The 57,671-nt window shown below is 39.4% G+C and carries 55 protein-coding genes and 1 pseudogene (2 of these 56 cut by a window edge); 50 read left to right on the plus strand and 6 right to left on the minus strand.

Going from position 1 to position 57,671, the window contains the following annotated elements:
* The 6 genes from ACI48O_RS04255 to ACI48O_RS04280 form a co-directional block, all read left to right on the plus strand.
* A protein-coding gene (locus ACI48O_RS04255; protein WP_435560490.1) for a cupin domain-containing protein crosses the window boundary here: on the plus strand, positions 1-325 show its 3' portion. Its footprint begins 92 nt before the window's first position; 325 of the gene's 417 nt are visible here — the last part of the coding sequence; its start codon lies beyond the left edge, outside the window; the stop codon is at positions 323-325.
* A gap of 289 nt (positions 326-614) precedes the next feature.
* Complete coding sequence (locus tag ACI48O_RS04260) at positions 615-1,835, plus strand: acyl-CoA dehydrogenase family protein (protein ID WP_435560491.1); 1,221 nt, start codon at positions 615-617, stop codon at positions 1,833-1,835.
* A gap of 52 nt (positions 1,836-1,887) precedes the next feature.
* Positions 1,888-3,279, plus strand: a complete 1,392-nt coding sequence (locus ACI48O_RS04265; protein WP_435560492.1) for an ammonium transporter — start codon at positions 1,888-1,890, stop codon at positions 3,277-3,279.
* Between the two features lie 49 nt (positions 3,280-3,328).
* Positions 3,329-3,880, plus strand: coding sequence for an FAD synthetase (locus ACI48O_RS04270; protein WP_435560733.1), 552 nt, complete (start codon positions 3,329-3,331; stop codon positions 3,878-3,880).
* A gap of 51 nt (positions 3,881-3,931) precedes the next feature.
* Positions 3,932-4,927 (plus strand): heme-dependent oxidative N-demethylase family protein, encoded by a 996-nt coding sequence (locus tag ACI48O_RS04275; RefSeq protein ID WP_435560493.1) that lies wholly within the window; start codon positions 3,932-3,934, stop codon positions 4,925-4,927.
* Between the two features lie 4 nt (positions 4,928-4,931).
* Positions 4,932-5,468, plus strand: coding sequence for a dimethylamine monooxygenase subunit DmmA family protein (locus ACI48O_RS04280; RefSeq protein ID WP_435560494.1), 537 nt, complete (start codon positions 4,932-4,934; stop codon positions 5,466-5,468).
* 128 nt (positions 5,469-5,596) lie between these two features.
* On the opposite strand, the gene ACI48O_RS04285 is transcribed toward ACI48O_RS04280, so the two are convergent.
* Positions 5,597-7,426 carry a helix-turn-helix domain-containing protein gene (locus ACI48O_RS04285; protein WP_435560495.1) on the minus strand — a complete coding sequence of 610 codons (1,830 nt, stop codon included), beginning with the start codon at positions 7,424-7,426 and terminating at the stop codon, positions 5,597-5,599.
* A gap of 300 nt (positions 7,427-7,726) precedes the next feature.
* Here ACI48O_RS04285 and ACI48O_RS04290 point away from each other — a divergent pair, with 300 nt between their 5' ends.
* The 10 genes from ACI48O_RS04290 to ACI48O_RS04335 all read left to right on the plus strand — a co-directional run bounded on the left by ACI48O_RS04290 (position 7,727) and on the right by ACI48O_RS04335 (position 18,497).
* Entirely contained in the window at positions 7,727-8,866 is a 1,140-nt protein-coding gene (locus ACI48O_RS04290; RefSeq protein ID WP_435560496.1) for an acyl-CoA dehydrogenase, read from the plus strand.
* A 92-nt stretch (positions 8,867-8,958) separates the two neighbouring features.
* The gene (locus ACI48O_RS04295) at positions 8,959-10,602 is read left to right on the plus strand and encodes an AMP-binding protein (RefSeq protein WP_435560497.1); all 1,644 of its coding nucleotides are present in this window, start codon (positions 8,959-8,961) and stop codon (positions 10,600-10,602) included.
* Positions 10,603-10,623: 21 nt separating this feature from the next.
* Complete coding sequence (locus ACI48O_RS04300; RefSeq protein WP_435560498.1) at positions 10,624-11,988, plus strand: acetyl-CoA carboxylase biotin carboxylase subunit; 1,365 nt, start codon at positions 10,624-10,626, stop codon at positions 11,986-11,988.
* A 14-nt stretch (positions 11,989-12,002) separates the two neighbouring features.
* Positions 12,003-12,215 carry an acetyl-CoA carboxylase biotin carboxyl carrier protein subunit gene (locus ACI48O_RS04305; protein ID WP_435560499.1) on the plus strand — a complete coding sequence of 71 codons (213 nt, stop codon included), beginning with the start codon at positions 12,003-12,005 and terminating at the stop codon, positions 12,213-12,215.
* 498 nt (positions 12,216-12,713) lie between these two features.
* Positions 12,714-13,625, plus strand: a complete 912-nt coding sequence (locus ACI48O_RS04310) for a hydroxymethylglutaryl-CoA lyase (protein ID WP_435560500.1) — start codon at positions 12,714-12,716, stop codon at positions 13,623-13,625.
* A 31-nt stretch (positions 13,626-13,656) separates the two neighbouring features.
* Positions 13,657-14,439, plus strand: coding sequence for an enoyl-CoA hydratase (locus tag ACI48O_RS04315; protein WP_435560501.1), 783 nt, complete (start codon positions 13,657-13,659; stop codon positions 14,437-14,439).
* A 31-nt stretch (positions 14,440-14,470) separates the two neighbouring features.
* Positions 14,471-16,015 carry an acyl-CoA carboxylase subunit beta gene (locus ACI48O_RS04320; RefSeq protein WP_435560502.1) on the plus strand — a complete coding sequence of 515 codons (1,545 nt, stop codon included), beginning with the start codon at positions 14,471-14,473 and terminating at the stop codon, positions 16,013-16,015.
* Between the two features lie 30 nt (positions 16,016-16,045).
* Entirely contained in the window at positions 16,046-16,747 is a 702-nt protein-coding gene (locus tag ACI48O_RS04325; protein WP_435560503.1) for a CoA transferase subunit A, read from the plus strand.
* Positions 16,748-16,795: 48 nt separating this feature from the next.
* On the plus strand, positions 16,796-17,437 hold the full coding sequence (locus ACI48O_RS04330; RefSeq protein WP_435560504.1) for a CoA transferase subunit B: 642 nt from the start codon (positions 16,796-16,798) through the stop codon (positions 17,435-17,437).
* Positions 17,438-18,041: 604 nt separating this feature from the next.
* Positions 18,042-18,497, plus strand: coding sequence for a branched-chain amino acid aminotransferase (locus ACI48O_RS04335; protein WP_435560505.1), 456 nt, complete (start codon positions 18,042-18,044; stop codon positions 18,495-18,497).
* 64 nt (positions 18,498-18,561) lie between these two features.
* On the opposite strand, the gene ACI48O_RS04340 is transcribed toward ACI48O_RS04335, so the two are convergent.
* Together ACI48O_RS04340 and ACI48O_RS04345 are read right to left on the minus strand one after the other, a co-directional pair.
* Complete coding sequence (locus ACI48O_RS04340) at positions 18,562-19,536, minus strand: MBL fold metallo-hydrolase (protein WP_435560506.1); 975 nt, start codon at positions 19,534-19,536, stop codon at positions 18,562-18,564.
* Positions 19,537-19,608: 72 nt separating this feature from the next.
* Entirely contained in the window at positions 19,609-20,226 is a 618-nt protein-coding gene (locus tag ACI48O_RS04345; RefSeq protein WP_435560507.1) for an RraA family protein, read from the minus strand.
* 240 nt (positions 20,227-20,466) lie between these two features.
* Here ACI48O_RS04345 and ACI48O_RS04350 point away from each other — a divergent pair, with 240 nt between their 5' ends.
* Positions 20,467-23,691: a DEAD/DEAH box helicase gene (locus ACI48O_RS04350; protein ID WP_435560508.1), complete on the plus strand. Its 3,225-nt coding sequence runs from the start codon at positions 20,467-20,469 to the stop codon at positions 23,689-23,691.
* 117 nt (positions 23,692-23,808) lie between these two features.
* Entirely contained in the window at positions 23,809-24,606 is a 798-nt protein-coding gene (gene modA, locus ACI48O_RS04355) for a molybdate ABC transporter substrate-binding protein (RefSeq protein ID WP_435560509.1), read from the plus strand.
* A 26-nt stretch (positions 24,607-24,632) separates the two neighbouring features.
* On the opposite strand, the gene ACI48O_RS04360 is transcribed toward modA, so the two are convergent.
* Positions 24,633-24,911: a hypothetical protein gene (locus ACI48O_RS04360; RefSeq protein WP_435560510.1), complete on the minus strand. Its 279-nt coding sequence runs from the start codon at positions 24,909-24,911 to the stop codon at positions 24,633-24,635.
* A 289-nt stretch (positions 24,912-25,200) separates the two neighbouring features.
* Here ACI48O_RS04360 and ACI48O_RS04365 point away from each other — a divergent pair, with 289 nt between their 5' ends.
* From ACI48O_RS04365 to ACI48O_RS04455, 19 genes and pseudogenes are all read left to right on the plus strand, one after another.
* Positions 25,201-25,470: an AMP-binding enzyme gene (locus tag ACI48O_RS04365; RefSeq protein WP_435560734.1), complete on the plus strand. Its 270-nt coding sequence runs from the start codon at positions 25,201-25,203 to the stop codon at positions 25,468-25,470.
* Between the two features lie 417 nt (positions 25,471-25,887).
* A complete protein-coding gene (locus ACI48O_RS04370; RefSeq protein WP_435560511.1) occupies positions 25,888-26,766 on the plus strand; it encodes a PaaX family transcriptional regulator in 879 nt (292 codons plus the stop codon).
* Positions 26,767-27,049: 283 nt separating this feature from the next.
* On the plus strand, positions 27,050-27,232 hold the full coding sequence (locus ACI48O_RS04375; RefSeq protein ID WP_435560512.1) for a YezD family protein: 183 nt from the start codon (positions 27,050-27,052) through the stop codon (positions 27,230-27,232).
* Between the two features lie 16 nt (positions 27,233-27,248).
* Entirely contained in the window at positions 27,249-27,407 is a 159-nt protein-coding gene (locus ACI48O_RS04380) for a Fur-regulated basic protein FbpA (protein WP_435560513.1), read from the plus strand.
* Between the two features lie 330 nt (positions 27,408-27,737).
* Positions 27,738-28,505: an ABC transporter ATP-binding protein gene (locus tag ACI48O_RS04385; protein WP_435560514.1), complete on the plus strand. Its 768-nt coding sequence runs from the start codon at positions 27,738-27,740 to the stop codon at positions 28,503-28,505.
* Positions 28,506-28,522: 17 nt separating this feature from the next.
* A complete protein-coding gene (locus ACI48O_RS04390; protein ID WP_435560515.1) occupies positions 28,523-29,542 on the plus strand; it encodes an aliphatic sulfonate ABC transporter substrate-binding protein in 1,020 nt (339 codons plus the stop codon).
* Positions 29,543-29,700: 158 nt separating this feature from the next.
* Positions 29,701-30,432, plus strand: a pseudogene (locus ACI48O_RS04395) (ABC transporter permease); the annotation flags it as partial.
* Positions 30,433-30,498: 66 nt separating this feature from the next.
* Entirely contained in the window at positions 30,499-31,626 is a 1,128-nt protein-coding gene (gene ssuD / locus ACI48O_RS04400) for an FMNH2-dependent alkanesulfonate monooxygenase (RefSeq protein ID WP_435560516.1), read from the plus strand.
* Positions 31,627-31,861: 235 nt separating this feature from the next.
* Entirely contained in the window at positions 31,862-33,643 is a 1,782-nt protein-coding gene (locus ACI48O_RS04405; RefSeq protein WP_435560517.1) for a TIGR04190 family B12-binding domain/radical SAM domain protein, read from the plus strand.
* 313 nt (positions 33,644-33,956) lie between these two features.
* The gene (locus tag ACI48O_RS04410; RefSeq protein WP_435560518.1) at positions 33,957-35,099 is read left to right on the plus strand and encodes an MFS transporter; all 1,143 of its coding nucleotides are present in this window, start codon (positions 33,957-33,959) and stop codon (positions 35,097-35,099) included.
* Positions 35,077-37,230, plus strand: a complete 2,154-nt coding sequence (fdhF, locus tag ACI48O_RS04415) for a formate dehydrogenase subunit alpha (RefSeq protein ID WP_435560519.1) — start codon at positions 35,077-35,079, stop codon at positions 37,228-37,230. The genes ACI48O_RS04410 and fdhF overlap by 23 nt, the downstream gene beginning before the upstream one ends.
* The gene (locus ACI48O_RS04420) at positions 37,227-37,796 is read left to right on the plus strand and encodes a 4Fe-4S dicluster domain-containing protein (RefSeq protein WP_435560520.1); all 570 of its coding nucleotides are present in this window, start codon (positions 37,227-37,229) and stop codon (positions 37,794-37,796) included. The genes fdhF and ACI48O_RS04420 overlap by 4 nt, the downstream gene beginning before the upstream one ends.
* Positions 37,793-38,296 carry a Rieske 2Fe-2S domain-containing protein gene (locus ACI48O_RS04425; protein WP_435560521.1) on the plus strand — a complete coding sequence of 168 codons (504 nt, stop codon included), beginning with the start codon at positions 37,793-37,795 and terminating at the stop codon, positions 38,294-38,296. The genes ACI48O_RS04420 and ACI48O_RS04425 overlap by 4 nt, the downstream gene beginning before the upstream one ends.
* 68 nt (positions 38,297-38,364) lie before the next feature.
* Positions 38,365-38,559, plus strand: a complete 195-nt coding sequence (locus ACI48O_RS04430; RefSeq protein WP_435560522.1) for a hypothetical protein — start codon at positions 38,365-38,367, stop codon at positions 38,557-38,559.
* 12 nt (positions 38,560-38,571) lie between these two features.
* Positions 38,572-38,937, plus strand: a complete 366-nt coding sequence (locus ACI48O_RS04435; protein WP_435560523.1) for a group I truncated hemoglobin — start codon at positions 38,572-38,574, stop codon at positions 38,935-38,937.
* A 231-nt stretch (positions 38,938-39,168) separates the two neighbouring features.
* Positions 39,169-39,330, plus strand: coding sequence for a hypothetical protein (locus tag ACI48O_RS04440; RefSeq protein WP_435560524.1), 162 nt, complete (start codon positions 39,169-39,171; stop codon positions 39,328-39,330).
* Between the two features lie 177 nt (positions 39,331-39,507).
* Entirely contained in the window at positions 39,508-40,284 is a 777-nt protein-coding gene (locus ACI48O_RS04445; protein WP_435560525.1) for an ABC transporter ATP-binding protein, read from the plus strand.
* A 169-nt stretch (positions 40,285-40,453) separates the two neighbouring features.
* Positions 40,454-40,852: an RDD family protein gene (locus ACI48O_RS04450; protein WP_435560526.1), complete on the plus strand. Its 399-nt coding sequence runs from the start codon at positions 40,454-40,456 to the stop codon at positions 40,850-40,852.
* Between the two features lie 249 nt (positions 40,853-41,101).
* Positions 41,102-41,242 (plus strand): anti-repressor SinI family protein, encoded by a 141-nt coding sequence (locus ACI48O_RS04455; RefSeq protein WP_435560527.1) that lies wholly within the window; start codon positions 41,102-41,104, stop codon positions 41,240-41,242.
* 225 nt (positions 41,243-41,467) lie between these two features.
* Here the strand turns inward: ACI48O_RS04455 and ACI48O_RS04460 are convergent, their stop codons facing one another.
* Entirely contained in the window at positions 41,468-42,970 is a 1,503-nt protein-coding gene (locus ACI48O_RS04460; RefSeq protein ID WP_435560528.1) for an LPXTG cell wall anchor domain-containing protein, read from the minus strand.
* A 636-nt stretch (positions 42,971-43,606) separates the two neighbouring features.
* Positions 43,607-45,373, minus strand: coding sequence for a vWA domain-containing protein (locus tag ACI48O_RS04465; protein WP_435560529.1), 1,767 nt, complete (start codon positions 45,371-45,373; stop codon positions 43,607-43,609).
* Between the two features lie 723 nt (positions 45,374-46,096).
* On the opposite strand from ACI48O_RS04465, the gene ACI48O_RS04470 reads away from it, so the two are divergent.
* The 13 genes from ACI48O_RS04470 to sat form a co-directional block, all read left to right on the plus strand.
* Positions 46,097-46,276, plus strand: a complete 180-nt coding sequence (locus ACI48O_RS04470) for a Flp family type IVb pilin (protein ID WP_435560530.1) — start codon at positions 46,097-46,099, stop codon at positions 46,274-46,276.
* 93 nt (positions 46,277-46,369) lie between these two features.
* A complete protein-coding gene (locus ACI48O_RS04475) occupies positions 46,370-46,903 on the plus strand; it encodes an A24 family peptidase (protein ID WP_435560531.1) in 534 nt (177 codons plus the stop codon).
* Positions 46,900-47,277, plus strand: a complete 378-nt coding sequence (locus tag ACI48O_RS04480) for a TadE/TadG family type IV pilus assembly protein (RefSeq protein ID WP_435560532.1) — start codon at positions 46,900-46,902, stop codon at positions 47,275-47,277. The genes ACI48O_RS04475 and ACI48O_RS04480 overlap by 4 nt, the downstream gene beginning before the upstream one ends.
* On the plus strand, positions 47,277-48,311 hold the full coding sequence (locus ACI48O_RS04485) for a Tad domain-containing protein (RefSeq protein ID WP_435560533.1): 1,035 nt from the start codon (positions 47,277-47,279) through the stop codon (positions 48,309-48,311). The genes ACI48O_RS04480 and ACI48O_RS04485 overlap by 1 nt, the downstream gene beginning before the upstream one ends.
* Positions 48,312-48,340: 29 nt before the next feature.
* The gene (cpaB, locus tag ACI48O_RS04490) at positions 48,341-48,928 is read left to right on the plus strand and encodes a Flp pilus assembly protein CpaB (RefSeq protein ID WP_435560534.1); all 588 of its coding nucleotides are present in this window, start codon (positions 48,341-48,343) and stop codon (positions 48,926-48,928) included.
* A 2-nt stretch (positions 48,929-48,930) separates the two neighbouring features.
* Positions 48,931-50,115 (plus strand): CpaE/TadZ family protein, encoded by a 1,185-nt coding sequence (locus tag ACI48O_RS04495; protein ID WP_435560535.1) that lies wholly within the window; start codon positions 48,931-48,933, stop codon positions 50,113-50,115.
* A 19-nt stretch (positions 50,116-50,134) separates the two neighbouring features.
* Positions 50,135-51,529 carry a CpaF family protein gene (locus tag ACI48O_RS04500; protein WP_435560536.1) on the plus strand — a complete coding sequence of 465 codons (1,395 nt, stop codon included), beginning with the start codon at positions 50,135-50,137 and terminating at the stop codon, positions 51,527-51,529.
* Entirely contained in the window at positions 51,526-52,488 is a 963-nt protein-coding gene (locus tag ACI48O_RS04505) for a type II secretion system F family protein (protein WP_435560537.1), read from the plus strand. The genes ACI48O_RS04500 and ACI48O_RS04505 overlap by 4 nt, the downstream gene beginning before the upstream one ends.
* A gap of 4 nt (positions 52,489-52,492) precedes the next feature.
* Entirely contained in the window at positions 52,493-53,431 is a 939-nt protein-coding gene (locus ACI48O_RS04510) for a type II secretion system F family protein (protein ID WP_435560538.1), read from the plus strand.
* A gap of 110 nt (positions 53,432-53,541) precedes the next feature.
* Positions 53,542-54,480 (plus strand): pilus assembly protein TadG-related protein, encoded by a 939-nt coding sequence (locus ACI48O_RS04515; RefSeq protein ID WP_435560539.1) that lies wholly within the window; start codon positions 53,542-53,544, stop codon positions 54,478-54,480.
* A 583-nt stretch (positions 54,481-55,063) separates the two neighbouring features.
* Positions 55,064-55,780 (plus strand): phosphoadenylyl-sulfate reductase, encoded by a 717-nt coding sequence (locus ACI48O_RS04520; RefSeq protein ID WP_435560540.1) that lies wholly within the window; start codon positions 55,064-55,066, stop codon positions 55,778-55,780.
* A 13-nt stretch (positions 55,781-55,793) separates the two neighbouring features.
* Entirely contained in the window at positions 55,794-56,873 is a 1,080-nt protein-coding gene (locus tag ACI48O_RS04525; protein ID WP_435560541.1) for an inorganic phosphate transporter, read from the plus strand.
* 115 nt (positions 56,874-56,988) lie between these two features.
* A protein-coding gene (sat, locus tag ACI48O_RS04530) for a sulfate adenylyltransferase (protein WP_435560542.1) crosses the window boundary here: on the plus strand, positions 56,989-57,671 show its 5' portion. The gene runs 466 nt beyond the window's last position; 683 of the gene's 1,149 nt are visible here — the first part of the coding sequence; the start codon lies at positions 56,989-56,991; its stop codon lies off the right edge, out of view.

Consider the following 57,671-nt stretch of genomic DNA (forward strand, 5'->3'; position numbering starts at 1 on the left):
GAAAGAATTAAATGGTCTGCTGGGTATTCCGGCATTAAAAAGCCAAATCATTGATGTGCCGATTTGTTCAAAGGAAAATGCACTTTCGATGGGATATTTCTCCATGCAGCCTTCCGAGGATTTTGAGTTTACTTATACTTATTTAGAAGTAAAGGTCGTTCTAAAAGGAAAGATTGTCATTCGTGACGATCAAGGCATTAAATATGTAGCTGAAGCGGGAGATGTATTAATCTTTACGCCAGATACAACGGTTATTTTTGATAAAGAAAGTGATGGAGAGGCTATTTACACAGGCCATCGTCTTCCTGAACCTTCATTTATGTAATAGTAAACCTTTCATAACAAGTTAAGCATATTCGGAACATACTTAGGGAAGAACGGGGCAATCGATCAAAAAGATCGGTTGCCTCATCCGTTACTAATTAAAAGGCATTGTTAAAGAACAATATTGATTGGAGCGGAAGGTGCGAGACTCCTGCGGGAGAAGGTGTCACGGGAGACCCCACAGGCGCTTGCGCCGAGGAGGCTCCCGGACTCCCCCGCGGAAAGGGAGCACCTGTAGCGGAAATCAACAGCCTAATTTAACAAAGTCTAAAAAAAGGGAGTGTAGGATAATGGCAATTGAAAATACTGTGGTAACTGATGGAGTGATGGAAATCCCAAGCTGGTGGAAGTGTCCATCCGGATATGAAGAATTACTTGCAGCGGCACACGCGCTCGGAAAGAAAGAACTGCTGCATCGAGCAGCGATTTCTGACCAAGAGAGTCAATATCCAATCGAAAGTTTAACCGCGATCGCTAATGCAGGATTTGGTGCCGTTACAATTCCTGCCGAAGAAGGTGGCCTTGGAAAAGGGCTTACCGGTTTTGCAGTATTAGCAGAAACGTTTGCAAAGTATTGTGCATCTTCGGCCATGTGTTGGGTCATGCATACCGCAGCTGTCCAAACGCTTTATTCAGCTGGTACGAATGAGCAGCGGCAACGGTTTATTCCTGGAGTATTAAAAGGAGAAATTGGCGCCTTAGCTTTTAGTGAGCCTGCTACAGGAAGTCACTTTTGGAATGTAGTAAGTTCTGCTCCAAGACAAGGAAACGGCTATTTATTAAATGCAGATAAGTCGTTTGTTACCAGCGGAGGTGCTGCTGACTGGTATGTCGTCTGCACAAGTTCCCCTGATGCGGTTAGCGAAGATAAGCTCATGTATTTAATTGTTGAAAAAGACCAGGATGGAATTGAATTTTTCCCATTTTCAGCGATGGGCTTGCGTGGGAATTCCAGTGGACCGATGAAGTTTAAGGATGTATATGTTCCAGTTAATAATCGTTTGGGAACTGAAGGCGGGATGAACTATTATAACGACAATGTCGTCGATCCATTGTTTTTATTAGGTTCTGCAGCATGTTGGATTGGAATTGCACAGGGAGCTGTGGACGCAGCGGTCGGCGGCGCAAAGAAAAAAGTGCACCAAGATACTGGGAAATCTGTCGCCAGCTATCAAGTGATCAGACATGAATTAGCCAAGGCACAAATATTGATCGATAGCGCCAGAAGTATGCTTTATCGTGCTGCAGATGAAATGGATCGTTGCCTTGAAAAGGGTCAATTATTATCAACCAGCCTTTATCCACTTTGGGAATTGAAAACGTACGCTGCCGATATGGTGATTCAAGTAACCAATCAAGCGATGCAGGTTGCAGGGGGAAGAGGCTATTTAACCGGGCAAATTGAGAAATTCTTGCGCGATGGTCGAGCAGGAGCGTTAATGGGACCGACAAATGAAATCTTAAGAGAATGGATTGGCCGCACTTTAGTTGAAGTACCTTGGTTTGACTAACAATAAGGAAGACTATTCCTCTAAAAGCACCATAAAAAGGAGTGATCTAAACATGAGGCGATTATTTAAAGGGAGAACTTCGCTATATCTTTTATTAACATTATGTTGTTTATTTATTTTTCCTTTGGCTGCATTCGCCCAAGGGCCAACCGCTAAGATCGATACAGGGGATACAACATGGATCTTGGCGGCGACGGCGATTGTCATGTTCATGCACGTTCCGGGTCTGGCTCTTTTTTACGGAGGTTTAGTCAGTCAAAAAAACGTCGTCTCAACAATGATGCACAGCTTTGCAAGCCTACTGGTGGTTACCGTTGTATGGGTGCTGTGGGGCTATACGCTATCTTACGGGACAGATATCGGCGGGATTATCGGTGGACTTGATTACCTTGGCTTCAAGGATGTTGGCGAAGAAGCTACCTTTGGAACATTAACCATTCCACATTATATTTTTGCTATTTTCCAAACAACCTTTGCTGCCATCACTGTTGCCATCGTTTCTGGCGGAATTGCTGGTCGAATTGCCTTCCCAGCCTGGATCATGTTTGCGGTCCTTTGGCCAACCTTAGTATACGCTCCTATGGCTCATTGGGTGTGGGGCGGAGGCTGGCTTTCTGGAATTGGCGAGTTAGATTTTGCAGGGGGAACAGTTGTCCATGTCTTATCCGGAGTAAGTGCTTTAGTGGCTGCTTTGATGATTGGGCCAAGACATCGCAAAAGTGAAGGGGCGCCTCATAATATTGTTCTTTTCCTTATTGGTGCCGGAACGCTCTGGTTTGGCTGGCTTGCATTTAACGGAGGAAGCGCGCTTGCTTCAGGCGGGTTAGCGTCACTTGCTTTTGCTAACACACAAGTAGCTGCAAGTGCTGGGGGGATCGGCTGGTTAATCATTGAATGGATCATGAGAAAACGCCCAACACTTGTTGGTGCTGCTACAGGTGCCATTGCAGGTTTGGTGGCAATTACTCCAGCAGCTGGCTATGTAACGGTAGCATCTTCTCTGATTATTGGTTTTTCTGGAGGGTTAGTTTGTTATTACGGCGTAAACTTCCTGAAGTCTCGGTTAAAATATGATGATACATTAGATGCTTTTGGCATTCATGGAATTGGCGGTATTTGGGGCTCGATTGTTACCGGCATTTTTGCCACGAAAGAGGTAAATCCTGCTGGTAATAATGGATTGCTATATGGAAATCCGGAACAGCTGTTGCATCAATTGATGGGGATCGGTGTAACTTTAGCGTTAGCAATCGTTGGAACATTTGTGATTTTGAAATTCATCAGCCTGTTTACCCCATTACGTGTAAGCAAAGAAGACGAATTAATGGGCTTGGATCTTAGCTTCCACGAAGAACCTGCCTACAATCATGTTGTTCATGAACCGCTTCATACACCAAACTCCAAACCAGCTCAAAGTACTGGGTTGATTTCGGATATGCGTTAACAGTGGTAATAAAATGTAGGTTTAACAATAAGGAGGGATTTAGTTGCTCGTGCACACTGATCAATCCTTGCACCTTCCCGCATCAGTGTTAACCATTGGTGCGTTGGATGGGGTGCATCGCGGCCATCAAACATTAATTGCGAAAGCAAGAACACGTGCTCAAGAATTAGGGGTTCCATTGGTTGTGTATACATTTGACCCTCCTCCGAAAGTTTTTTTCTCGAATGCGCTTGCTTTGACCTCACTGGCAGAAAAGGTTGAAAGATTAAAGCTGCTAGAAGTAGATCATATTGTTGTTGCACCCTTTAATACCGGTTATTTGAATCGAAATGCGGAGTCCTTCCTTGATGAATTGGCGAACTTAAATCCAATGGAAATTTGGGCTGGTCCAGATTTTCGATTTGGAAAAAATAAACAAGGGGATTTAGCCACTTTAAGGAATCGGTTTTCTGTCCATGTGTTGGAGCCGATTTGCTGCGGCCAGGGTACAGTTATCTCTTCGAGCAGAATTCGTTTGCTAATCAAAAAAGATCAGATTATCGAAGCTGAACAGCTGCTAGGGTGGCAAACTCTTTATCGAGTGCTTGAAAAAGTTAAATAGCTAAGACCGAATGATTCATAAATAATTAACTATATAGAAAGGAGTCACAATATGATTGAATCAAGTATTACACCGGATAATCGTTTAATAGATGATGTTCCCCTAATATCGAGGTATCCTTTTCCGTTTAAGGGTGACTCATATCGGTATTCCAATAATTCGGCAGCGCTTGAATCAGGAAAAATCTTAGAAATCACTTCAGAATATTTCGCGGAGATTGGCAAAAAACGACAATTGTTAACCGCCGATCATAACCGTTCTTACCAATCCTTTCCACATTCACTTGAAGCCCAATGGGAAGCAATGGAAATGATCATGAATGAATTATGCACCTCGTATCCTCAATTTTTCAGTTTAGAAAAAAAGGGCGACCGATGGGTGTTTGAGAATCATCTTTTAAACGAAAAAACTGCTTTCATTTTGGGTGATGCCGCAACCTTACCTTACGAACCGCTAGATTTTATTGGCAGACATGTTCAAGAGGATTTAGTCTATGTTGCCCAAAGAGATGGCGATTTGTACATGGATGCAGGACAGCTTTGTTTTCCAGCGAACTGGTCGATTGTATTTGATGCGGGAATGACTTTCACGGAATGGCATTCACCCGTACCTGTATTCTCTGATAGTGGTTTGGCGGAAAAGGTAAAGGGCTTCCTGATGAGAATGGAAGCTGGAAAACCGTGGACCAGGTTAAATTGGACTTTAACAGTTGACACCATTTTGGATACTTTTCCTGAAAATTATCAGGATTGGGGTGTAAAAAAAGAGAACATTACGATTGAAAATGCTGGGCAACTAATCCATCTTAGAACAGAGGACCAGCGCTTGTTCCGAATGCCCCGCAGTAACGGGATCCTGTTTAGCATTCACACCCATCTGATCCCCCTTGATGAGCTAAGAAAAAATAAACAATGGCTGCAGAGATTTTATCATGTCATGCTTGATCTTCCTGACTATATGGCAGAGTATAAGGGGTTTTTGTCCTATAAGGAAAAGATGCTGGCGTATTTGGAAAACGAAATTACTAGCTTAGAAGAAAGAGGGTGATGGGATGCTTGAATTAAAGGATAAAGATATTGGTGAAAATATCAATATAAGAGGACATTCGTTTATCTTTTTTATTGGGGGCATGTCCATTTCTGATAGTATCGCTTTCTTCGAAATAATAAAAACATACAAAGATATCTCAACCATATACTTAGCTGAGGAAATGAAGGATGAAAGACTGTTTCGGTATATGAAATTGAACCTTGAAACAGATGTAATCTTTTTTCAACAAAGGTCTTATGATTCGATTTCTTCCATGTTAACCAAGCAACCGATAGGAACGAAATTATTCTTGATTGGAGAATGGGAGATGATTGAGGATCTCAAACAGCTTGCAATCGAAGCCGGTTTCACGGAAGAGGAAATGGTAGTAAAAGGGATTGGAATGAAAGAGGAGAAGGTATTTTGTGCAAAATGCTATCATCTTAATAAAAAAACCGATCAAAATGTAGTGAAGTGTGACAACTGCAACACAAAGTTGGATGTTTCGAAGCATTATTCGAAGCGACATAAGGCTTATCTTGGCTATATTAGCATGTAAAGATAGTTTTACCTATTTACATTTTGGTGATCCTTCCGTTTATTATCCAATTCAATAAAAAAGACTCCAAGCTACTTCAAACTTGGAGTCTTTCATTCTTTTATACAATTATCAATCTTCGCCGTATCCTACCCCAGCATTTTTACCTCTGGCAAGGACGCGTGTTCCTTTACATATTGATAAATATTCAAGGCTAAATGCATATTAAATAGCTGCTTGCTATCTGTTAAATCAACGGAAAGAATGTCTTCAATTCTTTTCAAACGGTAAGTTAACGTATTTGTATGAATATGAAGTGTATCTGCGGTTTTCTTCATGTTTTGATTTTGCTCCAGATAAACAAATAGTGTTACTAATAGTTCCCCTTTTCGAGACTTTTCATATTCAATCAAGGATCCCAGTACTTCGTGGATAAAATCAATCAATTCTTCCTCTGAATTTTGGAGAATAAATCTCTGAATCCCAAGATCGGTATAACTGAGAACATGGTCCTCAAAATGGTAGTTCTGCATAAACTTAATGCATTGCGTGGCTTCTTTAAATGAATGGTGAACATACATCAGACCTGACTTAACTCGTCCGATGCCGATCGAAGCTTCAATTTTAAATTTTGAATGAATTTCCTTTAAAAATGTTTTTGCGAGCAAATTAATTTGCGAAACAATAGAAGCTGTTGATCGTTTCGACTCGTAGGAGAGAAGGACAACAATTTGCTGTTCTATTGTAACGGACATACCTTGTGGATTCTGGTCAAGAAAGATCTGATTGGCAATATGAAGTAAGTTCCTCATCATATTTTCCTCATTAATCTTTAGCTTATTCGATTCACCAAAATTAATCATCAAGGTAATATAGTTTCTATTTGGGTCAAGGTGCAAATTTTTCGCCTTTTGGATAATGGTATCGTCCATTTGACCTGAGAATAGTTTGCTCGCGAATTCGCCGCGTAACCTTTGCTGAGTATCAAAAATAGCTTGTTCCTTCACTAACTCTAGTGATATAACAGTACAAGCATGCTCAAGAGCGGCAATGTTCATATCATCCATTTTTTTCTTAGAAAGAATAATTAACACCCCGAGCGACTTTGGCTTTGAACCCAGTGATAAGGCGACAAGTTGATACGAATCACCGTATAACTCGATTTCAGTAACAGACCGTGAATTTTCCAGTGACAGAATAATTTGGATTGCCTGCAGTTTCAAATAATTAATCATTTCAATCGAAAGAGATGAATCGTATGCTGAAGCAATCAGCTCACCTAGATCATCAAATAGGAGAGTGGGTTCACCGGTTGTTTTATGTATATAATTCATAATCGATTGAAGCCCTTCCCCATTTAAAACAAGATTCGCTAAATTCGTATGGATCTCAATTGAGTTGGATAGCTTCCTTACAGTTTTCTCTTTTTCCTGATATAAACTTGATTTATCTAGCGCGATGGCAGCTTGATGTGTAATCGCTTCCAATAGTTTAATATCCTCTTGCTTAAAGGTTAATGAATGTTGGAAGGAGTCTAATGTTATTACTCCGATGCATTCACCCTTCAACATGATGGGTGAAGAGATAACCGATGTAAAATGAAAGTTGTTTGGTATCGACTGTTTTAACAGACGATGATTATGTGGTGTTAAAGTAGAAAGCATTTTTTTTATTTCGTCTTCATTTGGATACCAAAAGCATCTTTGTGCTTTAAACGTCAAACCGGTCATCGACTCACCAGGTTTTAGTTTAATTTGTCTAAAGATATGCGGATAAAAATTTCCTTGAGCCGATTGAGCAATCAGCCGGTCTTGCTCCTTATCATATAGCCAGAACGAGCCCCCACCAGCGGCCTCAACTACTGAAATAGTTTCAATCATTATAGAATCAATGATCGTTTCGATATCGAATGATGAGTTAATGACGTTAGAAACATGGATTAATGACTTTAACTGACGATGTGTTAATGAATCTTGCAATTTCTATCATCCCTATCTGTAGTAAAATATCCAAATTTATACAATTTTGAATTTTTGTGTAAATCACACAAATTTAGGGTGCTGATATTCAGCGGAATGAACATAGCAATCTATCAACCAATTGTTATAATTATAAGAAAGTTTAGAAAATAATGAAAGGAGCTGAGAAATAAGGTTTTAGTGGTGTTTTGACAAATTCCAGCACCACTAAAGAAGAGAGAAAAGGTTATTTTGTAGCAAAGTGGGAATTCATGTCGAAAAGAGTCAGAATATTAAGAAAAAAGAAGGGGCTGTTGATAGATGAATTTTGATTTAACAAAAGAACAAGAAATGATCCGTAAATTAATTCGTGATTTTGCTGAAGCTGAAGTGGCACCAGGTGCCGATGATCGAGACCGCACTAAAGAATTTCCAAAAGAGATCTTCGCAAAGCTATCTGAGTTAGGTATTATGGGCTTGCCTTTTCCAGAACAATACGGTGGTGGAGAAGCTGACACAACTAGCTTTGCAATCGTTGTTGAAGAGTTAAGCCGTGTATGTGGATCAACCGGTATTACATATTCTGCGCATATCTCCTTAGGTGGGGCACCGCTGAATTTATTTGGTACTCATGAACAAAAGGAAAAGTATTTAACGCCAATTTGTACAGGCGAGTCCTTTGGTGCTTTTGGTTTGACTGAACCGAATGCTGGTTCTGATGCTAGCGGAACGCAAACGACTGCGGTTCTTGAAGGCGATGAGTGGGTTATTAACGGGTCTAAGTGCTTTATAACCAATGCAAGCTATGCCAAACATCTTGCTGTAACCGCTGTCACAGATCGTTCAAAAGGAATCAACGGAATTAGTGCCTTTATCGTTCCTACTGATGCACCTGGTTTCACTGTTATTAGCAATTACGAAAAAATGGGGCTGCATTCTTCTAATACAACCGAGTTAATTATGGAAAACGTTAGAGTTCCAAAAGAAAACCTCCTTGGAACGGAAGGAAATGGCTACAAGCAATTTTTAGCAACTCTTGATGGTGGCAGAATTGGAATTGGTGCAATGGCTGTTGGACTTGCCCAAGGTGCCTATGAAAAATCTCTTCAATATGCACAAGAAAGAAAGCAATTTGGAAAAAGTCTATCAAACTTCCAAGCGATTCAATTTAAGCTAGCCGACATGGCAATGTACATTGATCTGGCTCGTACTGCGGTATACAAAGCAGCATGGTTAAAGGATCAAGGCCGTCCGTTTAAGAAGGAAGCCGCGTATGCAAAATTATTTGCATCTGAAATTTGTATGAAGGTTTGTGATCAAGCGGTTCAAATTCATGGCGGATATGGATATATGAAGGAATATCAAGTAGAAAGATTCTTCCGTGATGCAAAGCTTTTAGAAATTGGTGAAGGCACATCTGAAGTTCAACGTATGGTAATTGCGAAACAGATTGGGTGTTAGAAATCTCTTAAAGCGAAAGGGCTGTTGCTCTTTCGCTCACAATGAAATTTTGCGTTGAATTAAAAATTTTTAATAAGAGGTGGATCTTCATAATGGCTGAGATAATGAATGTTACGGTTGGGAAGTTGCTAGAAAATGTTGCAAAGGAAAGACCTGATCATGAAGCGCTCGTCTATCCTGATCGCAATCTCCGGTATACGTATAAAGAGTTTGATGAGCTTTGTCGGAAAGTAGCCAAGGGTTATATGAAGCTAGGTCTTGATAAGGGCGACCATATGGCTATTTGGTCTACTAATTACCCTGAATGGGTTACGACACAATTTGCAACGGGTAAAATGGGTGCGGTTCTTGTTACCGTTAATACTAGTTATCAAACATCCGAACTAGAATATTTATTAAAACAGTCTGATGCTACTACATTAGTATTAATGGAAGAATATCGAGGCACTTCCTATATAGATATTGTTTATAACATCGTTCCTGAGCTGAAAACATCTGCTCCAGGACAGCTTAACTCTGAAAAACTTCCTTACTTAAAAAATGTAATCGTTTTAGGTGAAACACGTTATCCAGGCATGTACAATTGGTCAGATTTACTAGCAATGGCTGATGAAGTTAGCGACGAATTACTAGATGCAAGAGCAGCTACTTTAGATCCAGAAGATGTGATTAACATGCAGTACACATCAGGTACAACTGGTTTTCCAAAAGGCGTTATGCTCACTCATAACAATCTAGTAAATAATGCCATAAACGTTGCGGCATGTATGAACTTAACCTATGAAGATCGCATGTGTATTCCGGTTCCGTTTTTCCATTGTTTTGGTTGTGTGCTTGGAACACTCACTTGTGTATCAGTTGGAGCAACGATGGTTCCAACCCAGGAGTTTGATGTGTTGGCTGTTCTAAATGCGGTACAGCAAGAAAGATGTACGGCTTTACACGGAGTTCCTACGATGTTTATTGCTGAATTAAATCACCCTGATTTTAATAAATTTGATTTAACATCCTTACGTACTGGAATTATGGCGGGATCGCCTTGTCCTGAGGAAGTAATGAAGGCGGTAACCGAGACAATGGGAGCCAGCGAAATTACGATTACTTACGGTCAGACAGAATCATCGCCGGGTATTACCATGACGAGAACAAACGACCCAATTGAACTTCGGGTAGGATCAGTCGGACGTGCAATGCCAAATGTTGAAGTAAAAATCGTTGATCCAACTACAAATGAAGAAGTTCTAAACGGTGTTCAAGGGGAATTATGCACCAGAGGGTACCACGTCATGAAAGGCTATTATAAAAATCCCGGAGCAACCGCTGATGCAATTGATGAAGAGGGCTGGCTACATACAGGTGATTTAGCAGTCATGGATGAAAATGGCTATTGTAAAATTACCGGTCGCCTTAAAGATATGATTATCCGCGGTGGCGAGAATATTTATCCGCGTGAAATCGAAGAGTTCTTATACACACATCCAAAGGTGTTAGACGTTCAAGTAGTAGGCGTTCCGGACCCGAAATTCGGTGAAGAAGTAATGGCCTGGGTTCGATTAAAAGAGAACGAAACAGCAACCGCGGAAGAAATTCGAGAGTATTGTAAAGGGAAAATTTCACGCTTTAAGATTCCAAGATATATAGAATTTTGTGAGTCATTCCCAATGACGGCATCTGGAAAAATTCAAAAGTTTAAGCTTCGTGAAAATGCTGAAAAGGCTTTGAACCTAATTAAATAAACGAGAAAAGGGTGAAAAAGAATGTTCAAAAAAGTTCTGATCGCTAATCGGGGTGAAATTGCAGCACGGGTTATCCGAACTTGTAAGGTTTTAGGAATTTCCACGGTTGGAGTCTATTCCGAAGCGGATGCAGAGGCGCCACACGTTAAGTTGGCTGATGAGGCTTATTTAATTGGTGGCTCACGAGTTGCTGAAAGCTATTTAAATATCGATAAAATTTTGGAAGTTGCCAGACTAACTGGAGCAGAGGCGATCCATCCTGGATACGGGTTATTATCTGAGAATGCAGAGTTTGCTCGCCGTTGCGAGCAAGAAGGGCTTGTGTTTATCGGCCCTTCACCAAAGGTCATTTCGCAAATGGGAAGTAAAATCGAATCTCGAAAAGCGATGGAAGAGGCTGGTGTTCCTGTTGTTCCTGGGATCACATATCCTCTTGCAGATGCTGAAGAAGCGGTTCAAGTGGCAAAGACAATTGGTTATCCGGTGATGCTAAAAGCTTCAGCAGGCGGTGGCGGCATTGGCATGCAGGTCGTTCGCAGTGATGATGAAATTCGTAAAGCGTTTGAAGGTAACCAAAAACGCGCAACCGATTTCTTCGGTGATGGAGCCATGTATGTTGAGAAGTTTGTGGAAAATCCAAGACATATTGAAATTCAAATTTTAGCAGACAGCTTAGGAAATACCGTTTATTTATGGGAACGTGAATGTTCGATTCAACGCCGTCATCAGAAGGTGGTTGAAGAGGCTCCTTCATCCTTCATAACAGAAGAAACGCGCAGTAAAATGGGAGCCGCTGCTGTTACCGCAGCAAAATCAATTGGCTATAAAAACGCAGGAACGATCGAGTTTTTAGTAGATGAAAACCAAAATTTCTACTTTTTAGAAATGAATACTCGTCTTCAAGTAGAACATCCAGTTACCGAAGAAATTACCGGTTTGGATTTAGTCGAACAACAACTCCGAATTGCATTCGGTGAATCATTAGAGTTTACACAGGATGAAGTGAAGCGCGAAGGTCATGCCATTGAGGTTAGAATTTATGCCGAGGATCCAAAAACATTTTTTCCATCACCAGGTAAAATAACGAAATTAGTTTTACCAGAAGGACCTCGGGTTCGCCATGAATTAGCGATCCATGACCAATCTACCGTAACCCCATTTTATGATCCGATGATTGCAAAGCTCGTTGTAAAAGGGAATGATCGCACAGAGGCAATTGAAAATTTACAAAATGCTCTTGCACAATATCAAGTTGAAGGAATTAAAACCAATATTCCGATGCTGCAAGAGGTTGCAAGTCACCCGGCTTTCCAATCCGGTGATACACAAACCAATTTTGTTGACAAGTACTTAAAAGCAAATCAAAAAACCGCAAAACGCGTTTAATAGGGGGAAATAATATGAACGAAATTATTGCAAGCATGGCAGGAAATGTGTGGAAGGTTCTTGTGAAACCAGGTGACCAAGTTGAAGAAGGTCAAGATGTAGTTATTTTAGAATCGATGAAAATGGAAATTCCGATTGCAGCTGAGGTTGATGGAGTGGTTAAAGACGTAAAAATAAACGAAGGTGATTTTGTCAATGAAGGCGACGTCATCGTCGAAGTTGAATAACAAAGCGAAAACAATTAAGGGCTTTAAGCAGTAGTGGCATGTTTTCATTCTGGAAATTGAACTTGGGCATATATCGGGAAACATGGGCATATGTTTCCCGACTTGTCTCATATATTTTAAGCTTGTCCGATAAATTTTCAAATTTGGTCCATATATTTTAAAAGTTGGCTCATATATTTTCAAACTTGGTCCATAAATTTTTGGAACTGTCCCATATCCACATTTAACCGGGCATAAAGGCCTTCCCATGAGCAAAAATTTTTAAAAAAAGGCGTAAATTTCTTAAAAAGCTTTAATTTTTTAAAAAATAACAAGACTTTTCTTTAAAGATAGTAAAAAAGAGGAGCAAATTCGGCTATTTTTTTAAAAACTTCTTCAGATTAATAGAATTTGCAATAATTTAGCGGCATAAAAGCTGAGTTTCGAGCGCAAGCAGCCCAGCTCCAAGTGGACAACGCTTTAGCAGGGCGCTTCCGCTTTTCATAAGGAGGAAGACCGATGAACTGGCCAAAAGGTGTAACAATCAAAGAAGTTGGGCCAAGGGACGGCTTACAGAATGAAAAGGTATTCATTTCGACAGAAGATAAAATCGCATGGATCAACCAATTATCTGAGACTGGTCTAAAACATCTCGAAATTACTTCATTTGTTAATCCAAAATGGATTCCAGCCCTATCGGATGCAGTTGCTGTAACAACAGGAATCACACGGGTTCCGGGTGTTACCTATACGGCTCTTGTTCCAAATCAACAAGGTTTAGAGCGGGCCCTTGCAGCAAACATCGATGAAGTTGCAGTGTTTATGTCTGCAAGTGAAACTCATAATCTTAAAAATATTAATAAATCGATTGATAAAACCTTCCCGATCTTAAAGGAGCTAGTTCAGGATTCAATTGCTGCCGGGAAATTAACCAGAGGCTATGTTTCAACGGTGTTTGGCTGCCCGTATGAAGGCAGTGTTGATATCGAACAGGTTATTCGCGTATCTGAATCATTATTTGAAATGGGAATTGATGAACTTTCGCTTGGGGATACCATCGGTGTGGCAAATCCAAAGCAGGTCGAGCAAGTTCTAGAGGTACTATTGCAACGTTTTCCGACCGAAAAAATAGCGATGCACTTCCATGATACGCGCGGAACAGCACTAGCCAACATCCTCGTATCGTTACAGATGGGCATCACCACGTTTGATTCATCGATTGGAGGATTGGGCGGCTGTCCGTATGCACCGGGAGCGTCCGGTAATGTAGCAACTGATGATTTAATTTATATGCTTGACGGCATGGGGATTCAGACAGGGATTAATCAAGAAAAGCTATTAAACTCATCCCGTTTTATTCAAGAAAAAATTGGCAGACCATTGCCGAGCAAAAGTCTTCAAGCCGCATGCTCGGTCGTAAATCAAGACTGATAGAAGGGTTTGAAGTTAGGAGGGGAAATACATGGGAAATCCTGTGGTGGTAACAAAATCAGAACAGGGTATTGCTGTGATTACGTTAAATCGTGCCGAAGCAGCTAACGCTTTATCCGTACAAATGTTGAAAATCCTTCAGGAAACGATTAATGATATTAAATTTGATAAATCCGTTCGCTGTGTCATTATTACTGGTGCAGGTGAGAAAGCTTTTTGTGCAGGTGCCGATTTGAAAGAACGCGCAGGAATGGAACCAGTCGAAGTCCGCAAAACTGTTACTCTAATTCGCAGTAACATTAATGCGATTGAAGCATTGCCGCAGCCAGTTATAGCAGCAATTAATGGCGTTGCTTTTGGCGGTGGAACAGAGTTAGCGCTCGCATGTGACATTCGTGTTGCTTCCGAAACAGCCAAGATGGGTCTAACCGAAACAGCGCTCGGAATCATTCCAGGAGCAGGTGGGACACAGCGCCTACCGAGATTAATTGGCAAAGGCCGCGCCAAAGAGCTTATTTTTACAGCACGACGTATCGATGCATGGGAAGCGCGTGAAATAGGGTTAGTAGAATATGTAACTCCTGCTCATTCCCTACTTGATAAAGCAATGGAAATTGCGAATCAGATTGTTAAAAACGGCCCAATTGCCGTCACACAAGCTAAATTCGCGATCGATAAAGGCTATGACGTTGACCTGAATACAGGTCTATCAATTGAGCAAAACGCTTATGAAATCACGATTCCAACGAAGGATCGCTTAGAAGGTTTGCAGGCGTTTAAGGAAAAAAGACCGCCGGTATATGTTGGAGAATAATAGAATACTTTTAATAGAGGGAGGAAATAAAATGTCCGTCGATGTGAAACCCCTTCAACAAACACTTGAAGAAAGAGTAGAACAAATTAAACAGGGTGGGGCCCCTAAATATCATGAGAAAAACCAAGAACAAGGTAAATTATTTGTTCGTGACCGCTTAAAGTTATTATTTGATCCTGGTTTTGAGCTTGAGGATGCGCTATTTGCAAACTGCATAGCCAGTGATTTACCAGCCGATGGCGTTGTGACAGGAATGGGAAAAATCAATGGTCAGCTAGTATGTGTGATGGCCAATGATTCTACCATTAAAGCAGGCTCTTGGGGATCCCGCACCGTTGAAAAAATCATCCGTATTCAGGAAACAGCTGAAAAGCTTCGCGTTCCTTTACTATATCTAGTCGATTCAGCCGGGGCACGGATTACGGACCAGGTGGAAATGTTCCCAGGTCGCCGCGGTGCTGGCCGTATTTTTTACAATCAAGTTAAGTTTTCCGGCAGAGTTCCGCAAATCTGTATCTTGTTTGGACCTTCAGCAGCTGGCGGTGCCTATATTCCTGCATTTTGTGACATCGTGATCATGGTGGACAAAAATGCTTCTATGTATCTTGGCTCACCACGTATGGCCGAAATGGTTATTGGTGAAAAGGTTACTTTGGAAGAAATGGGCGGAGCGCGCATGCACTGCTCCGTATCCGGTTGTGGCGATGTTCTTGCGAAAAATGAAGAAGAAGCGATTGCGTTAGCTCGAAATTATCTTTCTTACTTCCCAGCCAACTTCTCAGAAAAGCCGCCAGTTAGAGAAGCGGTAGCACCAAAACAATTAAAGAAAACGTTAGAAGAGATTATCCCAACCAATCAAAATTCTGCTTTTAATATGATGGATTTAATCAATGGCATCATTGATGAGGGCTCATTCTTTGAAATCAAAAAACTATTTGCAGGTGAACTGATTACGGGTCTTGCCCGCATGGATGGCAAGCCTGTCGGAATCGTTGCCAACCAACCACGCGTAAAAGGTGGCGTACTGTTCCATGATACGGCTGACAAAGCAGCGAAATTTATCAACCTTTGTGATGCCTTCCATATTCCGTTATTGTTCCTAGTTGATGTTCCTGGATTCATGATTGGTACGGCTGTAGAGCGTGCAGGAATCATTCGCCACGGTGCGAAAATGATTTCGGCGATGTCAGAAGCAAGTGTACCGAAAATCTCTGTCATCGTTCGTAAGGCATACGGTGCAGGTCTTTATGCAATGGCCGGCCCGGCGTTCGAACCAGATGCGTGTCTCGCATTGCCTTCTGCTTCAATTGCGGTAATGGGCCCGGAAGCTGCAGTTAACGCAGTATACGCAAATAAAATTGCCGCATTACCAGAAGAAGAGCGAGCAGCCTTCATCGCTGAAAAACGTGAAGAGTACAAAGAGGATATCGATATTTACCGCCTTGCTTCTGAAATGGTGATCGATGGAATCATTCCGGCAAACTCATTGCGCGACGAGTTAATCAATCGCTTTGAAGCATACTCATCCAAATACTTAATCTTCTCTGAACGCAAACACCCGGTGTATCCGGTTTAATATTTTAGTTTTAAAAAGGAGGCTTGTCCTGTGAAAAAAGGTAAAATAGTAGATTCATTTGCTGAAGCAGTTCGAGATATTCAAGACGGTGCAACGCTAATCGTAGGCGGATTTGGCCTATGCGGAATTCCTGAAAAATTGATTCTGGCATTGCAAGACCAAGGAACTAAGGACTTAACCGTTGTCAGCAACAACTGTGGCGTCGATGATTGGGGCCTAGGCTTGCTCCTCGCTAACAAGCAAATTAAGAAAATGGTTTCCTCCTATGTGGGCGAAAACAAAATCTTTGAACAACAGTTTTTAAGTGGCGAGCTTGAGGTAGAACTTGTTCCACAAGGTACGCTTGCTGAACGAATTCGTGCTGGCGGCGCTGGAATCCCTGGTTTCTATACAGCAACAGGTGTCGGCACCCCAATCGCTGAAGGCAAAGAACATAAAGAATTCAACGGAAGAACGTATTTATTAGAAGAGGGCATCGTCGGCGATTTTGCTTTAGTGAAAGCATGGAAAGCAGATCCGCTAGGAAATCTTGTGTTCCGTAAAACAGCTCGTAACTTCAACCCAATGGCAGCTACTGCAGGTAAAATCACAATTGCTGAAGTTGAGGAAATTGTTGGAGTCGGGGAACTAGATCCGGATGAAATTCATACTCCAGGAATTTATGTACAGCGTGTTCTTTTGGGGACAAACTACGAAAAGCGTATTGAGAGACGCACGGTTGTGCAGGCTTAATTGATTAGAGAAAGCGAAAAAATATTGGTAAAGACGAGGAGAGAGTTTATGAAGGACACCAGACAAATCATCGTCAAGCGTGCGGTTCAGGAAATTCAAGACGGAATGAATGTGAATCTAGGAATTGGAATCCCAACACTCATTGCCAACGAGATTCCTAGAGATTATAATGTACTGCTTCAATCAGAAAATGGCTTACTAGGGATTGGACCATATCCCTTTGCCGGACAAGAAGACCCAGATTTAATTAACGCAGGAAAAGAAACCGTTACGGCTGTTCCGAGTGCTTCTTATTTTGACAGTGCCGAATCATTTGCGATGATTCGCGGCGGCCATATCGATCTGGCAATTTTGGGTGGAATGGAGGTTTCCGAATCCGGTGACCTCGCGAACTGGATGATTCCAGGGAAAATGGTTAAAGGAATGGGCGGTGCCATGGATTTAGTAAACGGAGCGAAACGCGTCGTGGTCATCATGGAACATGTCAACAAACATGGCGAATCCAAAGTGAAGAAGGAGTGCACACTTCCACTTACTGGTAAGGGAGTGGTACATCGCCTAATTACTGATTTAGCAGTATTTGATTTCACTCCAGAAGGAATGGTTCTTGTAGAAACTCAAGAAGGCGTGACGGTGGAGGAAGTTATTGAGAAGACTGAGGCTAGTTTTAGAGTTGCAGTTGAGTCATAAGTTTAATATTAATAATGGGCTGTCTCCTGAATGAATTAAGGGGCAGCCTTTTTTGATTCCGGCAGTTTTTAGGGGGAGTTTCGGTTTTTTCTAAAAATAATGCTAATTTTTGCCCTGAATTTTTGAAAATGCCCCGATTTTTTGCTTCGTTTTTAACTTAGCGGTTATTTTTCCACTAAAAATTCCTCTATTTTTATAAAAAAAAGAGAAAATGTCAAAAAAAATGCCCACCAAAAAGAGTTTATGCCCTTTGAATTGTGTATATGGTACAAGTAAAAAAATATATGGTCCAACTTTAAAATTATATGGACCAACTTTTAAAATTATATGGACCAACTTTAAAATTTTATCGGACAAGTTTAAAAAAATATGAGACAAGTTTTAACTATATGGTACAAAATTAGGCACATATGCTCCCATATAATTATATTTGCCCATATTGGCGTTTAACCTAATCCTCTGATCCTAGCCACTTTAACTTATTAACCCGTACAACTCAGGCCCAGCATCTTTTTCTTTCAATAGAGAAAATGCCCCCAAAATAGGATATACTGTTCATGTATACAAAAGTGGAATACACGTAGACATGGGAGGATCAGAACAAATGTTACCCGATTTTTCAGAAGCATATATCGAGCGTTGCGATAAAGAATCCGAAGAGGTATTGGCTGTTGAAAATGCAGCTTTTCTAGACCAGCCAATCGACTATTTTAACAAGCACAAAAATGAGTTTATGTTCTTGGAATCAAGTTTGTTTGAAGGCATCAACGTTGATGCTGTATCGTTTGAAGTTGATGATGTATTTGGTACATATGATGTATTGTTGGGATTAAAACTTCAGAAGAAATTCCAATCAAACATTAATGAATTTCTTCAACATAATTTACACGGCGAAGAAGTAAAATTCAGTTTAATGTTTAATCAAGATGACGGTCTTTGGGATTTGAATTTGCCGTTTAATTACGTTGAAGGATTTACTGAACAAATGTCGATCGGTGAAGCCTATACAGTAATTTTTAACTTTTTGAAGGCGTTAGTTGAATCAGTAAAGGAACAGTAAAAGTGAGCAAATATTCCTGTTAAACTGGGATATTTGCTTCTTTTGTTATTCAGCTGCCAAACAACTAAACCTTACTCACTGAATAATGCCATATACCTCCGACAAAATCCTTCTCCACTTTCCCTTGACTCTCTAAATAATCCAAATGTCCGATTATTTCTGACATCACCAGTGAAAATTGCCCATCATATCGTTTTTTATGATAGATAAGGGCAAGCGCGTTTCCGGTGGAAATTCCTGATTCAATTAACTCGAGTATGCGTCGGGATTTTTCCTCAATTCCGGTTAATCTCTTGTTAATAAGCTCACCTGGATTGTGAATCAAAGAACCATGACCTGAAAATGCTACATCTGCATTAAGCTTCAATACCTTATTAAGTGAATCAATATGTTGAACTAATGTAGGCATTCTTTGTCCTTCAGAGCCCGGTTCGACTAGCGCATTTACAGCAATATGTTCGATCAATAAATCACCAACGAAAAGCCAGTTATTATTTTTTTGATAAAAGGAGAGCTGGTCTGGAGCATGACCGGGAACCGGGATGACGTCAAAGTTCAATAATGTAGGATCAACGATTTCAGTAATATCTGCAACTACGGCATTGTGTTTATTTTTTTGAATCGCAGACTTTAAATACGTGATTTGCTTTTCGCCACTTTCCCCACAGCCCATTTCCCGATAAAGCTTGGCGTAAAAATCCGCTCTCATTTCTAGGAAGGATTGGTCTCTTTTCAAACGGAGAATGGATAGGGGAGAGGCATAAACGGGGATGGGATGCTCTGTGATTATTCTGTTCACCAACCCAACGTGGTCATTATGATGATGAGTCAGGATAATTTCGGTTAAGTCTCGTAAACTGAACCCGTTGTCTCCCAGCGTTTTAATCAGAGCATCCCAACACTCATTATTATTCCAGCCGGCATCAATTAACGAAAGCGACTGTCCATGCTTAATGAGATAGAAATTTATACTCTTTAATCCTGATTGATCTGGAACGATTATCGGAATAACCTCCACACCATTTGTCTTCAGATCCATTAAACTGACACCTCAATCTTTCCTATTGAAAAAAGGGTGACCATTAAGACCAACGGTCACCCTTACCCATTTCTATTTCCCGAGCATCTTATCCAAGTGGGCAATGATTGCCTCACGGTTCCCTGAAATTTTCTCCTCGCGAGCTTGGTCTTTTTGAATTTTGTCAATGGCTTTTGTGTATACCTCTTGCTCGATGGCTTGTGGAATGACTACAACTCCATCCGCATCCCCAACAATAATATCGCCAGGATTGACGGCTTGTCCACCGCATGAAATAGGAACATTAATTTCACCAACACCCGCTTTACCGCTAGCGGCGACGGTTGTTCCTTTTGAAAAAACAGGGAAGTTTAGTTCTTTGATCCCGATAATATCACGAATTACTCCGTCTACAACAATGGCGCCAACACCCATCGTTTGTGCCATTCCAACCACGAAATCTCCTGCCATGGCCCGATATTGGTCACCTTTAGCATCGATAATAATGATATCGCCAGGTTTTGCATGGCGGATGGCTTTTTGTACAGCCAAGTTATCCCCAACGGCAGTTTTTACTGTTAAGGCTCGTCCAGCAAACTTGTATTCTTCTTTTAAAGGCTTAATCGCAGGATCTAAATTATTCAATCCATCCATTGCATCGGAAATAGCAGTAGTAGGAATACCTTGAAATTTTATTACTAGTTCGTCCATTTTTCAATCTCCTTACCATATGTAATTTGCACTTATACAATTATACATCTATTCTAAAAAATTGAAAATTATGAAAAAACTATAAACTTCTATAAGAAAAATGAATGACCTCATAAAAAGATTAACGGGCACTATGAACGCAAACTATTTTTAGGGGGTATTTAACGGATTATCTCGCTAAAAAATCATCCTTCCATATGATATAATGAGGATTAACGTCATCGTGAAGGAGCTAGCCAATTGAATATAAAGTTAACTCATAAACTCATTCAAGAAATGTGCGGTACAGTCTCCTTCAAACGAGGAGACTCTTTTTATCTTGCCAATAAAGTCATCATTGAAAAATATAGTCCTAATGTTTGTAACGCAACGGTAGTTGGAACAGAGAATTTTCACGTTTCGATTGAAACCGATACAAAAGGAAATCTTCGCACGAAATGCAGCTGTCCTAAGCTTGCTTCCTTTCAAAAGGATTGCCAGCATATTGCGGCGGTTTTAATATCGATATACGAACATCAGCGTCGAGAAACGCTTCAAATAAGTACGGAAACACTTCCGCCTTCATCCAATCAAGACTTATCAGAAGGTTTATTGACACTTTTTAATAATCAGCCGAAGCGTTCCAGTGGGCAGCAACTCCACTTTGAAAATAGGCAAGTGCTTGAGGCTGAATTTATTTGTAAACCTGTACCAATCAAACCTGGGCAGAATATGCTTGGGATTGAACTCAAAGTCGGTGATGCAAAGGTAATGAACATCCGGGATTTTCTGAAGGATATTGCAAAAGGGAAGCCCAGTATGTGTTCGATTACCTTCACCTTCGATCCGGGCCTATATTGCTTTCAAAAAGAATCGTATACTGTCATTCAGCAGCTTATCGAAGTGGTTCATGATGAAAAGGTGTTTAAAAATTCACTTCCGGATCGTTCTGACTATCGATTCCATAACCAAAACGATCTGTTACTGATCCCGCCAACTTCATGGGAATCACTTATCCCTCATTTGTTAAGAACACCTTTGGTGACGTTAGAGTGTGATGGAAAAATCTATAAGGGCCTTAACCTCTCGAGAGAATCATTGCCCCTACAGTTTGATTTTACTAAAACGATGGGGGGGACAGACTATCTCCTCAAGATTAAAGGGTTGGATCAAATTATTGTCCTGAATTCGTATCAATCTGTCATATATAAAGGGAAATTCATTCAGCTTGAAAAAGAGGACAGTGAGCGACTTGCCGATCTTATCAAGCTACTCGATGCTTCTGGGACGAATCAAATTCCAATTCGACACGAACAAAAAGACTTTTTTCTTGAAAAAGTAGTGCCGGGATTGAAAAAACTAGGGAATGTTCAATTATCGGGAGAAATAACAACTCTTCTACCAAAGACACCGTTAATCCCAAAGTTATATTTGGATCGTGTTAAAAATCGCCTGCTTGCGGGCCTTGAGTTTCACTATGAAAATATTGTGATTAATCCACTGGAGAATCGGGAACTTTGGACAAACACTGTACTAGTTAGAGATCTCGAGAAAGAGGATGAAATTCTGGAGTTGATGGAGGATAGCTCATTTGCCAAGACTGACGGCGGTTACCTTTTGCATAATGAAGAGCTGGAGTACGAGTTTTTGTACCATGTTGTTCCTAAACTGCAAAAGCTCGTTCAAATTTACGCAACTACCGCAGTTAGAAACCGAATTTTCAAAGGAAATCAACCTCCGCAAATAAGGATTAAGGTCAAGAAAGAGCGGACAAATTGGCTTGAGTTTAAATTCGAAATGGATGGCATCCCTGAAAAACAAATTCGTGATGTTCTTTCGGCTCTTGAAGAAAAGCGAAAGTTTTATCGTCTGCGGAATGGATCCTTGCTATCGTTAGAGACAAGAGAGTTTGAAGCTATTAAACGGTTTCTGAATGAACAACCGATCCAGGCTGAAGATTTGGAAAGTGGTTTGAATATGCCGATTGTCAGTGGGCTCCGTTTTTTAGATTTTGTTGAGGATCAAAATGTTTTAAAAATAGAGGATTCGTTTCGGCAATTTCTCGAAAAGCTCCGGAACCCTGACAGCTTGGAATTTGAAGTTCCAAAACGCTTAGATTCTATATTGCGAGACTATCAAAAGCAAGGCTATAAATGGATGAAAAGTCTTGCCAGCTATGGATTTGGAGGAATTCTTGCTGACAGTATGGGGCTGGGAAAAACATTGCAGAGTATAGCGTTTATCTTGTCTGTGCATTCTGATATTCGTAAACGGAAGCTCCCGGTTCTAATCGTTTGTCCGTCTTCCCTTACCTATAATTGGCTAAGTGAATTGATGAAATTTACTCCAGAAATCGAAGCATTGGTAATCGATGGGAAACAGGCTGAGAGGCTGGAACTGCAAAAGGCCATACAGGATGTGGATGTAGTCATTACATCTTATCCGTTATTGCGGAGGGATATCAATTGGTTTAAGAAACAAGCGTTCCACACAGTCTTTTTTGATGAGGCTCAAGCCTTTAAAAACCCTGTAACCCAAACAGCTCGAGCCGTTAAAAAAATAAAAGCAGAGCATCGCTTTGCGCTTACTGGAACACCGGTTGAGAACTCGCTTGAGGAGCTATGGTCGATTTTTCATGTTGTCTTTCCCGAGCTTTTCCAAGGACTAAAGGAATACAGTCATCTTTCAAAGGAAGCCATCGCCCGACGAACTCGTCCATTTTTGCTGCGCAGACAGAAAGAGGATGTTTTAAGAGAACTCCCAGAAAAAATGGAGTCAATGGAAACGGTAGACTTGCTCCCTGACCAAAAGAAGCTTTATGCAGCTTACTTGGTCAAGCTGAAGCATGATACATTAAAGCATTTGGACAAGGACACGATGCGGAAAAATCGAATTAAAATTCTTGCTGGATTAACCCGTTTACGCCAAATTTGCTGTCATCCAGCGTTGTTTGTGGATGGCTACCAGGGTCGATCAGCGAAATTTGAACAGCTTCTGCAAATATTAAAAGAATCAAAGCTTTCGGGGAGAAGGGTGTTAATATTTTCGCAATTCACGAAGATGCTTGCACTCATTGGCAGGGAGCTGTCCGTGCAGGGAGAATCGTTCTTCTACCTTGATGGCCAAACTCCATCAGCGGAACGACTGGAAATATGCAATCGATTTAATGCAGGGGAACGGGATTTATTCCTCATATCGTTGAAAGCTGGAGGGACAGGGCTCAATTTAACCGGAGCCGATACGGTGATTCTATACGATATTTGGTGGAATCCGGCTGTTGAAGAGCAAGCAGCAGACAGAGCCCATCGGATTGGCCAGGAAAATGTCGTCCAAGTAATCAAACTGGTTGCCAAGGGAACAATTGAAGAAAAAATGAACGAGCTGCAACAGAAAAAGAGACATTTGATTGAAGCAATCATCGAATCAGATGGAAAAACATCCTCAACTCTTACAGACGAGGATATCCGCGAATTATTAATGATATAAGTCAATCCATTCACAGTCACTTATTGATCTACATAAGTGACGTTTTTTACATAATTAGCTAAGTTTAATAAAGTATAATTAGGATTAATTCTAACAAGACAGAGGAAGAGGAAAACTATGAAATTGAAGTATTTACATATTTACTTTTACTCGATGCTACTGTTCATTCTAATCGTTACCGGTTGTTCTGCAAAAGAACAAAGTAAAAAGCCTAATGAGAATAAAACGGTTGAGTTAACCGTTTCAGCCGCTGCAAGTTTACAAAATGCACTAAATGAAATTAAGGACGATTTTGAAAAAGAACACTCTAATGTGAAAGTAATTTATAACTTTGGAGCATCAGGCGCTCTTCAGCAACAAATTTCTCAGGGTGCCCCAGTAGATCTCTTTTTCTCCGCTGCAGAGGATAAATTTGATCAATTAGTGCAAGATGGATACATTGACAAGAAACAAGGAACCGATCTTGTTGGGAATAAACTTGTCCTTGTCGTTCCAACGGATTCGAATAAAGGTATTCAAACATTCAAAGACCTTACCAAGGCAGAGAAAATTGCGATTGGGACACCTGAGTCTGTCCCGGCAGGAGAGTATGCTAAACAATCTTTAGAAAATATGAATATCTGGAATACTGTTGAAGGAAACATGGTTTACGCTAAGGATGTACGTCAGGTGCTAACCTATGTAGAAACAGGCAATGTGGACGCGGGTATTGTATACAAAACAGATGCGTTAATCTCATCAAAAGTAAAGATTGTTTCAACCGCTGAGGAAAACACTCATACTCAGATTGTGTATCCAGTGGGTGTCGTAAAAAAGAGCTCCCATTTGGAAGAAGCCCAATTATTCTACGATTATCTTCATAATCAAAAATCTCAAAAGGTTTTTGAACAGTATGGATTTATCGGTTTAGACTAGGTACCAATGCAAATAAACACCGAATGCTATTGGCACTCGGTGTTTGCTTGTATAATGGCATTTTGAATTGCGGAGAAAAACTCGTTTGGCTCGTCAATATTTAATAATACTCGATCGACTGTTCTTTTAAATCCGTACATTAATTCCACTCTCAACGGTTCTTTTAAATCGATTTCAAACATTGGTTTCTCCATAAAAAAGTCAACCGGACGTGCGTCAAATATATTTTTTGCTTCCTGACGTGATATTTTTTCTGGACCAGCGTATGTTCTTATTTCTTTGATTTGAGAAAGAGGAATCTCCATGTTTTTTGAAAATCCCACCTGTAAATATAAAACCTTGTCATTAATTGTACCAACTTTTTCTATTTATAAAAACTGTTTTTATTAATACTTCTTTTTTGCGTATAAAAATAATACAATTTATAATATAATTAAGTGGGAATATTCTAAATTTTATAAAAACATTGAGAATTTTTTGTTTTGGAGTTAGTTGAAATCGCTTACAAGGTGAGTGCATGACAACGAGGAAATTTCTAGCAACAAATAATTTATTAAGGGGGTTTTTATTATTAATCAACGTGAACTTGAAGAGATTCTGAATACAAACCCAGCTGTCATGGGAGCTGCTATCGTTGGCTTACCTGATGCAGTGCTTGGTGAAATTTCCTGTGCATGTGTAAAATTAAAGCCGAATTATTATGTGAATAGCGATACACTGATTGATTTTATTAAAACAAGAGCTGCCGACAATAAGGTGCCAGATAAAGTGATTATTGTTGATCAGTTTCCTATGACTGCGAGCGGGAAAATACGGAAAGTCTCACTGCAACAGCAATTAATGCAACTACTTAAGGCGGAATAATGGTAAACAATTTGTAAGATGTTGATCCCACTTTAACAAAGTGGGATTTATTTCTTTTAAGCGAAGTTCTCTGCTAGATTATAGGATTAGAATTATTTTAATATACGGATAAAAGGCCCAAACTCACGGATAAGAAGCCCAAATCTACGGATAGTGGGCTGAAATCCACGGATTAGAGGGACAAATACACGGATTAGAAGCTGAAATCCACGGATTAGGAGCTGTAATCCACGGATAGAAGTCCTGAATCGAAAGAAAGAAGACTGAAAGACGAACATTTGTTTGTTCGCGCTCATGCCAATAAAATAAGTTCAAAATTAATATTTATGCAAAATTCTGAAAAATAAACTATAATAGATGTAATCTTTTATAACAAGAGAAAAAATACTGAACTTTAGATATTGGATGGTGAAATCAGTGAAACCAAGGTCATTAATGTTTACAATATACGGGGAATATATCCAATATTACGGAGGAGAAATTTGGGTCGGAAGCTTAATTCAATTAATGGAACAATTTGGAGTATCTGAATCATCAGTCCGTGGCGCCATCCTACGAATGGTTCAAAAAAACCTCCTTAATGTAAGGAAGATCGGGAATAAAAGCTACTATTCTGTGACGCCTCAAGGTGGTAGAAGAGTAGAAGATGGAGTAAAAAGGGTGTACATGACTCCCAAACATTCATGGGATGGGTTTTGGAGAATATTAACCTACTCTTTTCCAGAGGAAAAACGTGATCTTCGTAATGAAATCAGGAAAGAGTTAAGCTGGACTGGTTTTGGGATGATCTCCAACAGTACATGGGTTAGTCCAAATCCGTTAGAAGATCAGGTTATCGAAATGATTCAATCGTATAAAATTGAAGAGCATGCAATCCTGTTTAGTTCTGCTTCAGTGGTTTCTCATTCAACCCAAAGCATAATTGATCGTGGTTGGAACCTGCAGAACGTGTCTGAAGAATACGATGTATTTATCAATCACTTCTCCGCAAAGTTTGAAGAACTCCAAGAGAAAGCGTTAACGAACTCGTTAAGCGATAAAGAATGCTTTATTGAACGAACACTGATTGTCCATGAGTATCGTAAATTTTTGTTTAAGGATCCTGGTTTTCCTAGAGATTTATTGCCAAAAGATTGGTCAGGAATAAAAGCGAGAGAACTATTTTGGAATATCCATCAAATGGTCTCTATCCCGGCTGTCCGCTTTTTTGAATCCATATTCGAAGCTGCTCCTGATAAAGAAGTCCGGCCGATCCGTAATAAAGCCATTAGTCCGTTTAATGAGGTTTTTGTCTAATAGTTTATAAGCAATAGTAATCGATATGAGATAAATACGGGAAACAACTCGAAGACAAGGCAAGCACCTTGTCTTTTTTTATTGCCCGAATTTTCCGAAAACACACTTGACAGGTAGGAAAAGTGTGAATAAAATAAACGTATGTAATGTTAACATATTTACAAAAAGGTTATGTTAAAAAATTAATAAACGCTGATTGGATAAACCAAAGGCGCATACTCTAAAAGGGTATGCGCTTTTTTATCCTCAAAATGGGATTTGAAGCTGGAAGGAGAATGATAAAATGGCAGTTATTGATCAAGAAAAACAGAAATTTATTTTGGAGTCGTTAAAGGGATTACAATATGGTTCTGTTGTAATAACCATTCATGATGGTCAAATTACCCAGGTAGACCGCACTGAAAAGAATCGCTTTCCTTCAAAAAATTTAGTCAGGAGCCGAAAACCACTGGGAGACAATTATTAAATTGAGGTGCAGACAGATGGGAAAAATAATTCGGAGAGCAATAGAAAAAAGAAGACAATATCTTATTGAACAGTTGATTGGGATGGGTTATTACAAAAAAGGTGATAACCAGTTGTTTGAGTTAACTTTAACTGATCTTGAGGAAGAATATGAAAAAATTAGTGGTACTAAGTAACCTTAAATTATTTTTTATTTAATTCGTAGTTGACATATCGGAAAAGTAGTTATAATATTACGATGTTGACAAATATTTACAAAACAAACAACGCCAATTCGAAAACGAAAGGTTTGTTCGTGTCAAAGCTGTAGTAGTTAAACCAATTCATACTGAGGCTGATCAGACAACTGAAGGCTGCTAATCTTTTTATTTTAATAAAAGATAGCAGCCTTTTTATTTTTGGCTGTGATTAAATAACAGAGCCTATCTAAAACTTCTGAAGGGTGGTGATGCTCCGATGTGTGACTGTTACGGAAAAATAAAACAAACAAAAAGGAGGAAAGCAAATTGAGTGTCAGCATTAAGTCGTTAAATCGGTCATTTGTTAAATCCAATCAGACAGTTCAGGCATTGCAGGATGTAAATTTACATATTAACAAAGGAGAATTTATCACGATTATTGGTCCTAGCGGATGTGGGAAAAGTACACTCTTGAAAATTATTGCTGGACTTGATCTTCATTTCGGCGGGTCAGTAAAAATCGGAAATGCCGATTTGAAAGGTCCAGGAATCAAACAAGGATTTATTTTTCAAGAGCATCGTCTTTTTCCTTGGATGACGGTAGAAAAAAACATAGCAGCAGATCTTTCCTTACGTGATCCCGAAATAAGAAGAAAGGTTGATGAGCTTATTGAGATAGTGAGATTAACAGGATTTGAGCAGTCATATCCACGTGAGCTTTCCGGAGGGATGGCGCAGCGGGTTGCGATCGCCAGAGCATTGCTTCGTAATCCGGAGGTGCTCCTTCTCGATGAACCGTTTGGTGCACTCGATGCTTTTACTAGAACGCATTTGCAGGATGTGTTGCTTGATATTTGGAAAAACAAAGGAACAACGATGATTCTGGTTACCCATGATGTGGATGAATCAATTTACCTCGGTAAACGGGTCGTTATTATGAGTCCTAGACCTGGAAGAGTGAGTAATATTATTCCAATTGACTTACCTTTTCCCCGTAAGAAAGTGAATCGGTCATTTCAGGAACTCCGCCAAAAGGTTTTAGAAGAATTTGAGAAGGCGGACGAATTTATTTTAGTTGAAGGGTCTGGAATTTAATAGAAAGGGAAATTTATATGAAAAAAATAATAATCTTAAGTCTAATTCTATTTTTGAGCATTAGCTTATTCGCAGGCTGCTCCTCAATCGGTAAGAAACAGGAGACAGCAAGTGTAAAAAATGAAAAAGTAACGATTACAATTGGAATTCAACAAATTTTGGGACCACTTATGCTAGCGAGAAACAAAGGGTGGTTTGAGGAAGAGTTTGCCAAACTAGGTGTTGACGTAAAATGGTCAGAATTTCAAAGCGGTCCGCCACATTTTGAGGCAATGGCTTCAGATCGATTAGATTTTGGGCAAGTTGGGAATTCCCCAGTTTTGGCTGCTCAAGCGGCCGGAATCCCTTTTAAAGAGATTGCTAGTATTAGTGAAGGTTTAAAGGGGAATGCCATTATTGTTCAAAAAGGCAGCTCGATTAAAACACTAAAGGATCTGAAAGGGAAAAAGGTTGCGGTGGCAAAAGGAAGCAGCGGTTTCAATTTATTGTACCAAGCCATCGATAAGGCAGGATTGAAGCCGGAGGATGTGGAAATCATTCAGCTTCAGCCAGATGAGGCTCAGCCTGCTTTTGAAACAGGAGCGGTTGATGCTTGGGCAATCTGGGATCCATTCATTAGCTTGCAGCAATTGAAAAACGGTGCTAGAGTGTTGGCCAATTGTGAATCCGTAAATGTTGTATCTCCTAGTTTTACTATCGTAAGGGAAAAGTTTGCTAAAGAACATCCTGAACTCGTAGTTGAATTTTTAAAGGTTTATGAAAAAGCACTAAAATGGCAAAACGAGCATCCGGAAGAAGCGATCAAAATTTTTGCTGAAGAGAAAAAGTTGGCTCCTGAGGTCGTTGAGCAGGTATTAGAAAACACGACTTCAATCAATGTTCCTATTGATAAGAAAATTATAAACTCTCAACAAGAAACTGCCGATTTCCAGTATTCCTTAAAAGCAATCAATCAAAAAATTGACACAAAACAGGTCGTTGACAATTCTTATATCAAAAAAGCCTTAAAAGAGTTCAAAGAAGAAACAAAAGAATAGGGAGGTGGACAGAAATGAATAAAACAAAGGATGTTTCACTCTCAACACGACCTGTATTATCAGTTCGCTCCCCCTTGTTTGTTAAAAAAGAAAGTCGCCGAACATCTTTTCTAAACCAATGTAGAGCGATACTTCGAGGTTTTATCTTACCCACATTTGTTATCATAATTTGGCAATTTGTTGGAACCATTGGGATCGTGTCACCGACGTTATTGCCGACGCCGGTGGAAATAGTAAGGTCTTTTGCAGAATTGATTTTAACAGGTGAACTATGGGGTCACTTGAAAATTAGTATTTGGCGTGCAGCAATCGGCTTTGTGCTTGGGGCAGGCTTAGGGTTGCTGATGGGTCTTCTTGTTGGCTTTTCCAGTAAGACAGAACAGTTTATGGATCCTTCCCTGCAAATGCTTCGTACTGTTCCACATTTGGCGGTCGCACCATTGTTTATCCTGTGGTTTGGTTTTGGGGAAACCTCGAAAATTTTGCTTATTGCCAAAGGAGCTTTCTTCCCAATCTACGTTAATACTTTTTTAGGGATCAGAGGGGTGGACGGAAAGCTATTTGAAGTTGCAAGAGTTTTAGAATTCACACGCTTAAAACTGATTACCAAATTAATTATCCCAGCAGCCCTGCCCAATATCCTTTTAGGGGTTCGTCTATCACTCGGGGTAGCCTGGCTCGGTTTAGTTGTCGCAGAATTAATGGGTTCGAGTGAGGGGATTGGTTATATGATCATGGATGCGAGGCAGTTTTCAAATACGGAAATTGTCTTTGTAGGAATTATTATTTTTGCTTTGGTCGGGAAATGGACCGACTCAGCCGTTCGCTTATTAGAATCAAAACTGTTAAAATGGCGCGATCATTTTTCAGGTAATAACCCGAGCAATTAATATGACATTTAACTTTTGACTAAAACCAAGTAAAAGATGTGAAAATTTTATAAAGGAGCTAACAAAATGGAAATTTTATGGTTTATTCCGTCAAGTGGAGATACTCGGTATTTAGGTACAACGAAAGGAGGGCGTCCAGCAGATTATACGTATTTCCGGCAAATTGCTCAAGCTGCTGACCGGTTAGGTTATACAGGGGTATTAATTCCAACCGGACAATTTTGCCAGGACCCTTGGATTTTAGCGAGCTCACTTGCTACAGAAACAGAACGATTGAAATTTTTAGTGGCGGTGCGTCCAGGATTAACCCTTCCTTCGGTTGCAGCAAGGATGACATCGACACTTGATCAGGTTTCTAAGGGTAGACTTTTAATTAATGTGGTAGCCGGTGGAGATCCGGTCGAGTTAGCGGGTGACGGCATTTTTCTGGATCACGATCAACGATATGAGGCGACAGATGAATTCTTAACGATTTGGAAAGGGCTTTTGGCAGGGGAAAATGTTCAATATAAGGGTAAACATTTACAAGTGAATGATGGCAAGCTTTTATTTCCTCCAGTTCAACAGCCCCACCCACCTATCTATTTTGGAGGCTCGTCACACGCTGGGCATGAGGTGGCTGCAAAGCATTCAGATGTCTATTTAACATGGGGAGAACCACCAGCTGAAGTGGAAAAGAAGATTAAAGATGTACGCCAGCGGGCCGAGCGAGAAGGGAGAACGGTTCGATTTGGGATTAGACTCCATGTGATTGTTAGGGAAACGGAACAAGAGGCTTGGGCAGCAGCGGATCGCTTAATCCAACATCTAGATGCAGACACCATCCAGGCAGCAGAGGAAGGTAGGGCTCGAATGGATTCGGTTGGACAGAAAAGAATGTCCCAGCTGCATAATTTTGATAGAGAGTCTCTTGAAATTAGTCCCAACATATGGGCAGGGATCGGACTCGTCCGCGGCGGAGCTGGTACCGCCCTTGTTGGAGATCCGCAGCAAGTATCACAACGTATAAAAGAGTATGCGGATTTAGGGATTGATTCCTTTGTACTTTCAGGCTATCCGCATTTAGAAGAGGCCTATCGTACCGCTGAATTATTATTTCCACTTCTGCCGTTTAAAGGGAATGGAGGAGCAACTAACCAGCAATTAGTTGGCAGTGTTTACGGAAAAAGCTATAGCGCTTTTTCACTTCTTTAATAGCTAGAACCCGCAAGTTGTCAGCGATGAAGAGATGCTTTAAGGCTGTTTCCAAAGAACTGTTTGGAGACAGTCTTTTTCTTATGTTTAGTTGTTAAATCCTATTGTAAACGTTACAAAGTTATCGAAATTGTTAGATAATTCAACGAATGTTCACTGCTTTTTTTTATACAGTTGGAGTATAGTAAATTTAAGGAAAATTATGTTTCCAAAATATAAATAAGAGGGTGATCCAATGATTTATGACCTGGTCCTGTTGCATCCACCGACAGTCTATGATTTTCGGAAGGAAATGATCTTTACCGGTCCCATCAGTGACGTCGTCCCTTCATCACCGGTCTTTGAAATGTATCCCATTGGTTTAACGAGTATTGGTGACTATCTTGAGCGCTTTGGCTTAAAGGTAAAAATTATTAACATCGCAAACCGGATGCTACTAGATCCTAACTTCGACGTCGAGAAAAAACTTAAAAAGATCAAAACGAAAGCCTTCGGGATTGATTTACATTGGCTCCCACATGCCCATGGCAGTGTAGAGCTGGCAAAGGTGGTTAAAAAGCTGCACCCGGAAGTCCCTGTTATTTTCGGTGGCCTTTCGTCCACATACTTTCATAAGGAACTAATCGAATATCCGTGGATTGATTTTGTTATGCGTGGCGATACAACAGAAAAACCATTGTTGATGCTGTTAAACCGCCTTGAAAATAAGCATAATGATTTTTCTACCATTCCAAACCTGACTTGGAAAAAGGACGATGAATACTTCTATAATCCAATTACTTACGTACCGGATGATCTGGATGAATTTGATTTTCCAGGATACCGTTATATTGTTCGTTCGGTGTTTAAGTATGGAAATCTACTAGACCCTTTACCATATAAAGGCTGGCTGCAATATCCAAACACCGCATTGCTTACTTCGAAGGGTTGTACATATAATTGCTTAATATGTGGCGGCTCAAGAACGGCATATGACCTTAATTGCAATCGTAAAAAGATTGTCATGAAATCACCAAGAAAAATGCTTGAGGACATTGCTTTCATTCAACGATTTAGCCGTGCTCCTATTTTTCTATTAAATGATATTAGACAGGGCGGACCCGAATATGTAGAAGAATTTTTGTCCGGTCTAAAGAAATTAGATTTAAAAAATGAAATTGTTTTTGAACTGTTTCAATTTGCTGATGAAGACTTTTTCAAGCAGCTCCAGGACGCGATTCCAAAGTATAGCATCGAATTAACGCTAGAAACATCCGATGAGAACCTGCGCCGCTTAAATGGAAAACTTCCTTGTACAAACAAAAAAATTATTGAAACACTGCAACACGCTTTGAACAACGGCTGTGCGAAGATCGACTTATTCTTTATGGTTGGTATCCCGGGGCAAACTTATCAAAGTGCAATCGACAACATTACGTTTTGTGAAGAAGTTCACAATATATGCAATAATGATCCGAGACTTGCATACTTTGTTGCACCACTTTCCCCGTTCTTGGATCCGGGGAGCCCAGCATTTGAAAATCCTGAGAAATACGGTTACAAAAAGATCTACTCAAAGCTTGAGGATTTCAGACAGGCCATGCTCCAACCATCATGGAAATATATGCTCAGCTATGAAACAGAGCAAATGACTCGTGAAGAAATAGTAAAAGGAACTTATGATTCTGCGCTATTATTAAATCAATTTAAACTGAAATATGGATTGATTGATAAGCCGGCATATGATGACATTGAGATGAAGATAATCAAATCACTCGAATTTATCGACCGTATTGATGAAATTTTAGCATTGCCACTCGATGAAAGAGAGATGAAGCTTGCTGAAATTAAGCGGGAAGTTATCGAGGTCAATCGCCATAGTATTTGTGGCAAAAATGAGCTTAAATGGGAAACGAAAAAGCTTTATGCTAATTTCGCATCACTGACTGTCATTGGTTTGGAATTACTGTTCGAGGAAATGGTAAGAGGAGTAAAATGTCAGCTTGGAGTAGTGGATCGTCACAAGGTTTCCTTGTAATTTTATAAAATAATAATATATGTCGAGCTGTTGACTATAAGTCAAGTTCAGCTCAAATCCTGTTGCCTAAGGCTAAATGCCTTAGGTTTTTTCTTTTCTAAAGGCATGTTAAAGAAAGTACTCTGTTGATTGGAGCACCTGGAGCGGAAATCATCAGCCATATTTAATAGAGCCTTTCCCAAAGGAAAAGGTTAACACTAAAGCCTAAATGGATCACGATTGGAATGAAAGTAGCATATTTCCTTTTTAGAATAATATATGAATGAAATTGAGAGAATAAAGTCATTCACCATGCGGACTAGGGGGAATTTGGATGGAGGAAAATGCACGCAGTTATCAAGCATTCACCGTTTCTGAGGGTGCCTTTGCAAAGAAAGCAACAATCAATTCATTTGTCGTAGTCTTAATCCTTTTTTTATCCATCTATATTGGTTCTGAAGCATTTGGATATTTTGATATGGCACTTTATGGATATTTATGGGCTTCCATTCTATGTTTTATTATACTAACGATTAGGATCACAGCGTGGTCATTGAGACCACCTGCCAGACGGTTATGGCATCAGGGGCTTAAGATGTTTTTTAGTAAGAGAGGGTGGAAATTCCTGCTCGGAACTTTATCCAAAAATATTGGAGCCCAGAAGTTTATTTCTCGCCGGTCTTTGTATCGCTGGTCACAGCACATGCTGATTTCATGGGGAGTTTTACTGTCCTTTGCGATTACCTTTTCTCTGGTATTTAGTTGGCTTCATTTTGAATTAGTAGATTCACGTACTTATCAAGTAGTGATTTTTGGAATACCTGCATTTAGAATGGCAGTTGATTCTACCCCGGCATTTTTGATTTATCATGGACTTAATTGGACTGGAATTGCTGTTATTATTGGAAGTGTCATGGCTATTTACCGAAGATATTCCGAAAGTAAAACATTAGTAGAGCAAGCGAAAGAATATGATTTTTTTCCATTAATCTTACTGATTGCTATTTCGGTTACAGGCTCCCTCCTTACCTTTTCCGCCTATTATATGGAAGGGAGATTTTACCCGGGAATCTCGATTGCCCATCAAATCTCCGTTATCGTTTTTCTGCTCTATTTTCCGTTCGGGAAGTTTTGGCATATCCCTTTACGATTTCTTGCCATTGTTATTCCTGCCTATCATGCATTGACCAATCAGAAAAAATGCTCCCGTTGTGGAATTGAATATGCAACTGAAACACAAATTGCGGATGTTCAGCTTGCTTTAAGCAAAAGACGTTTGTCTGTTCCTATTGAGGGGAGTAAGCTTCATATGTCTGATTTATGCTCTGAATGTCGAAGAGTTACGAACAGATTAGCTGCTTTCGGTACCCCTGTTCACTTTGGTCAAGTGGATGTACTTGTTTCAACGAATGGACAAAACGGACTGATTATGAAAAAAGAAGGAGATGTAGCAGATGGGGCATCCTCAAAACGCTGATTATTCACAAAGAGAATTTGATTCGATTTTACGAGAAGGGGAAGAGAATATCGCTACACATTGCTGTTTCTGCGGGATGCAATGTGGCATGAACATCAGAGTGGAGAAGGCAACGGAAAAGGTGTTAGGGGTAGAGCCCCGCTATGATTTTCCGATGAACGGAGGAAGGCTTTGCCCTAAGGGAGTGGCTGCTTATCGTCAGGTTGAACTTGGTGACCGTCTTCTTCATCCGTTAATTCGAAAAAACGGCAAGCTCGAGGAAGCCTCTTGGGAAGAAGCAATCAACCTTATAGTATCGAAAATAAAAGAAATTCAAAGTAAACACGGAAAAGATGCGTTTGGTATTTACAGCGGGTCATCGATGACCAATGAAAAATGCTATCTAGTCGGGAAGTTTGCACGAATTGGGCTTGGAACGAAAAACATCGATTATAACGGACGATATTGCATGTCCTCTGCTGCTGTTGGGTTTAACCAAAGCGTCGGAATTGATCGTGGGTCAACCAATCCATGGTCTGACATCAAGTCCGCTGATGTTTTATTAATTGCTGGCTCCAATACAGCAGAATGTCATCCGTTATCAATGCCATACATATGGGGAGCACGTGATCGAGGAGCAAAACTTATTATCGTCGATCCAAGGCAAACCAAAACGGCATTAGTTTCAGACGTTCATTTGGATGTTCGACCTGGGACGGACATCGCCTTAGTAAATGGATTTATCCATCTATTGATTAAAGAGAATATGATCGATAAAGACTTTATTGAAAAACATACCGTTGGCTACGAAGAGCTAGAAAAAATGACAGAAACCTATACGCCGGAAAAGGTGGCGGAAATCACGGGGGTTTCAGCAGAAAAGATTATCGAGGCAGCCAGGTTGTTTGGCCGGGCTAAAAATGGAATGGTGATGTTTGCGCGAGGAATCGAGCAGCACTCAACCGGTTCTGATACAGTGTCTAATTATGTGAATCTTTGCCTGCTAACTGGAAAAATTGGCCGAAAGGGTTCTGGGTTCGCAACCTTTACCGGACAGGGGAACGGACAAGGGGGTCGTGAACATGGTCAAAAAGCGGATCAATTGCCAGGGTATCGCAAAATTACCGATCCTGAAGCGAGGAAATATATTGCTGGAGTTTGGGGCGTGGAAGAATCAGAGATACCAGGTCCGGGAATGTCGGCGTTTGAACTGCTTCGTTCCTTAGGAGAAGAAGTGAAAGGATTGTTGTTGCTTTGCAGTAATCCGATGGTTTCGGCACCCACCGTAGGAGATGTAAAAACATATCTTGAGAAACTGGATTTCTTTGTGGCGATGGATATGTTTTTATCTGAATCGGCAGAATTGGCGGATGTCGTCTTGCCTTCAACCGTTTGGATTGAAGATACAGGAACCACGACCAATGTGGAAGGGAGAGTGGTTCTTTTAAAAGGCTTGAATAAAACAGCGGGGCAGTCAAAACGAGACTGGCAAGTTTTATGTGAAATTGCCGACCGTCTTGGAAGAGGGAAGTACTTTAAGTATGATTCTCCCGAAGAAATCTTTAATGAATTAAGGGTAGCTTCACGAGGTGGAAAGGCTGATTATTATGGAATTACGTATGAAAAGCTTGAAAAAATGAACGGAGTATTCTGGCCTTGTCCAACTGAGGAGCATGAAGGGACACCGAGATTGTTTGAGGACTTGAAGTTTCCGTTTCCGGATCAAAAAGCACGACTATTGGCTACTGATTATACCGGTCCAAATGAAAAGGTGGACAAAGAATATCCGTATATTTTAACAACAGGAAGAGTTGTTTATCATTATTTGAGCGGGAACCAAACGAGAAGAATAGAAGCGTTAGCGAAATTCTGCCCGGAGCCTTATGTAGAGATTCATCCGGATACCGCCCGGAAACTTGGAATTAAAGAACAAGAGGTTGTTAAGCTTATTAGTCGTAGAGGAGAGCTATCCGTTCCAGCTAAAATCACCAAAATCATTAGGCCAGATACCTTTTTCGTACCGTATCATTGGGGAAAAACGATGGCGATCAATCATTTAACCAATCCGGCCTTAGATCCAAAGTCGAAAATACCGGAATTTAAGGTTTGTGCGGTTAAAATTGAAAAAACAGAGAAAGGGAGCACCTCATGACAAAGGTTTTATATATCGATTTTGAACGCTGTATTGGATGTAAAGCCTGCATGATTGGATGTGAAGAGTGTAGCGGTCATGATCATTTAACCCGAATGTTTGTCGATGAGCTCATGCCTGGGGAGACTGTAGCTAAATCGCCAACTCCTTGTATGCATTGCTATACACCGGCATGTGCGGAATCCTGTCCGGTTCAGGCGATTCAATTAACCGCTGACGGAACGGTTTTATCAGCATCCCATGAAAAATGTATTGGCTGTAAAAATTGTACGTATGCCTGTCCGTTTGGAATCCCGAGGGTAGATGATGACCGTAAGCTCATGTATAAATGTGATTTATGCCATGATCGCACTTCAAAGGGAAGACCGCCGATGTGTGTCAGTGTTTGTCCTACCGATACGATCCAATTTCTCGATGAAGAGGAGATTAAGAAAAAATCGAAGAAACCGGTTCAATATGTATGGAATTTTGGCGGTACCTTGATTGAAACGCGGACAGTTATCGGGGTTCCTGATACAGAAACTCATAAATATGGATACTATAACACTCAAGGTGAGCACACATGAAAAAATTCGATCAGTTCTTGCAAAAGCTTGCGTTTAACATTCGCAGAGATAAGGAAATAGATCTTAACAGGAGAGGGTTTATTGGCTCTAGCTTAGGGTTGATGGGCGTGATGTTTTTCTCAACGATTCCCTTGGTAAGTCAGGCGGTTAAAGGAGAGCAGGAAGGCGATGCTAAAAAAGTTAAGATTGCCAATTTAAATGAACTAAATATTGGAGACAGTAAGCCTTTCTCTTATCTGGATGAAGATGAGCCGGCATTACTGATTCGTGTTTCTGAACAGGAATTCCGTGCTTACAATATAAAATGTACGCATCTTCAATGTCCTGTGTACTTTGATAAACCCTCAAATAAATTAGTTTGCCCATGCCATAAGGGTTACTTTTCTGTGAATGATGGATCCGTCTTGGCAGGTCCCCCGCAAAGACCATTACCGTCAATCCTTTTGGAAAAACAAAAGGATGGAATTTATGCAGTAGGGATGAAGGGACGAACAGTTTAGGAAAATAGCAAAGAGTCCTTAATGAAATAGGTTTGGCTCAATGCTTGGAAAAGGAGGCTGAAAACAAGATGAGAATGGCTTGGTGGCTCTTTATTGCCTTACTGTCGATTCAAATTATTTTCCTGCAATATATGGTAGAGGTTTATTTAGCCGAACATTATGATGAGTTGATTTATTATTTTGGTGCATTAGGGTTTATGTTTGTCGCAGCAATCATTGTTTATTTCTTTTTTCAAAAAACAGATCAAGTTAGTGAAGAATAAGGGGTGTATTTTTTGGATCAACAAGAAAATTTGTATGAGCGTATCGGCGGACAACAGAAAATCGGAGATATGGTGGAGGATTTTTATCAAAGCGTGATGAAAGACGATTCCATTCGTGGCTTCTTCCATCAGATCGATATGGACAAGCAAAAAAATCATCAAACGAATTTCCTTAGTTTTGTAATGGGGGGCCCGAACCAATATACAGGTAAATCTCTTGCGAAGGCTCATGAGGGCTTAAATACGAAGGGAGAACATTTTGATACAATTGTTGAGCATTTGCGAAACACGATGGTTCAGCACCAATTAAGTGAACAGGAAGTGGAAGCTGTGCTTCAAAAAATCTCGCATTATCGGAATGATATTGTGAAGGAATGAGTCTTTATTCGCTTATTATTTAGGAGGAAATTCCTGAATATCCTCATACATCTTTTGGTAAAAAGTAGACTAAAACACTAGAAATAATTGTCAAATTTTCGTCACAAAATATTCGTGGAAAGGGTGTTATAATGAGTCCGTTACAAAATAATTTATCTCTTCAAACGGTGATAAACTAAGCTTTTCAGCTTTTTGTTTCCAGGGGTAAATAAAAAAAGGAGACCTTTAATAATGTGGGTAATTACGGTCTATTCAAAGGATCAGACAAAGATGTTCGAATTTGACACTGAGAAGGAAGCAAGGGAAGCTTTCAAGCAAATTAGTGGATGCAAATTTCTAACTCAAGTAATTTATTTCAATGATCCTTGTTTTGACTTAGTAGCTGCGGTGTAGTAACGTTTTTTCAGACATTATATATAGATGGAAGCAAATGAACTTTTCTACAAGAGGGCGACACAGCTGTGTTGCTCTTTTTTTATCGGCGAAATTATATTGACTTTTCGAAAAATTGGTTCAAAAATGAAAGCAATCAACTAAATGAGTTTTAAAAAATGTGTAAGGAGATTAGCTATGGTTCTAAATCTGAAAAATGTCTCATTAAAAAGAAGTGGAAATTGGATTTTGCGAGATATCAATTGGAATGTGAATCAGGGGGAGCACTGGGTCTTGTTTGGCTTAAACGGTGCAGGAAAAACCGCATTACTCAATGTGCTGAATGCTTACGAATATCCCACAAAAGGAAATGTAACGGTGCTAGGAAAGGAGTTTGGTAAAGTGCCCCTAGCTGAAAACCTTAGGAAGAAAATAGGGCTTGTATCTGCTTCCTTACAGCAAAAATTTCACCCAGGTGATAATGCTTTTGAAATCATCTTAAGTGGAGCATTTGCTTCGATTGGATTATACGAAACTCCAACAGATGAAATGCGCGATAAAGCAATTTCTTTATTAAAAGAATTAGGCTGCTTTGAATATGCCAATCGTAACTATGAAACTCTTTCACAAGGAGAAAGACAACGAGTTTTAATAGGCAGGGCTTTAATGGCAGAACCGGACTTGCTCATTTTGGATGAACCGACAAACGGACTGGATTTCCTTGCTCGAGAGCAGCTTTTAGAATCTGTCAACCGAATTGCCAGTGCATCAAATGCTCCAACGATTATTTATGTAACCCATCACGCTGAAGAAATATTACCTGTATTTCAAAACACGCTTCTGCTTAAAAAAGGTAAGGTCTTCGCGTCTGGCCGAACAACTGATATTTTTTCAGAGCGGTTGATGTCAGAGTTTTTTGGGATCAATGTTTCAGTACTTTGGAGTCAAGGCAGACCCATCATTATGAAGAATTAAATGATTTTTATCGTGTGGTGAATAAAGTAGTAAAGAATCTAATAAATTAGAACTAGGTACTAATTTGAAGCAGATGAACCACATCATTCAGCCTTAATCCATGCAGTACATCTAAAGATACTCCTATTCTACGGAGAAGCTCCACACTTAGCTGAAAGGAGAAAACAACATGATTTCAAATCCCGCTGGATTTTGGAGAAGATTGCTTGGAAACATTTTAGACGGATTAATTATTAGCTTACCGATTTCGTTAATTTTTGGAGCATTCCTTGATTCAAATAGTGTTAGTACTGTCACATCCATTATTGAAATATTATATGCCATCATACTCCCAGTAATATGGTCAGGTTATACCATCGGAAAAAGAATTGTCGGTGTAAGAATAGTAAAAGTAAATGGGGAGAAAATTGGGTTTGGAACAATGTTGCTGCGTTCAGTAGTTGGCGGCCTTATTTATGCGGTGACACTTGGAATAGCCCTCATTGTTAGTGCAATTATGGTCGGAACACGCAAGGACAAAAGAGCCATCCATGATTTCGTTGCCGGAACTTACGTAACACTGGAATGAATAAACTAAAAATTGTAATATATTAAAAATGTTTCTATTGTGTGAAAATAATTGAAATCCCTTCTCTAGAAAATGTATAATGTAATCAGAAAATACATTTAATTGTCGACCACTTTTTACTTTTTGTGAAAGTGGTTTTTTTGTGATTTTTTTGGTGGTACACTCCTAGAATGAGGAGAAGTTGAATTTTAAATAAAGATGGGGGGGTTCTTGAGTTCTATTCAATAAGGTGAAGGGAAGGATTTATATATGAACGTCGAAAATCTTGGAGATCACCAAGATTTGGACTACGAATGGGTTGGGTTAATAATTATGGCGCTTGAAATGGGTGTTACAGAAGAAGAGATCAGAACTTTTTTAGAAGAGTCAAAACCACATATCGAAGCTTAAATTAAAAAGGAAGGTACTAGATGAATATAGTTACCAGTAAAAAAATTAATAATATTTAATAAAAACAGTATTTTGGATGCATTCAAAATGCTGTTTTTTTATTATTATTCATACATGAATTAGGATATTAACAGAGAGAAAGATTTTAGTTTTATTAAAAAGGCTGACTCAAAGTGGAAATCTTCAATAAGAATGTTTCCCTAAATGAGTCAGCCTATAACGATGTTACTTAATATCTTGTTTGTTGCGACTAAATTTTCTTATCACTAATCCTGATAAGACAGATAATAATCCTAATAACCCAATGTTTCCGGTATTGGTAGCTGTATTTGGAAGAACTGTTTCGTCATCATCATCATCTGTATCAGCATCAGCGTCGGCATCAGCATCGGCGTCAGCATCCGCGTCGGCATCAGCATCAGCATCAGCATCGGCGTCGGCATCGGCGTCAGCATCAGCGTCGGCATCAGCATCAGCATCAGCGTCGGAATCCGCGTCCGCATCGGCATCGGCGTCGGCATCAGCATCGGCGTCGGCATCAGCATCGGCGTCGGCATCAGCATCCGCATCGGCATCGGCGTCAGCATCGGCGTCGGCATCGGCGTCAGCATCAGCGTCGGCATCGGCGTCAGCATCGGCATCAGCATCGGCGTCGGCATCGGCATCGGCGTCGGCATCCGCGTCGGCGTCGGCGTCGGCATCGGCGTCCGCATCGGCATCGGCGTCGGCATCGGCGTCAGCATCAGCATCGGCGTCGGCGTCGGCATCGGCGTCAGCATCAGCGTCGGCATCAGCATCCGCATCGGCATCAGCGTCAGCATCCGCATCAGCATCCGCATCGGCATCGGCGTCGGCATCAGCGTCAGCATCAGCATCAGCGTCAGCGTCAGCATCAGCGTCAGCATCAGCGTCAGCATCGGCGTCTGCGTCAGCATCCGCATCGGCATCGGCATCGGCGTCAGCATCCGCATCGGCATCAGCATCCGCATCGGCATCAGCGTCGGCATCGGCGTCAGCATCAGCATCGGCGTCTGAGTCACATTCATCTGGGAGTGGGAGATCAGCCTTCAGCCCATTGGAAACTAGCAAACTAACATCAATCAATGGATTTTTGGTACTAATAGCATAAAAAGTATACATACCTGTAGAGGAATCTGGAAATTCAGTTAATGGTATTTCAAGCTTTAACGAGAATTTTGATCCAATTATTAATGAAGATACAATTGGATCGCCTAAACTGACATAAACAATATTTTTTTCAGGTACTACATAAATATTACCCTGTGAAAGTGGGACCCAATTATTATTCCCTATCTTGAAGGATGCAGTTAAAGAATTTTTAAAGCTTTCATTCAATAATCCTTTAAATTCATCAGTCATTTTAAACATAATGAATGTTTTATTAGGTAAGATGGAAAGATCTAAAACTCCCTCAGAATGATACATTAAACCGATCTTACCGGGATTACAATCACAATCTGCCGATAGCCGCTCTTTGTCTAAAATATTTACTTCCAGTAGAGTTGGTTTCTGTTCTGCATTAGACTGTTGAAATGAAACTGCTGGATTTACAAGAGGTGAGGTGGAGCCTTGACTTTTAAGCTCTGCTAATGCTTGATGTGGTGTTATCGCAAAGGTGGTAGTTGCTAATATAGCTGTAGCTCTCATTGCTAATGCTAGCTTTTTTTTGTTATTCATCCTTTTTTTGTAATCCATTTTTTTTCCCACTTTAGACCCCTTCTTTCCATATAAATTAAATGCACACCTTTCCTCCTTCCAATCTATTGATGCTAAATTCCAAACTCTTTAAATATGTTTTGATGAAAAGTAAATCTATGTTTCTTCTTTTTTAAAACTGCTCAAGATAAAAGTAGTTCATTAAGGGATACAAAATGTTTCTTATAAAGAACAAAGAAAGATAACAAATCCAATCCACTTGACAAATTACTCTTTATCAAGAAACATGAATTTACTTCCAAATGAGAGCCAGAAAAATGTTATTATTACTGTTTATGTAGAAGGTAAAATGCTGAATCCTATTCTTATTATAGCACGATATCGTTCTGTATATAGAATTAATTACATTATATAGAACAAAAATGTTCTTTACAATGGGTGTTTTCCTGTATAAAGAACAGGTTGGGCAGAATAATATGATTGGATAGCAGCTGAAGGAAAAAATACATCTCGAAGCTATATTTTTTTTATCAAGAGATGATGCGGGGAGCAAAACAAAGGTGTCCCAAATTGGAACACCCTTCTGAGGTTTTATTGAATTAGTGGGAAATATAAATTTCCAATCGTTTAGTTTGGTCTAAAGGTACATCGTAGAATGGGACTTCTACTAATGTACCTGGGTTCCTCTTAATTAGTGATTTTTATGGAAATGGATTTATTTATTTCAATTAAATGAATGAGTAATTGATCGTTCCGTCTAAATCGGTGAAAGGTTTCCCCATTAAGTACCACACCATTCCTTTCAATTTTGCAGTTTGATTTATTAAAAATCGCTAATGCATTATCAGTGAGGGGAGCGAATGTAATTAAATCTGTTTCTGAATACTCCGGTTCAAGCTTAAACAGCTGACGTACAGTAAATTCGCCTTTCAAAGCTGTTAGCTTTTTATAATGAGGTTTTGAAAATTCTCCTGTATTATCATCTTTTATTTCCACAATAACCTTCCCAGTAAATACACGATTTTCTTTCTTTTTTTTCCTAAAATAGTAGTAAAACGGAGCCGCCACAATTGTCAAAGCAAGCAAAGCGCTAACTACATAGAGCCAAGGTGAATGTGGGAAAAAACTAGTTGAGTTCGCTTTTGATGTTACCGGCACGGCATCAGACTTCTGGATCGAAATCTTTACAGGAGTGGTATCTCTATAAAAACTATCTCCTTCCGCCTTCACGATCACTTGATAATTTTTGGAATCTCCAATAATAAACTGTCCGGTAAATCCTTGATATTTTGGGTCCAATTTGATTTCTTCTGTTTTCCTTGTCTCTAAATCCTTCACAAATAGAGTAGCTTTCATGGATTGATAGAGCTCTTGGCTCTTTATGGAGTTTCCATTTTCTTGAAAGGATGCAGCTATTTTTACTACATCACCTTCCTTATAGTTCTTCTTTTTAAAAGGTGCTAGCTTTAATTGTAAATCATAGTTAAAAACAAGATTGATATCGATGGAATCTTGAAGTACACCTTTTACTTTAAGAGTCCAATTCCCTTGCTCCGGGTTAATTAGCTTCAGCATTGAATAGGCATAAGATCTAGATAGATGTATATTGTCCGAGGGAATGGCAATCTCATTGCCAGTAGGGCCGAATAATCTTACTTCAATAGGTTGGTGTGAAACAAAAGAAATATTTGCTTCCAAAATGTTCTCATTTGGGAAATCAATTGAAACTTCTTGAAAGTCACCATTGCCAATTAGATCTTTAACAGGAAGAACTTTTAATTTTAAATGATCCGCAAAAATTTCGGTTAAGAATCCAGGGAGATGATCCGCTGTACTGGTCTCAAAAAATTTTCCGTTTGTTGTCACGGCAATTTGTTGGAGAACTTCTTTATTTAAATCGCCATTAGCGTTTAAACCTATAACGTAAATAGGAATTCCTTTTTCCTTGGCTGCAGCAACAGTTGCATTAAGGTCATCTGTGGCTTGCTGAGAAGTTTTACTATTATTTTTAAGATCATTGTTACCATCTGCAAATAAAACAATAAAGGGGCGGTAATTCTGCTCGTGACTTTTCTCCAAATCATTTAAAGCCTCTTTGATGCCAACCGATATATCAGTATTGGGGAATTTTTCAAGTGAATCAATAAAATTTTTCAGATCGGTTTTATTTTGTTCGGTAGTAAGTTTTGTAATGTTCATCTTACTGACCACCTCATTGGCATAAGCAATGACTCCAATTTTATCGCCTCGAAGTGATGCCATATCAATAAACATCTTCATCGCTTCATTACTGATTTTATTAGCGTCACTGTCTAACATCGATTTGCTGACGTCCACAACTAATACTCCTTCAATCCGGGAGGGCGAAACTAATGGACTTTCAGCTCGGATGTTCATAGAGTGCATTACAAACGAAAGAAAAACGATTACGATTAAACTTCTTTTCCATATCATTTTTATATCACTTCCAAATAGATAAATTTATTTGGTGATATAGTCGTGGGGATGTAACAACACAAAAAGTGTTCTTTTTAAAGAAAACTCGTTGTTTCGAAAAAATGTTCACTATATAAAACAATTTTAGCTCCATCTTTAAATGTTTTCAATTAATTAACCATAACGGTTCATAATTTTTCGATATAATAAAGCGTTAATTGAATTAGTTTTTTGATAAGGTATTTTGTCCTGGGTATTAAGTTAGTGATAAATGTCGCTTATTGTTTCGTAGTGTCGGCAGCCATTGGAGTGTTTTGCCAGGGGGTCATTTTAAATTTATTTTATTTCAACTTTTTGGCCGTCTTATAGGTTCGATTTAACATTAAAAAAAGCCAAAGCACCGTGGCAGTAGGTGCTGTCTGCCCTAGTATACTTCCTTCACTTTCCCCTTTATCGTTCTGTTCTCAAATACGAAAAAAATGTCGAAATATTAATAGTTCTTTTTTACTAATAAATATGAAAAAACTATTTACAGATTTGTGGTTGTTCGTTATTCTGAACGTATAAGGTTATTTTAATATATCTAATGATAATCGAATAGGTTAAACAAGTTTAGTCACTACATAAAACGCACACAATATTTTTTCCCTGGGGACAAGCCAGTGTAAAGAGGATACATAGGGCACCCCTTCACACTGCTTGAAATAATAAATAATTAATTATTTTAGGGAGGAAAAAATCGTGTTAGAAAAAATGAAGCGATTGGTTGTGGATGAGGAAGGACAAGCTTTGTCAGAGTACGGGTTGATTATTGCTTTGGTTGCAATTGCACTAATTGCCGCATTAGGATTCCTTAAAGATGATATAGCAAAAGTATTTGAAAAAATTGGGGATGCTTTAAATCCTCCTGCTGCTAGCTAAAAATAGAAAGTAGAATTATTACTTATAATTTCTCTTTAGCCCTACTTTTATTTAGGTAGGGCTCCTATTCTTAAAGTAATAGGGGGGATTGACATGTTTATAATAATTGTTCTCGGCCTTGTACTATCTATTTCCTTTGTGACAGATATAAAAAAAAGAAGAATCTTAAATATTATTACCCTTCCAGCGATTTTACTAGGTTTTGTATACAATACGATTACCCTAGGTTGGGAGGGATTTTTGTTTAGTGGAAAGGGATTTCTAGTTGGACTTGGCTTCTTGCTGATTCCTTATTTATTAGGAGGAATGGGTGCTGGGGATGTAAAGTTGATGGCTGCAATTGGGGCGTTAATGGGGACAACATTTACCTTTTATTCCTTTATTTATACCGGACTGATTGGCGGAATCATAGCTTTGATTTTAATTATAAAATCTCAAGGTTTGTGGAATTTACTTAAATCGATGAGCTTTGTATTAAAATCTTTCTTCTTCAGGCTATTGTTTCTACGGAGCGACCTTGGAGAGATAGTTGTTAATAAAAATAAATCCAAGATCGCTTTTCCGTATGGTGTGGCAATTGTACTCGGTACAGTTTTAGCTTATCTGTTAGAAGGTGGACCATCATGAAATCTGAAAAAGGCCAGTCTTTAGTTGAATTTGCCCTTGTTCTCCCTTTACTGTTATTATTGTTGTTTGGCATTGTCGACTTCGGAAGAGTTTTCCATGCCTATTTAACGATTGATCACGCAGGGCGTGAAGCTGCCAGGGTGGCAAGCATTGGTAAGCCAGATACGATTATTAAAAGCACGGCGGTTAATTATGGGGTGAGCATTAATTTAAAAACAGATCAAGTAACTGTCAATCCTAACGAAACCGCTCGTTCCTCTGGGGATGAAGTAGAAATTAAAATTGTCTATCCAATTAATTTTCTCACACCAATCATTGGAGATATTGTTGGTCCATTAACCCTAACGGATAAGACTGTAATGAGGGTTGAGTAATGAAAAAAATATTGAAATACCTTAAAAACGATAGTGGTCAGGCCACAGTGCTAGTGGCGGCTATTTTAATTGCTATTCTCGGAATTACCGCTCTAGCCGTTGATGTTGGAAATGTGTATTTAGAAAAAAGTAAAATGCAAAAAGCTTTGGACGCAGCTGTACTTGGTGGTGCACAACTATTAATGACTGAATCAGAGGGTGCATCAGAAGCAAAGGCTGCAGAAATTTCTAACAATAATGGTTTTCCATTAAGCGTTGAGACCGAAGTGGAAGCATCGAGTGTAAATTACTATGTTAAAGCAACAAAAGAAAAAGAAGTAGAAATGTATTTTGCTAAAGTATTAGGATATAAAACCATGACGATTAAAGCGAAAGCAAAAGCTGTTATAAGACCGATTAGTGGACTAAGAGGATTAGTACCTGTAGCGGTGGAAAAGGATGCCATTCCAAGTAATGTGTATGACAAATTAACAATGGTTTATGTTGATAACTTGGTACCAGGGAATGTTGGATTCGTCGATCTTGACGGAACCATTGGCGGAGGTGCCAATGATTTGGTTCATCGAATCGAGAATGGTTATTCCGAATCGGTGTCAACCAGTAGTCCTGACGTCGAAAAAGACGGAATATATACCGAAACAGGTAAAACAGATGGAGCCTATGATGAATTTAAAGCTCGAATTGAATACGATATGCTAAACAATTCAGATAAATGTGGCAGTGCTGAGACTGCGGATTATTCATGTAAGCGATTAGTCTATGTACCTATTATCGAAAGCTGGACCGATGAAGATGGAGAAATATTGACTGGAGCTAAAGAGGTGGATGTTATTGGGTTTGCGGTCTTCTTCCTGAATTATGAGAATGTGAAAGTTCCAAATGATGAAAAGGACAAAGAAGGTAAAAAAGATAAAGAGGAAAATAAATTTGCGATAACTGGTCAATTCGTAACAAGATTGACCCAAGGAGAGTTAGAGGAACTGTTTGATGACTCGAAAGACTTTGGCCTATATGGTGTTAAATTAACAGAATAAAGAAATTTGCCGGAAGGGGGTAGGCGAGAATGAACGTGAAGAAGATTTGGATAATGTCATTAATATTTGGACTATTAATGGCTTTTGTTGTTTATATTGGTTTTTTTGCAAACAATTCCAACTCTGTCTCTAACGACGTTCAAAAGAAAACAACAGAGGTAAAAAAAGAAGTTACCACAAAAGCCACAGCTAAAGCAAATGATGACATCATTCAAAATCCAATGGTTAAAGTAAGCGATGGAAAAAGGGCCATTTCATTAAAAACAGTACTTGAAGCGGGAGTGTCAGGATATATTGAGGCAAATTCAAAAGTGGATGTCATTGCCTTTGAAACAACGATTGACGCAGCGACAAACAAAAAATTCAAATCCTCTGTATTAATCCTTCAGGATATCAAAGTTTTGGCAGTTGGGAAATCATCTGATACACCACAGGAAGCACTTGATTATCAAACAGTTACACTCGAAGTCACTCCTGATCAAGGGTTGACATTAAGCTTAGCTTCAAAGGATAAAGACGGCTTCTATTTCATGCTTCGAAATACAAAGGATAAAGGGAAAATTGAGGAAATGAAGCGTTCAACTAGAGAAGTGATTGAGGAAGGGAATGGCGATTAGTCATGATGAACTGGTACTATTTCTCTGACAACAATACCCCTTTTGAAAAATTAGACTCTTTGTTTAATAGTAAACAATATACATTGATCCAAATTTTTAATGTTGAAGAAATGCAACAGCATTTTTTGGAGCATAATCCATCCGTCCTTTTTTTAAAGGCTGAAACCAAATATGATGTTTACGATTTATGTCAGGAAGTTTCAGTACTCTATCCCCATGTGTATATCGTTTTAATTGTTCCTGATCATTTAGAAAACATGAAAAAAGCGATGCAAGTTGGTGCTTCGGATTTAATTAAGACTTCCTGCATGAATGGAGAGCTTGAAGAAATCATACTTCAGGCTGAAAAATATATGATGCATCGGAAAAGTAAAGACACAAGTTATGGTATAAATAAATCGAAAAAGGATGGCAGTGTCATTTCTGTGTGTAACCCAAAAGGCGGTTTGGGCCGAACATCATTAATTGTAAATATCGCAATTGCGTTTGCGAAGCAGGGGAAAAAGGTTGCGATCCTCGATGCGAATTTTCAATTTGGGGATGTTGCTCTTTACTTAGATTTGAAGCCAAAACGCACGATCTATGAATGGGTTAAAGAGGCCTATGGAAATGCTCAATATTCAATTGAACAGTATTTACTTCAACACACATCAGGGGTTTCAATTTTAGCCGCCCCTCCACGTCCTGAGTTTTTTGAATTCATCCATCTTGAGCATGTAAATAAGGCCATTGGAGAACTAAAAAAATTATTTGATGTGATCCTCATTGATCCCCCTGCATATTTATCGGAAATTCATCTAGTTTGCCTAAAGAATTCTGATGAAATATTAACCATCATGACTAATGATATTCCAGTTTTACGTACAACAAAACTTTACCTCGATATTCTGAACTCTTTAAATTACATAGGAAAAGTAAAGATAATTTTAAACCGGGAAATGAAAAGCAAGGGTTTAGAACGAAAAAGAATCGAGGAAATCTTGCAGATGAGCGTATTTGATTCTTTGCCTGATCAAGAAACGATAGTCAAAGCTTCACTTAATGAAGGTATTCCTTATATTCTCTCCCAACCAAGAGCACCAGTATCGAAAGCAGTACTTGGGTTGGCAGAATTACTTTTGAACAAGGAAGAACAGGCGAGTCAGATTCGTAAAAAAGAAAGACATGGATTTTTTTCGAAGAAATAAAGAAAGGGAGGGAGGATAAATGTCATTATTCACGATATTTGCCGGTGAGAAGGATGTTAAGCAAAGTGAAGAACAATTTCTAATAAAACAAAATGAAGTTATATCAACGGAAAAAACAAAGGAAGAAAATAGAAATTTCGGTAAAAGAAAAACCGAGGAATTTTGGGAGTTGGAATCATTATTGCATTCTCACGTTGTTGAGGAGTTAAAGCGTGTCCCAAATTTGGGGGTTGAAAATGAAAAATCCAGAATTGATGATATATGCCAATCCTTCCTTGAGTACGAGGGAGCGAGGCTTACCTTCGAGGAAAAACAAGAGCTTCAAACTTATGTTGAATATGAATTACTTGCATATGGACCAATTACACCTCTATTAAATGAAGAGGAAATCACCGAAGTAATGGTTAATGGTGCTAATCAAGTTTATTACGAAAAAAAGGGGAAACTGTATTCAAGCAATATTACCTTTCGTGATGACCAGCATGTGATTAGGGTCATCGAAAAGATTGTGTCCCCGTTAGGTCGTCGTATTGATGAAAGTTCACCAATGGTTGATGCACGTCTGCCGGATGGTTCACGGGTAAATGCAATTATTCCTCCATTATCTATTACTGGTCCAACACTTACAATTCGGAAATTTTCAGTTAAGCCTTTTGAAATGGAGGATTTAGTTAGACTAGATACTCTAAGTGAAGGAATGGCAGAATTTCTCGATATGTGTGTAAAGTCCAAGGTAAATATTTTTATCTCAGGAGGTACAGGTTCAGGGAAAACCTCTACCTTAAATGTACTGTCTTCCTTTATTCCATCCCATGAAAGGATAATTACAATTGAAGATGCGGCAGAGTTGAAATTGTCACAAGATCATCTTGTTTCCTTGGAAAGTAGACCTTCCAATATCGAAGGAAAAGGTGAAATCACCATCCGTGATTTGGTAAGGAACGCATTACGGATGCGCCCGGACCGGATTGTCGTTGGAGAGTGCCGTGGTGCAGAAGCATTGGATATGCTACAGGCAATGAATACTGGACATGAAGGAAGTTTAAGTACGGGTCATGCCAATTCTCCCAGGGATATGCTGGCTAGATTAGAAACGATGGTCATGATGGCAGGCTTTGATTTACCTGAAAAGGCGATTCGGGAACAAATAGCCAGTGCCATTGACTTGATTGTTCATCAATCCCGGATGAGTGATGGAACAAGAAAAATTACTAGTATAACTGAAGTAATTGGGCTGGAAGGAGATACCATCGTTTTGCAGGATTTGTTCCGCTTTCGTGAAAAGGGTTTAAATACGGATGGAAAGGTCGAAGGGAAATTCATTTCCACTGGTATTCGTCCAACCTTCGTGGAAAAGCTTGAATTATATGGCTTTACCTTACAACCTTCATTGTTTGCGGGTGAATGGGTATGAAAATATGGATACTATTAATATTCACATTCTTCGTTTCATTTGCTTTATTTTTTTTAGTATTGATTAGAATACAGCGAAAAAAGGTAGTCGATCGTCGGTTGGAGGTTTTCGTTCCTGAGAACCAATCTTCTAAGAAGGATGCTGAGGACTCTCCAAGGAAAAGTGCAATGAGAGAATTCATTTCTTCCATTAGTAAACTATTAAAGGGAATTTCATTTAGTGAAAGTACAAAAAGATTACTATCGGAAGCAGGGACACTGTTAAAACCTGAGGAATATTTTGTTCTGCGTATTTTAATTTGCCTCGGGGCAGGGTTGATTTCATGGATGATCGATTTCAATATCTTTCTAATTATCGGGATATGTGTGCTTGGATTTATGTATCCACAATTCTATATGAAAGGCAAGCGTAAAAAACGTTTGAATATCCTTTCTTATCAATTAATTGAAACATTAGGCATCATGTCAAATTCACTAAGGGCGGGTTTTAGTTTTATGCAGGCTATGCAATTAGCAGGAAAAGAAACTCCTGAGCCTCTAGGGCCGGAATTGGAACGAGCTGTAAGAGAATCTGGTTTAGGTGTTCCAATAGAGGAAGTATTTGAAAGTATGTTGAAACGCTTACCAAACAAAGAGTTGGAGGTTGTAATCAGGGCAATCCTTGCTCAGCGTCGAAGTGGCGGGAATTTGGCTGAATTGTTGGAGACAATGGAAGAAACGATTCGCGGCAGAATCAGAGTATTAGAAGAACTGCATACCTTAACCTCACAAGGAAGAATGTCCTCTTGGATTATTACATTGTTGCCAGTTGGTCTAGGATTATATTTATTCTTTTTAGGGGATGGATATTTTACGCCAATGCTCAAACATCCGCTTGGCTGGCTGATGCTTGCTTTAGCAGCCATATCCATTGTAATCGGCTGGATATTCATTCGCAAAATTATCAAGGTGGAGGTGTAGTGAAATGATTGACGTTGCTTTTTTGGTATTTACCTCCGCATTTGTTACTTTCATTACTGCAGGGACTTTGTCACTCATATTTAGGAAGAAACTCATTATTGAGGATCGCCTTGATAAACTTATAGACAATTCAAATTATCGGATTGAAGTAGTTAATAAAAGCGGAACGGAAATATTAAAGGAAAAGCACCATTTCTTTCAGTCTTATTGGAATATCGGAATTCAGTTTGTTAACAAGCGGATTTCCAAAGCTGAAAGAAGGAAATTGGAGATAATGCTTCGCGATGCAGGCTATCAATATAAGTTGACGGCAATTGAATTTCGTTTAATTCAACTTTTATTAACGGTGTGTAGTGGAGTTGTTATTTTCTTTTTATTTTTACCCTTAGCGGAAAACAAAGCACTGGCTTGGTTATTGGTGATATCTACTGCATTGCTCTTTTATCGGCTCCCATTGTTTTTTCTAGGTAAAAAACGGACACAGCGAATAAAAGAGATTGATCGAGCGATGGCAGACTTTTTCGATATGGTGAATGTCTTGCTTGAGGCAGGAATGGGTTTGGATGCAGCGCTTGCAGAAGTAAGCCTTCAAACTAAGGGTTCTTTGGGGGAAGAATTTTTTCGAACCCTAGAAGATATGAAACTTGGAAAATCAAGAAGGGAGGCTTTTTACGAACTTCGAAAAAGGGTCCCATCTGAAGCGTTTCAAAGTATTATGAATTCGTTAATCCAAGCTGACCAATTGGGTATCGGAATGGCTAAAGTACTTCGGAGTTTAACAGGAAGAATCCGGGAACATCGCCGTGAGAAAGCTCGCGAGCAGGCGATGAAGGCACCGGTAAAAATGCTGTTCCCGATGGTGTTCTTTATCTTCCCTTCCATGTTTATCGTTCTTTTGGGTCCTCTAGTTATTACACTTGTCACAAAAGGACTTGGAGGATAGAGAGATGAGGAGAGTAAACTGGAGTAAGTTTGCAGGAGATCCTTAAAATAGACATTACACATAAATGGTAATGTCTATTTTCCTTGTAATTAGAAAGGGGATTGAAGGGGATGTGGATAAATCGGTTTCTTAAAAGTACAAGTGGTGTCGCGATGGTGTATATAGCAATTTCTATTGTGGTTTTAATAGGATTTACAGGTTTAGTGATTGATGGAGGACGGTTATATCTTGCTAGATCCCAACTTCAAAAGGCGGTTGATGCAGGTGCCTTAGCCGGAGCAAATGTTATGCTCGAGGGACAGGAAATGGGTACAGGTTTTAATTACGAAGCAGCGAAGATTGAAGCAGATGAACTTGCAAAAGATAATTATAATAGTACGAAAATTTCTTATAATACAAGCTTTCCTGGAGATGACAATATTATAGAAGTTACTGGACAGGAAAAGGTGCCGTTATTCTTAATGCCTGTATTAGGGATTAATGATTCAACTGTCTCAGCAGTTGCCCAAGCGAAGGTTGGTGTATTAAACGAGGTTGATAAGGGAGTGGTCATTCCGATAGGAATTTACCTTCCAGGTTTTCCAGAAGATCCGGAAAAAGAATTAATTACCGGGGAGACATGGAATATTACTTCTAGTCCCGGAGAGGGAGTGAACGGTAATTTTGGTTTTTTAGATTTCTCAGAACTGGTCGATGATGGTCCAAATGGCGCTGTGGGAGTTGGGTATTATATTGAAAATGGCTCTCCAGTACCCATTTCAATTGGCAATCAATTAGCTACGCAAACAGGAGATGCCGTTAAAAGTTCAGTTATTACCATGCCTTTAAGCGAAAGAATTGGCGAAGAAGTATATGTGCCAATTGTTAGCAAGTTTGGCTCCGGTACTAGTGAAAAAGTTACTGTTCTTGGTTTTGCTGCTTTTGAATTAGTTGGCTATGATAAAAACGATCACGCAATAAGTGCAATATTTATTAGGACAATTCTCCCTGGTGAATTAGGTGAGGGTACAACGAATTATGGAACCTATACTGTTGAACTAATCTTATAGTATTTTAGAAAGGACTAAGGATTAAGTTGAAAATGTGGGATATTACTATAGAAAAAAGTTGATTTTTAGAATGAGTTTCTTAAAATCAGCTTTTTTATTTTACTAATTATAGTCCTTGCAAACCCATTACATAACAAAAAAATTGTGCTCAATCAACAAAGGTGGTAATTATTTCAGAAAATTAACAATAATCATTTCATTAATTCCTAGTAAACTTATAGAATTTCTGTTGACATCAATTTGATCTGTGTTAAAATTTAAAATAATTAATAGACATTGTTTTTATAAGAATAAAGTAACAAGCTACTGACTGGACAACTAGAAGTAGTTTTATCTGTATTTAAACGATAAAACTGCCTTTGTTTATAAAATAGGCTGTGTTAAAGAACAATGTTGATTTTGAGAACTCTGTTGATTGGAGTGGAAGGTGCGAGACTCCTGCGGGAGAAGGTGTCACGGGAGACCCCACAGGCGCTATGGCGCCGAGGAGGCTCCCGGACTCCCCCGCGGAAAGCGAGCACCTGGAGCGGAAATCAACAGCCCATTTTAACACAGCTATAAAATAAGAATGGAGGCGTAACACGTGGCCGAGAAACTGACTTATAACAATTTTGATTCATATCCTCAGATTAATATTGTTGAGGACGAACAAACAAAAGGGGCATTAAATGTACTAAATTGGGCTTATAACCATTATTTAGATGATGAACTGGTTTATGCTTGTAGCTTTGGGATTGAGGGAATGGTATTGATTGACCTAATTTCTAAAGTAAATGATACAGCGAAAATCGTTTTCCTCGATACAGATCTTCATTTTGAAGAAACTTATAAACTCATTGATGAGGTTAAGAAAAGATATCCTAATTTACGAATTGAACTAAAAAAACCAAATCTAACACTTGAGCAACAAGCAGCTGAATACGGAGACGAATTATGGAAACGAGAGCCAAATAAGTGCTGTGAGATAAGAAAAGTTATTCCACTGAACGAGGTTCTATCCGGAACAACGGCTTGGTTGTCAGGGTTAAGACGAGAACAATCCGAAACTAGAAAAAATACAAACTACTTTAATAAAGACAATAAATTCAAATCAATTAAAATTTGTCCATTAATTCATTGGACGTGGAAGGATATTTGGAGATACGCTCACAAAAATGGTTTGCCTTATAATATTCTTCACGACAATGGCTATCCAAGCATTGGCTGCAAACCTTGTACTCAACCGGCCTTCAATGCTGAAGATTTACGTTCAGGTAGATGGACTGGTTCTGGCAAAACTGAGTGTGGACTTCATCTATAAGAGGTAAACAACCATGATCATTACTTATTTAGCAGGAGCTATTGCTTTATTTTTCGCAATGAATATTGGCGCAAGTGGTGCAGCGGCATCGGTAAGTGTTGCCTATGGTTCTGGTGCAATCGCCAGTAGGAGAAACGCTCTTTTCCTTTGCGGGATTGCGATTTTTGCAGGAGCAGTGATCGGTGGTAGTGAAGTAATTAAGACCATTGGCGAAAACATTATACCGAGTTCACTGTTAACACCGAAAGTGGTATTGGTTATTTTATCATCTGCAGCTCTGTCATTATTTATCGCAAACTTAATTGGAATCCCCTTATCAACAAGTGAAATTACAGTTGGATCTGTTGTTGGAGTGGGGGTTGCCTATAAGGCTTTATTTATTAATAACATCCTTGTAATTGTTAGCTTTTGGATTATCGTTCCTGCTGCAGCGTTTCTTGTTGCGATCGTATTTGGAAAAGGGATAAAAAAGCTTCAGAAAAAATACCCTAATTTAGAAAAGGGAAAGAATAAGCAAATTCTCACGGTTTTTGTTATCATTGTCGGCTTTTTTGAAGCTTTTTCAGCGGGAATGAATAATGTAGCTAATGCAGCTGGTCCGTTAGTTGGAGCGGGAATTATTTCAATCAATACCGGAATGATTGTCGGAGGAGTTTTTATTGCTGTTGGTGCTGTTCTCCTGGGGGGACGTGTTTTAGAAACAAACGGGAAAAAGATCACGAAGTTTTCTTTACTTGAAGGCGGTGCCGTATCAGGTACTGGAGCATTTTTAGTTATTCTATCATCTATTTTTGGCTTACCGGTTCCGCTTACCCAAGTAACGAGCACGGCAATTATTGGGATTAGCACAGTTCAAAATGGAGCAAATGCTTTAAAAAAGAACATCATCACGAAAATCATCAAAGTGTGGATTGTTTCACCGATTCTTTCTCTAGTTATCTCTTATGGATTAATAAAACTGTTTGTTGAGAGTGATATTTACGAAGTAGTGGTACTTTTCAGTGTTTGCGCGGCAACGCTAGGAACGATTAGCTTACTCAAAACGATTAGAGAAGACTCCCGTACGATTTATGAAGAAGGCGGAGGAATTTAATTATAATTCCTACTAAAAACATGTGTATAGTGAATTAATTTTGTTTCTAACCCACTAAAAACATAGGGATAGTTACTTTAAATTATTAAAAGGATTAAACAGGAGGTATTTTGTAATGGCATTAAGTACACCACATGGCGGAACATTAGTTAACCGCTGGAATCCGGAGAAACCGGTAGAAAATATTATCAAGGAAATTGAAATTGACAGCATGGCGCTTAGCGATCTTGAATTGATTGCAACAGGAGCATATAGCCCAATTGAAGGATTCCTAACCAAAGAAGACTATGAATCAGTAGTAAATAATATGCGTCTTGCCGATGGTCACGTTTGGAGTATCCCGATCACGCTTCCGATTTCAGAGGACCAAGCCCAAGCGGTTAAAATTGGTGAAGAATACCGACTAGTATATAAAGAAGAAACTTACGGAGTAATTACTGTATCTGACCTTTTCGAACCAAACAAAGAAGTAGAGGCTGAATTGGTTTATCGGACAACAGATTTAGCTCACCCTGGTGTAAAAAAGCTATTTGATCGTGGGAATATTTATGTAGGTGGAAAAATTACCCTAACCAAACGGATCGAAAGACAGCAGTTCCAAAGCTATTATTTAGATCCTGCTGAAACAAGAGTTATTTTTGAAGAAAAGGGCTGGAACACAGTTGTTGGTTTCCAAACTCGAAATCCAGTTCACCGTGCTCACGAATACATCCAAAAAACTGCTCTTGAAACAGTTGACGGCTTGTTCTTAAACCCTCTTGTTGGCGAAACAAAATCTGACGACATTCCAGCAGATGT

Origin of the sequence: Neobacillus terrisolis (assembly GCF_051233475.1) — a bacterium.
Lineage (GTDB): Bacteria > Bacillota > Bacilli > Bacillales > Cytobacillaceae > Bacillus_BU.

Bases quoted from the DNA above. Each gene is read 5' to 3' on its own strand.
- ACI48O_RS04410 (WP_435560518.1), top strand. From the start codon at position 33,957: ATGGAGGAAAATGCACGCAGTTATCAAGCATTCACCGTTTCTGAGGGT.
- ACI48O_RS04305 (WP_435560499.1), top strand. From the start codon at position 12,003: ATGAACGAAATTATTGCAAGCATGGCAGGAAATGTGTGGAAGGTTCTT.
- ACI48O_RS04390 (WP_435560515.1), top strand. From the start codon at position 28,523: ATGAAAAAAATAATAATCTTAAGTCTAATTCTATTTTTGAGCATTAGC.
- ACI48O_RS04480 (WP_435560532.1), top strand. From the start codon at position 46,900: ATGAAATCTGAAAAAGGCCAGTCTTTAGTTGAATTTGCCCTTGTTCTC.
- ssuD (WP_435560516.1), top strand. From the start codon at position 30,499: ATGGAAATTTTATGGTTTATTCCGTCAAGTGGAGATACTCGGTATTTA.
- ACI48O_RS04330 (WP_435560504.1), top strand. From the start codon at position 16,796: ATGAAGGACACCAGACAAATCATCGTCAAGCGTGCGGTTCAGGAAATT.
- ACI48O_RS04445 (WP_435560525.1), top strand. From the start codon at position 39,508: ATGGTTCTAAATCTGAAAAATGTCTCATTAAAAAGAAGTGGAAATTGG.
- ACI48O_RS04505 (WP_435560537.1), top strand. From the start codon at position 51,526: ATGAAAATATGGATACTATTAATATTCACATTCTTCGTTTCATTTGCT.
- ACI48O_RS04420 (WP_435560520.1), top strand. From the start codon at position 37,227: ATGACAAAGGTTTTATATATCGATTTTGAACGCTGTATTGGATGTAAA.
- ACI48O_RS04485 (WP_435560533.1), top strand. From the start codon at position 47,277: ATGAAAAAAATATTGAAATACCTTAAAAACGATAGTGGTCAGGCCACA.
- ACI48O_RS04495 (WP_435560535.1), top strand. From the start codon at position 48,931: ATGATGAACTGGTACTATTTCTCTGACAACAATACCCCTTTTGAAAAA.
- ACI48O_RS04430 (WP_435560522.1), top strand. From the start codon at position 38,365: ATGAGAATGGCTTGGTGGCTCTTTATTGCCTTACTGTCGATTCAAATT.
- ACI48O_RS04440 (WP_435560524.1), top strand. From the start codon at position 39,169: ATGTGGGTAATTACGGTCTATTCAAAGGATCAGACAAAGATGTTCGAA.
- ACI48O_RS04465 (WP_435560529.1), bottom strand. From the start codon at position 45,373: ATGATATGGAAAAGAAGTTTAATCGTAATCGTTTTTCTTTCGTTTGTA.
- ACI48O_RS04300 (WP_435560498.1), top strand. From the start codon at position 10,624: ATGTTCAAAAAAGTTCTGATCGCTAATCGGGGTGAAATTGCAGCACGG.
- ACI48O_RS04375 (WP_435560512.1), top strand. From the start codon at position 27,050: ATGGCAGTTATTGATCAAGAAAAACAGAAATTTATTTTGGAGTCGTTA.
- ACI48O_RS04500 (WP_435560536.1), top strand. From the start codon at position 50,135: ATGTCATTATTCACGATATTTGCCGGTGAGAAGGATGTTAAGCAAAGT.
- ACI48O_RS04290 (WP_435560496.1), top strand. From the start codon at position 7,727: ATGAATTTTGATTTAACAAAAGAACAAGAAATGATCCGTAAATTAATT.
- ACI48O_RS04335 (WP_435560505.1), top strand. From the start codon at position 18,042: ATGTTACCCGATTTTTCAGAAGCATATATCGAGCGTTGCGATAAAGAA.
- cpaB (WP_435560534.1), top strand. From the start codon at position 48,341: ATGAACGTGAAGAAGATTTGGATAATGTCATTAATATTTGGACTATTA.
- ACI48O_RS04275 (WP_435560493.1), top strand. From the start codon at position 3,932: ATGATTGAATCAAGTATTACACCGGATAATCGTTTAATAGATGATGTT.
- ACI48O_RS04475 (WP_435560531.1), top strand. From the start codon at position 46,370: ATGTTTATAATAATTGTTCTCGGCCTTGTACTATCTATTTCCTTTGTG.
- ACI48O_RS04280 (WP_435560494.1), top strand. From the start codon at position 4,932: ATGCTTGAATTAAAGGATAAAGATATTGGTGAAAATATCAATATAAGA.
- modA (WP_435560509.1), top strand. From the start codon at position 23,809: ATGAAATTGAAGTATTTACATATTTACTTTTACTCGATGCTACTGTTC.
- ACI48O_RS04380 (WP_435560513.1), top strand. From the start codon at position 27,249: ATGGGAAAAATAATTCGGAGAGCAATAGAAAAAAGAAGACAATATCTT.
- ACI48O_RS04405 (WP_435560517.1), top strand. From the start codon at position 31,862: ATGATTTATGACCTGGTCCTGTTGCATCCACCGACAGTCTATGATTTT.
- ACI48O_RS04360 (WP_435560510.1), bottom strand. From the start codon at position 24,911: ATGGAGATTCCTCTTTCTCAAATCAAAGAAATAAGAACATACGCTGGT.
- ACI48O_RS04515 (WP_435560539.1), top strand. From the start codon at position 53,542: ATGTGGATAAATCGGTTTCTTAAAAGTACAAGTGGTGTCGCGATGGTG.
- ACI48O_RS04340 (WP_435560506.1), bottom strand. From the start codon at position 19,536: ATGGATCTGAAGACAAATGGTGTGGAGGTTATTCCGATAATCGTTCCA.
- fdhF (WP_435560519.1), top strand. From the start codon at position 35,077: ATGGGGCATCCTCAAAACGCTGATTATTCACAAAGAGAATTTGATTCG.
- ACI48O_RS04345 (WP_435560507.1), bottom strand. From the start codon at position 20,226: ATGGACGAACTAGTAATAAAATTTCAAGGTATTCCTACTACTGCTATT.
- ACI48O_RS04425 (WP_435560521.1), top strand. From the start codon at position 37,793: ATGAAAAAATTCGATCAGTTCTTGCAAAAGCTTGCGTTTAACATTCGC.
- ACI48O_RS04295 (WP_435560497.1), top strand. From the start codon at position 8,959: ATGGCTGAGATAATGAATGTTACGGTTGGGAAGTTGCTAGAAAATGTT.
- ACI48O_RS04265 (WP_435560492.1), top strand. From the start codon at position 1,888: ATGAGGCGATTATTTAAAGGGAGAACTTCGCTATATCTTTTATTAACA.
- ACI48O_RS04455 (WP_435560527.1), top strand. From the start codon at position 41,102: ATGAACGTCGAAAATCTTGGAGATCACCAAGATTTGGACTACGAATGG.
- ACI48O_RS04450 (WP_435560526.1), top strand. From the start codon at position 40,454: ATGATTTCAAATCCCGCTGGATTTTGGAGAAGATTGCTTGGAAACATT.
- ACI48O_RS04310 (WP_435560500.1), top strand. From the start codon at position 12,714: ATGAACTGGCCAAAAGGTGTAACAATCAAAGAAGTTGGGCCAAGGGAC.
- ACI48O_RS04260 (WP_435560491.1), top strand. From the start codon at position 615: ATGGCAATTGAAAATACTGTGGTAACTGATGGAGTGATGGAAATCCCA.
- ACI48O_RS04315 (WP_435560501.1), top strand. From the start codon at position 13,657: ATGGGAAATCCTGTGGTGGTAACAAAATCAGAACAGGGTATTGCTGTG.
- ACI48O_RS04525 (WP_435560541.1), top strand. From the start codon at position 55,794: ATGATCATTACTTATTTAGCAGGAGCTATTGCTTTATTTTTCGCAATG.
- ACI48O_RS04510 (WP_435560538.1), top strand. From the start codon at position 52,493: ATGATTGACGTTGCTTTTTTGGTATTTACCTCCGCATTTGTTACTTTC.
- ACI48O_RS04320 (WP_435560502.1), top strand. From the start codon at position 14,471: ATGTCCGTCGATGTGAAACCCCTTCAACAAACACTTGAAGAAAGAGTA.